Source organism: Selenomonas ruminantium subsp. ruminantium ATCC 12561 (assembly GCF_000424065.1).
In the GTDB taxonomy this organism is placed as follows: Bacteria; Bacillota; Negativicutes; order Selenomonadales; family Selenomonadaceae; genus Selenomonas_A; species Selenomonas_A ruminantium.
The window spans coordinates 62,479-108,635 of sequence record NZ_AUJE01000010.1 but is presented as its reverse complement, the minus strand read 5'-3'; the positions used below and the strand labels follow the sequence as shown (position 1 = coordinate 108,635).

The 46,157-nt window shown below is 47.9% G+C and carries 44 protein-coding genes (1 of these 44 running past the window's edge); 5 read left to right on the top strand and 39 right to left on the bottom strand.

Features of this window, described 5'->3' with window-relative positions; all coding sequences use genetic code 11:
- Positions 1–242 precede the first annotated feature (242 nt).
- The 23 genes from cobK to motA form a co-directional block, all read right to left on the bottom strand.
- Positions 243–1,019 (bottom strand): precorrin-6A reductase, encoded by a 777-nt coding sequence (gene cobK / locus G598_RS0106000; RefSeq protein ID WP_026766177.1) that lies wholly within the window; start codon positions 1,017–1,019, stop codon positions 243–245.
- Entirely contained in the window at positions 1,016–1,771 is a 756-nt protein-coding gene (gene cobJ, locus G598_RS0105995) for a precorrin-3B C(17)-methyltransferase (RefSeq protein WP_026766176.1), read from the bottom strand. The genes cobK and cobJ overlap by 4 nt, the downstream gene beginning before the upstream one ends.
- Entirely contained in the window at positions 1,759–2,856 is a 1,098-nt protein-coding gene (locus tag G598_RS0105990) for a cobalt-precorrin 5A hydrolase (RefSeq protein ID WP_211221512.1), read from the bottom strand. Before G598_RS0105990 ends, cobJ begins: the two co-directional genes overlap by 13 nt.
- A 14-nt stretch (positions 2,857–2,870) precedes the next feature.
- Positions 2,871–3,626, bottom strand: coding sequence for a precorrin-4 C(11)-methyltransferase (gene cobM, locus G598_RS0105985; RefSeq protein WP_026766174.1), 756 nt, complete (start codon positions 3,624–3,626; stop codon positions 2,871–2,873).
- Between the two features lie 32 nt (positions 3,627–3,658).
- Positions 3,659–4,237, bottom strand: a complete 579-nt coding sequence (gene cbiT / locus G598_RS0105980; protein WP_026766173.1) for a precorrin-6Y C5,15-methyltransferase (decarboxylating) subunit CbiT — start codon at positions 4,235–4,237, stop codon at positions 3,659–3,661.
- Positions 4,238–4,250: 13 nt separating this feature from the next.
- Complete coding sequence (locus G598_RS0105975) at positions 4,251–4,571, bottom strand: hypothetical protein (RefSeq protein ID WP_026766172.1); 321 nt, start codon at positions 4,569–4,571, stop codon at positions 4,251–4,253.
- 15 nt (positions 4,572–4,586) lie between these two features.
- Entirely contained in the window at positions 4,587–6,110 is a 1,524-nt protein-coding gene (locus tag G598_RS0105970; protein ID WP_026766171.1) for a hypothetical protein, read from the bottom strand.
- Positions 6,111–6,200: 90 nt separating this feature from the next.
- The gene (uvrB, locus tag G598_RS0105965; protein WP_026766170.1) at positions 6,201–8,246 is read right to left on the bottom strand and encodes an excinuclease ABC subunit UvrB; all 2,046 of its coding nucleotides are present in this window, start codon (positions 8,244–8,246) and stop codon (positions 6,201–6,203) included.
- 80 nt (positions 8,247–8,326) lie between these two features.
- On the bottom strand, positions 8,327–9,400 hold the full coding sequence (locus G598_RS0105960; protein WP_026766169.1) for an HD-GYP domain-containing protein: 1,074 nt from the start codon (positions 9,398–9,400) through the stop codon (positions 8,327–8,329).
- A gap of 435 nt (positions 9,401–9,835) precedes the next feature.
- Entirely contained in the window at positions 9,836–11,839 is a 2,004-nt protein-coding gene (tkt, locus tag G598_RS0105955) for a transketolase (RefSeq protein ID WP_026766168.1), read from the bottom strand.
- Positions 11,840–11,997: 158 nt separating this feature from the next.
- Positions 11,998–12,360: a chorismate mutase gene (gene aroH, locus G598_RS0105950; RefSeq protein ID WP_026766167.1), complete on the bottom strand. Its 363-nt coding sequence runs from the start codon at positions 12,358–12,360 to the stop codon at positions 11,998–12,000.
- 29 nt (positions 12,361–12,389) lie between these two features.
- Positions 12,390–13,988: an ABC1 kinase family protein gene (locus G598_RS0105945; RefSeq protein WP_026766166.1), complete on the bottom strand. Its 1,599-nt coding sequence runs from the start codon at positions 13,986–13,988 to the stop codon at positions 12,390–12,392.
- A gap of 21 nt (positions 13,989–14,009) precedes the next feature.
- On the bottom strand, positions 14,010–15,632 hold the full coding sequence (locus G598_RS0105940; RefSeq protein ID WP_026766165.1) for an ABC-F family ATP-binding cassette domain-containing protein: 1,623 nt from the start codon (positions 15,630–15,632) through the stop codon (positions 14,010–14,012).
- 32 nt (positions 15,633–15,664) lie between these two features.
- Positions 15,665–16,417, bottom strand: a complete 753-nt coding sequence (locus tag G598_RS0105935) for a glucosaminidase domain-containing protein (RefSeq protein ID WP_037363383.1) — start codon at positions 16,415–16,417, stop codon at positions 15,665–15,667.
- A gap of 52 nt (positions 16,418–16,469) precedes the next feature.
- Positions 16,470–17,747 (bottom strand): hypothetical protein, encoded by a 1,278-nt coding sequence (locus tag G598_RS0105930; RefSeq protein ID WP_026766163.1) that lies wholly within the window; start codon positions 17,745–17,747, stop codon positions 16,470–16,472.
- Positions 17,748–17,788: 41 nt separating this feature from the next.
- Positions 17,789–19,390 (bottom strand): NAD(P)/FAD-dependent oxidoreductase, encoded by a 1,602-nt coding sequence (locus G598_RS0105925; protein ID WP_026766162.1) that lies wholly within the window; start codon positions 19,388–19,390, stop codon positions 17,789–17,791.
- A gap of 8 nt (positions 19,391–19,398) precedes the next feature.
- Positions 19,399–20,352 (bottom strand): CdaR family protein, encoded by a 954-nt coding sequence (locus tag G598_RS0105920; protein ID WP_026766161.1) that lies wholly within the window; start codon positions 20,350–20,352, stop codon positions 19,399–19,401.
- Positions 20,349–21,188, bottom strand: a complete 840-nt coding sequence (gene cdaA, locus G598_RS0105915; RefSeq protein WP_026766160.1) for a diadenylate cyclase CdaA — start codon at positions 21,186–21,188, stop codon at positions 20,349–20,351. The genes G598_RS0105920 and cdaA overlap by 4 nt, the downstream gene beginning before the upstream one ends.
- 180 nt (positions 21,189–21,368) lie before the next feature.
- The gene (locus tag G598_RS0105910) at positions 21,369–22,418 is read right to left on the bottom strand and encodes a branched-chain amino acid aminotransferase (RefSeq protein WP_272867097.1); all 1,050 of its coding nucleotides are present in this window, start codon (positions 22,416–22,418) and stop codon (positions 21,369–21,371) included.
- Positions 22,419–22,526: 108 nt separating this feature from the next.
- Entirely contained in the window at positions 22,527–24,092 is a 1,566-nt protein-coding gene (locus G598_RS0105905; RefSeq protein ID WP_026766158.1) for a bifunctional ADP-dependent NAD(P)H-hydrate dehydratase/NAD(P)H-hydrate epimerase, read from the bottom strand.
- 3 nt (positions 24,093–24,095) lie between these two features.
- Positions 24,096–24,467 (bottom strand): holo-ACP synthase, encoded by a 372-nt coding sequence (gene acpS / locus G598_RS0105900; RefSeq protein WP_026766157.1) that lies wholly within the window; start codon positions 24,465–24,467, stop codon positions 24,096–24,098.
- 71 nt (positions 24,468–24,538) lie between these two features.
- Positions 24,539–25,426 carry a flagellar motor protein MotB gene (locus G598_RS0105895; RefSeq protein WP_026766156.1) on the bottom strand — a complete coding sequence of 296 codons (888 nt, stop codon included), beginning with the start codon at positions 25,424–25,426 and terminating at the stop codon, positions 24,539–24,541.
- A gap of 4 nt (positions 25,427–25,430) precedes the next feature.
- On the bottom strand, positions 25,431–26,204 hold the full coding sequence (motA, locus tag G598_RS0105890; RefSeq protein WP_026766155.1) for a flagellar motor stator protein MotA: 774 nt from the start codon (positions 26,202–26,204) through the stop codon (positions 25,431–25,433).
- A gap of 225 nt (positions 26,205–26,429) precedes the next feature.
- On the opposite strand from motA, the gene G598_RS0105885 reads away from it, so the two are divergent.
- Entirely contained in the window at positions 26,430–27,326 is an 897-nt protein-coding gene (locus G598_RS0105885; RefSeq protein WP_026766154.1) for a LysR family transcriptional regulator, read from the top strand.
- Between the two features lie 61 nt (positions 27,327–27,387).
- Here G598_RS0105885 and G598_RS0105880 read toward each other — a convergent pair whose 3' ends face one another.
- Positions 27,388–28,728, bottom strand: a complete 1,341-nt coding sequence (locus tag G598_RS0105880; protein WP_026766153.1) for an anaerobic C4-dicarboxylate transporter — start codon at positions 28,726–28,728, stop codon at positions 27,388–27,390.
- A gap of 432 nt (positions 28,729–29,160) precedes the next feature.
- Here G598_RS0105880 and G598_RS0105875 point away from each other — a divergent pair, with 432 nt between their 5' ends.
- On the top strand, positions 29,161–30,579 hold the full coding sequence (locus tag G598_RS0105875; protein ID WP_026766152.1) for an alanine/glycine:cation symporter family protein: 1,419 nt from the start codon (positions 29,161–29,163) through the stop codon (positions 30,577–30,579).
- Positions 30,580–30,645: 66 nt separating this feature from the next.
- Here the strand turns inward: G598_RS0105875 and G598_RS0105870 are convergent, their stop codons facing one another.
- The 8 genes from G598_RS0105870 to G598_RS0105835 all read right to left on the bottom strand — a co-directional run bounded on the left by G598_RS0105870 (position 30,646) and on the right by G598_RS0105835 (position 39,036).
- Positions 30,646–33,720 carry an efflux RND transporter permease subunit gene (locus G598_RS0105870; RefSeq protein WP_026766151.1) on the bottom strand — a complete coding sequence of 1,025 codons (3,075 nt, stop codon included), beginning with the start codon at positions 33,718–33,720 and terminating at the stop codon, positions 30,646–30,648.
- Positions 33,717–34,931, bottom strand: a complete 1,215-nt coding sequence (locus G598_RS0105865; RefSeq protein ID WP_245582770.1) for an efflux RND transporter periplasmic adaptor subunit — start codon at positions 34,929–34,931, stop codon at positions 33,717–33,719. The genes G598_RS0105870 and G598_RS0105865 overlap by 4 nt, the downstream gene beginning before the upstream one ends.
- An 80-nt stretch (positions 34,932–35,011) precedes the next feature.
- A complete protein-coding gene (locus G598_RS0105860) occupies positions 35,012–35,452 on the bottom strand; it encodes a hypothetical protein (RefSeq protein ID WP_026766149.1) in 441 nt (146 codons plus the stop codon).
- A 72-nt stretch (positions 35,453–35,524) separates the two neighbouring features.
- Positions 35,525–36,844 carry a sensor histidine kinase gene (locus G598_RS0105855; RefSeq protein ID WP_026766148.1) on the bottom strand — a complete coding sequence of 440 codons (1,320 nt, stop codon included), beginning with the start codon at positions 36,842–36,844 and terminating at the stop codon, positions 35,525–35,527.
- Positions 36,841–37,521, bottom strand: coding sequence for a response regulator transcription factor (locus G598_RS0105850; RefSeq protein WP_026766147.1), 681 nt, complete (start codon positions 37,519–37,521; stop codon positions 36,841–36,843). The genes G598_RS0105855 and G598_RS0105850 overlap by 4 nt, the downstream gene beginning before the upstream one ends.
- 275 nt (positions 37,522–37,796) lie before the next feature.
- The gene (locus G598_RS0105845) at positions 37,797–38,408 is read right to left on the bottom strand and encodes a glycoside hydrolase family 25 protein (protein ID WP_026766146.1); all 612 of its coding nucleotides are present in this window, start codon (positions 38,406–38,408) and stop codon (positions 37,797–37,799) included.
- A complete protein-coding gene (locus G598_RS19720) occupies positions 38,405–38,578 on the bottom strand; it encodes a hypothetical protein (RefSeq protein WP_157833284.1) in 174 nt (57 codons plus the stop codon). The genes G598_RS0105845 and G598_RS19720 overlap by 4 nt, the downstream gene beginning before the upstream one ends.
- Positions 38,575–39,036, bottom strand: a complete 462-nt coding sequence (locus G598_RS0105835; RefSeq protein ID WP_245582769.1) for a phage holin family protein — start codon at positions 39,034–39,036, stop codon at positions 38,575–38,577. The genes G598_RS19720 and G598_RS0105835 overlap by 4 nt, the downstream gene beginning before the upstream one ends.
- 132 nt (positions 39,037–39,168) lie before the next feature.
- On the opposite strand from G598_RS0105835, the gene G598_RS0105830 reads away from it, so the two are divergent.
- Entirely contained in the window at positions 39,169–39,519 is a 351-nt protein-coding gene (locus tag G598_RS0105830) for a type II toxin-antitoxin system RelE/ParE family toxin (protein ID WP_026766144.1), read from the top strand.
- Between the two features lies 1 nt (position 39,520).
- Positions 39,521–39,799: a helix-turn-helix domain-containing protein gene (locus tag G598_RS0105825; protein ID WP_026766143.1), complete on the top strand. Its 279-nt coding sequence runs from the start codon at positions 39,521–39,523 to the stop codon at positions 39,797–39,799.
- A gap of 99 nt (positions 39,800–39,898) precedes the next feature.
- On the opposite strand, the gene G598_RS0105820 is transcribed toward G598_RS0105825, so the two are convergent.
- On the bottom strand, positions 39,899–40,129 hold the full coding sequence (locus G598_RS0105820) for a hypothetical protein (RefSeq protein WP_157833283.1): 231 nt from the start codon (positions 40,127–40,129) through the stop codon (positions 39,899–39,901).
- Positions 40,130–40,139: 10 nt separating this feature from the next.
- Complete coding sequence (locus G598_RS0105815) at positions 40,140–40,349, bottom strand: hypothetical protein (RefSeq protein ID WP_026766141.1); 210 nt, start codon at positions 40,347–40,349, stop codon at positions 40,140–40,142.
- Positions 40,350–40,401: 52 nt separating this feature from the next.
- Between G598_RS0105815 and G598_RS0105810 the strand changes: the two genes are divergently transcribed.
- Entirely contained in the window at positions 40,402–40,917 is a 516-nt protein-coding gene (locus G598_RS0105810) for a hypothetical protein (protein ID WP_026766140.1), read from the top strand.
- Positions 40,918–41,036: 119 nt separating this feature from the next.
- On the opposite strand, the gene G598_RS18525 is transcribed toward G598_RS0105810, so the two are convergent.
- The 5 genes in view from G598_RS18525 to G598_RS0105785 are tightly spaced (at most 13 nt apart) and all read right to left on the bottom strand, a layout consistent with a single transcriptional unit that may run on beyond the window.
- The gene (locus G598_RS18525) at positions 41,037–43,652 is read right to left on the bottom strand and encodes a glycosyl hydrolase family 28-related protein (protein WP_026766139.1); all 2,616 of its coding nucleotides are present in this window, start codon (positions 43,650–43,652) and stop codon (positions 41,037–41,039) included.
- Between the two features lie 13 nt (positions 43,653–43,665).
- Positions 43,666–44,391, bottom strand: a complete 726-nt coding sequence (locus G598_RS17215; RefSeq protein WP_051180006.1) for a phage tail protein I — start codon at positions 44,389–44,391, stop codon at positions 43,666–43,668.
- Entirely contained in the window at positions 44,384–45,493 is a 1,110-nt protein-coding gene (locus tag G598_RS0105795) for a baseplate assembly protein (RefSeq protein WP_026766138.1), read from the bottom strand. Before G598_RS0105795 ends, G598_RS17215 begins: the two co-directional genes overlap by 8 nt.
- A complete protein-coding gene (locus tag G598_RS0105790; RefSeq protein ID WP_051180004.1) occupies positions 45,490–45,807 on the bottom strand; it encodes a GPW/gp25 family protein in 318 nt (105 codons plus the stop codon). Before G598_RS0105790 ends, G598_RS0105795 begins: the two co-directional genes overlap by 4 nt.
- Positions 45,804–46,157, bottom strand: the 3' portion of a protein-coding gene (locus tag G598_RS0105785) for a phage tail protein (protein WP_080656957.1). The gene runs 138 nt beyond the window's last position; the window shows 354 of its 492 coding nt (coding positions 139–492); its start codon lies off the right edge, out of view; its stop codon occupies positions 45,804–45,806. The genes G598_RS0105790 and G598_RS0105785 overlap by 4 nt, the downstream gene beginning before the upstream one ends.

The window sequence follows — 46,157 nt, the reverse complement described above, 5'->3', positions numbered from 1 at the left end:
CTTATCATCGCATTCACCTCCCCTATACGAATAATTATACCATGCCTTGATGGGCATTGTACTATTTCTGTATCGGAAAGTAAGTTTGCTTAGGTTGCTTAGATTTTTTATCGGTTTTTATCAACTTTTTATAAGTTATGCTTGACTGTTAAAAGCCTCCTTGTGTGAAAATCTTTTAAATCTTACATCTTTTCAGTATTCCATATTCGCCACAAAAAAAATAATCCCTGCCATTGCAGAGATTATTTATCATTAGCATGCGACCGCACAAAGGACAAGATATCCTCGTAATGATGCCCCATACAGGGATATGCAAGCTGCGGGCGGTCAATCAGCACGATGGGCAGGCCCAAATCCTTAGCTGCCGCTAATTTGGTATCCGTTCCGCCAATGCTGCCGCTGTTTTTCGTGATGATAACCTGCGCCGCATACCTGCGGAAGAGCTCTTTATTTAATTCCTTGGAAAAAGGCCCCTGCAGGGCTACGATATGCCCGGCATCAATGCCCAGGCTCTCACACAGGGCAATAACTTCAGCCGTGGGCAGAACTCTGGCCGTCAGTTCCGCATCTTTTAAATGCGGACTATGGACGAACTTTTCCAGATTGCGGCTGCCGGTGGTGAGAAATATCCTCTGCCCCAGCTGAGACGCCGCTTCTGCCGCTTCCTCATAGCTGTGCACCACCGTTATCTTATCGTAAGCCAGCTCGGTCAAATCGCGCTCATAGCGGATATAGGGGATGGACAAGGCACAACAGGCTGCCATCGCATTGCGGCTGACATTGACCGCATAAGGGTGGCTGGCATCTACGAGCAGACTTATCTTCTGTTCCTGCATATAAACCTGCAGCGCCTGTTCATCCAATGGCTTATCGTTAATCAAACATTTCTGCCCGCAGGCATGGGCAAGGAGTTCCCCGCCGTAACGACTGACCACGGATGCGGCTACATCATAGCCATTTTCGAGCAGCATTTTGGCTATCTCCCTGCCATCCTGGGTGCCGGCCAGCACGAAAATCATAAGCCCGGCTCCTTATTGCCATAGCCACGCGGGGTAATCATATAGCCGTCCTTCACGTAGGTCATGGAGTTGCCGATGATGACCAGGGAGAACATATTGATTTCCTGTTTGGTGAAATCCTCCAGCGTGGAAATGATTTTTCCTTCGCCTGCACGGCTGGCCGCCGTAACAATGCCTACCGGGGTATCCGCCTTACGATGCTTCAACATGATTTCCCGCACCCGCTCGATATTTTCCACCCGTTTCTTGCTTTTGGGGTTGTAAAGCGCCGTAACGAAATCCCCCTGTGCGGCCATCTCAATGCGTTTTTCAATGGTTTCCCAGGGCGTCAGCAAATCCGACAGACTGATTACGGCAAAGTCATGCATCAAAGGCGCGCCCAAAACAGAGGCTGCCGCATTGACTGCCGAGACACCGGCAATCACACCGCCAAATTCCGGACGGCTCTCCTGCGGCTGCTGCAGGACAAGTTCCAAGACCAGACCAGCCATGCCATAAACGCCGGCATCACCACTGGACACCACAACCGTGTTGTGTCCCTGTACGGCCTCGCTGACGGCCATCTTGCAGCGGTCTATCTCCTGCATCATGGCCGTGCCGATAACCTTGCGCTCGCCCAACAGGGATTCAATCAGTTTGATATACGTGTTATAACCGGCAATAACCTCCGCCTCTTCAATGGCCTGCCGTGCTCTCGGCGTCATGTCCAAAAGACTTCCGGGGCCAATACCCACAACCGTTATTTTTCCCATATCAATGCCACCGTCACTTTTTCAAAATTCGTTTTTCTAAGGGCAATCCTGCCCCCTCTGGCTGCGACAGAGCAAAACGCTGCCGCCTCACAAACATTGCCAATGCCGATACGTTTTTTGACAAAATCCGATTCGTGCAGCTGATGCGTATCAATCATCTGCTGCATTTTATCATTTTCATAGAATCTTACTGGACGAACCAGGCTGTCCCCAGCATAGACAATGCCCGGTTCATGCTTTTTGACTATGGTGCTGGCCAGCTCATCAATAAAGGAACGATCCCTGCCAATCATACGGCATGCCGCATCCAGAGCCGACATCACGAGTGCCGCAGGCGTTCCCTTGCGGCAGCCTACACCGGCAATAAGTCTGCGCGGCGTAAGGCAGAGAATGTTAGACGGCAGTTCTGCCAAAGATGGCAACCTCTGCTCACCGGTAATAACCACTTCCAGCTGCTCCTTTTCCTGAGGAAGCACAGTGAACAATTGGCTGGACACATATAAATCCGCAGTCTGTCCTTCCTGCTCCAGACGCCGTTTGTAGAAGACACTATGCGGCAGGGAACGGTCAATACGCCAATGAACCGTTTTCCCTGCCAGCAGGCCTGCGTTGATGGTCTTGATTCTGACCTTTGGCCAGGGACGCAGTCCCAGTCTCCCAGCCAACACATCAGGTGCTGCTTTTTCATTCAAATCCGTAGCGGTTGTAATTACCGCACTCGCACCTATTGACTGGCATATCTGACGAGTCAGTTCATTTGCTCCGCCCACATGCCCCGACAACAAGCTGATGCCATGTTTGCCCTGTTCGTCAAAAACCACCACAGCAGGGTCAGTGAGCTTGTTCTGCAGGAACGGCGCAATTGCACGCACCACAATTCCCGCAGCCATGACAAAAATCAAGCCCTCATAAGCCTTAAAATTGCGTTCTGCCGCCTCACGGAAATTTCCGAAGGTATGCACCCGCCACTTTTTCTGAGTGTCCTCGTCTGGGACCATTTTTTCACTGACATAGATGTCCACATATTCATCCAGGCACTGCCGGATATTCTGTGCCAGCTGCAGCCCCTGCACAGTCACAGCCATACAAGCCAATCGCATTATTTCACAGCCTTTCGGAACATATGGGAAAACTCCGGCGCATAAAGACGGGATAGTTCATAATCGGCCCCCAAACAGCGGCTCACCACAATCATCGCGGTACGGTCAATGTCCTTGCCTTCAATATCCTGAACAATGGTCTTTAAGGTGCCACGGACGATTTTCTGCTCCGGCCAGGATGCCCGCTGCACAATGGCAATGGGCGTATCTTCTGCATAGCCGCCCGCCACCAGTTCCTCGACCACCTTATCGAGCATGGTGATGGACAGGTAAATGCACATAGTGGACTGATGCTGGGCAAGACTCCGCAGTTTCTCCGGTTCCGGCACAGGCGTACGACCTTCATTACGGGTGATGATTACCGTCTGACTGATTCCCGGCAGGGTGTATTCCTGCTGCAAGGCCGCCGCTGCCGCAAAGCAGGAACTGACGCCCGGCACAATGTCAAAGGCGATGTTCTTCTTGCGGAAAGCATCCATCTGTTCCTGAATCGCTCCATAAACAGACGGGTCCCCCGTGTGCAGGCGCACCGTCATCTTACCTTCTTTTTCTGCCTGTTCAATGGTATTTACCACATCATCGAGCGTCATCGAAGCAGAATTATGAATCTGCGCATCCTCGCGGCAATAATTCAACAATTCCGGGTTAACCAGTGACCCGGCATAAATAACAACATCTGCCTCTTTTAAGTATTTAGCTCCTTTTACCGTAATCAGTTCCGGGTCTCCCGGCCCTGCTCCCACAATATGTACCATTACCGTTCCTTCTTTCTCGTCTGTCTCATCGCTTATTTTTTCCAACAGGTCACAATATAGATGGGATTATTCGCCTTTGCCATATCATACGTTCCCACCTGCTGCAAGCGGGTCACCTGTACCTGAATCGCTTCGTAAACATAGATATCCGAATGGCTTCGCATAAATTCAATGCACTGCATCAGCGTCTGCACAGTGATGCAATTAAGCACCAGCCGCCCCGTCTGTTTCAGCTTCGGCGTAACCGTCTCCAAAATCTCCGGCAAATGGCTGCCACTGCCGCCAATCAATATGGCATCAGCTGCCGGAAGGTCTGCCAGCCCGTCAGGCGCTTCTGCCTGAATCACCTTTACATTGGTCACAGCAAAATTAGCCGCATTGGCGCGAATGAGATTTATCCCCGCACTGCTGCGCTCGATGGCATATACCTCGCCTTTAGGTGCCAGTCTGGCCGCTTCAATAGATATGGAGCCTGTACCCGCACCAATATCGTAAACCACCGCATCCGGAGCAATCTGTGCCTTGACCAGGCTTAGAATCCGGATTTCCTGTTTGGTCATCGGTACATCCTGACGAATAAATTCTTCATCGGCAATTCCGAGAAAATCCATGCCTTCTACCTCCCTATCTGCCTAAGAACAGGTGCAAGACGAGCCATACCGCTACGCCTACGCCTACCAATACCAAAATCACCGGCAGGGCCACAAAGAACAAAAAGGCCAGCACAGCTGCGACACCGGCTATCATCAGGGCCCGCTGCCACCAGTTCCCACGACTGGATAAGAGGTCCTGCCAATTCAGCGTATGAATCCGCACGCCCCTATAGCCGAAATCAGTCCGGGACTGTTCATCGTCACTGTTGCTGCCCTCTTCAATGGTCACCCCATCATAATCATTGCGTTCCTGCCGGGACATCACCCGTACTTTGCCTTCTTCCTGTTCCATGGCCCCTCACCTCGCTCAATAATAGAGACTCTTGATAAATGCTTCTTCTGTCAAATAACGCGGGTCAAAAATTTCACAGTCCAGCGTTTCATGAATTTTTTTCATACAAGCCCGCACGCTCCTGCTGTCAATACCCAACAAATCATAAATCTCTGCCTGTCCGGACAAATCCACACCATTTATCTGGGCAAATTTCAACAACAGGGCCGTCAGTAAAATATCATCTGTTTTTTCAACGGCAGCTACCGTCACATAGTCCATAAAAAATTTGACCAGCAAGCCCACTTCAAACTTACTAAAGCCCACATGTCTTGCCACCCGCCGCAACATATCAATATCCGCCGCAAACAAATCCGCTGTTTCCGGATTATCCGGCAAGGCCTGTATCGCATGACGGCTTTTCACTACATTCAATTGCGCGTAACCGGCTAAGATTTGCAGGGTATGGCGCACTACCCCCCCATGACGAGCAAAAAAATCCTTTATCTCCGCCTGCGGTTTTTGCACCTTGAACAGCTCGAACTGCCGCAAAATCACATCCCGCATACGCTTTTGTAGTTTAGGACTCGCCGTAAGGGTAGTGATATAGTTAAGCAGCATAACGCCATGAGAATGAATATGTCCATACAAAATACAATGATTGTAATTTCCTAAAGCTAGTTCCGGCACAGGCAATTCAAAGTTTTCCCCTGTAAAGAAATTGCGGCAGCTCACAAAATCTTCTCCCACAGCTTCAATACAAAATACCGTAAACCGCGAGCGCAATAAATCCCGCAGGATATCCTGTTCAGAAGTGGATAATTTATCCCGCTCATGCTCATAATAGTAGCGCAAAGGCGTATCGTCCGAAACAATCAGATGGTAATCAAAGAGGAAGAAATCCCAAAAGCCAAACCAGAAGCCACGCCGTTCCTCTTCCGGCAGGGAATCCTGACCATCATAATCCGGACCGGCATACATAATCACAGCTCTATCCATATCCCGCTGAAAGACGGCCTTCTTATAATAATCATCAATCCGATGTAAAAGCTCGTCGAGCATCTTATTCAAGCGCTGCATGGTTTCCGGAGGAACCTCCTCCATATGCTCCAAAGAGCTATAGAATTCATCGCCGTTCCGTCTGTCTGGCAGAAAAAAATAGCCGCCTTCATAAAGAGAATCTTTAGCTGCCGTCAACCCCTGCCGATAATCATCCGTCTTACGAGTGCGTTGCAAATATTCGTAGAACTTATCCGTTGCCGAAAAGAACTTATTGATATCTGCTTCAGCCAGCATGAAATCCGGTTGGTCATTGGCATAACGATAAATGATTTCCTGATAATCATAGACCGTCAACGAACCCAAGGAATAAAGATTCAACTGATCCACATAAGTAACGAGCAGTCGGATAACACTCCAAATCCGCTTCAGTTCATCATCATCTGCCCCATGCCAGGCGTTGCGCCGTAAATAAGCCTCTACGGTGTCTTGCGGAACAATCTGACCAGCGGCTGTATTTTCTTCATAGAATTGTTCAACCAGTGAATATACATTACCCATACAACAGGAACCTCTGTATCTTTATAAATTAACAAAAACATTATATCATAATAGCCGCTATTGTTCAAAAAGAAGAAGCTTTGCCCTGTTTTATCCTTTTTCCTTGGTTTTGGGCAGGCTGCTGTCCAGTTCCAAAATCATATCCCGTAATTCTGCCGCCCGCTCAAATTCCATTGCCCGAGAAGCTTGCTGCATCTCACGCAATAGCGTCTTAACGAGATTTTCCTTGTCTTTCTTGGAAAGTTTTTTCTTCTTTTTACCAATCCCTGCGGTATAACTTGCAGCCGTTTCCGCGACCAAAGTAGTCTCAATCAGCGGTTTAATGGGCTTGATAATCGTCTGAGGCACAATACCATGTTCCCTGTTATAGGCCTGCTGGATTTCCCGGCGGCGTTCCGTTTCGTCCATGGCCCGTTTCATGGAATCGGTAATCCGGTCTGCGTACATGATAACCTGACCATGCGCATTGCGGGCAGCACGGCCGATAATCTGGATCAGCGATGTATCCGAACGCAGGAAACCTTCCTTATCCGCGTCCAGTATGGCAATCAAGGACACCTCCGGCATATCCAGCCCTTCACGCAAAAGGTTAATGCCGACCAGCACATCAAATTCCCCAGCCCGCAAATCGTGAATGATTTCCGCCCGCTCAATGGTCGCAATATCGGAATGCAGATAGCGAACCTTTACGCCTGCCTCCTTCAGAAAATCGGTAAGGTTCTCCGCCATCTTCTTGGTCAGGGTCGTGACAAGCACACGCTCATTGCGCTCAATGCGCAGACGGATTTCCGTCAGCAGGTCATCAATCTGCCCCTCCAAGGGCCGCACCTCGATTTCCGGGTCAATAAGCCCCGTCGGACGAATCACCTGTTGGGCCACCTGCTGGGCCTGTTCCTTTTCGTACTTGCCTGGAGTGGCCGACACATAGATAATCTGATTGATACGCGCCGCAAATTCCTCAAAGGTCAGGGGACGGTTATCAAAAGCCGAGGGCAGGCGGAAGCCGTTTTCCACCAGCGACACCTTGCGGCTCCTGTCCCCCGCATACATGGCATGTATCTGCGGCAGGGTCACATGGGATTCGTCCACGACAATCAAAAAATCTTCCGGGAAGTAATCCAGCAGCGTATAGGGCGCGTCCCCCGCCTTGCGATGGGTTAAATGGCGGGAATAATTCTCGATCCCCGAACAATAGCCCATTTCCTGCATCATTTCCAAATCGTAATTAGTACGCTGTTCGATGCGCTGCGCTTCGAGCAATTTGCCATTTTCGCGGAACATTTTGAGCTGAACATCCAGCTCATCACGGATATCCTGCATGGCAATCTTCATATCCTCGTCTTCCGTTACATAATGGGAGGCCGGAAAGACCATCAAATGGGTGCGCTCGCCATAGACTTCACCAGTCACCACATCAAATTCCACCATACGGTCAATCTCATCGCCAAACAGCTCGATGCGCACCGCCCGGTTGTTATAGCCTGCGGGAAACACTTCAATCACATCGCCCCGCACCCGGAAACGGCCGCGCTCAAAGGCAATGTCATTGCGCTCATAGCGAATCTGCACCAGCTTGTGCAAAATATCCTCCCGCGGCACCTCCTGCCCCTTATGCAGGGACAGCACCATTTCATGGTAGCTTTCCGGCGAACCCAGGCCATAGATACAGGAAACAGATGCTACGATAATCACATCCCGGCGCTCAAAGAGCGAACAGGTGGCGGAATGACGCAGTTCATCAATCTCATCATTGATGGACGAATCCTTTTCAATATAAGTATCCGTAGAGGCAATATAGGCTTCCGGCTGATAATAATCATAGTAGCTGACAAAGTAGCCCACATAATTTTCTGGAAAGAACGCCTTGAACTCACTAGCCAATTGTGCAGCCAGCGTTTTGTTATGGGCAATAACCAATGTCGGTTTTTGCACCTTCTCAATGACCTTGGCAATGGTATAGGTCTTGCCCGTCCCTGTAGCACCTAATAGCACCTGCGCCTGCTGGCCGTTTTCAACACCTGCCGCCAAATCTTCAATGGCTTTGGGCTGATCACCCATCGGTTCAAAAGGCGCAACCACCTTGAATGGTATCTCCTTATCAAACTGCATGGTATTTAATTTGGGTACCATAGCCATAATTCCTCCTCCCCTTAAAAAGGCTCAATGGAAATTATCGCAAAATCTCCATTGAGCCTGAGGCTATATCCTGCTATCAATCACACTTCACTAGCTGTCAAAATGCACTCCACCTTGACCCCGCGATTCTTGTTCAAATCATAAAACTCACCTTTATCCGTCTGTACCACGGGCAAGGAGCGAATCCGGCTTTCGTCCAAATAAACAATACGTCCTTTTTCGCCATTGGTCAAGCGTACCCAGTTGCCATTCAGTGCATGCGACAGTCGTTTGATAAAAAGCACCCCATATTCCGTATCCAGCTTGCCGTCCAGTATATCATCATAAAGAATGGCAAACACATCAAAAGGCGAACGGCGCTTGGCAAATACCCGGTCACTAGCCATGGCATCATAGATATCGAGAATGGCCAGTATTTTGCCAAAACGGGATATGCTCTCCCCTTTGAGATGCAATGGATAACCTGAACCATCACAGCGCTCATGGTGCTGCATGACCCCCATCATAATATCCTGATTGGCATTCAATGTAGTTCTTGCCAGCGTATCGTGGCCATACTGTGCATGCATTTTAACCTGCTCAAATTCTTCTGGCGTAAGTTTCCCCTGTTTTTCCAGCACAGCAGGCGGAATCAACATCTTGCCGATATCCAGGAACAGCCCTGCAATGACCAGATTGTACTGGTCAAGTACCGACATGCCCAACCAACGACCCATTAAACCGGCTAAGATACCCACATGAAGACAATGATGTATCAGATAAGACCCCTCATGCTTCATATTATGAATCTGCGATACCGCCTTCGCCCCATCACAAAGCTCGGTAAAGTTCCGCTCATCCATAATATTTTGCAAATCAGCAGCATTAAATTCGCCCCGTTGAACCAAGCCTTCAAACATAACTACCAATTGCTGATAAACCGTGTTATAGCACACGATATAAGCATCATCCAGTAAATTCTCCTTGCTGGGCATGGCCGGTGGCTCCTGCTCTTCAATATAAACCGAAAAAATCGGTCTGTCCAGCAATCCATAAATCATTTCCTTGGTTAAAATCGTTCCCGTACTGATAAGCGTATTTCCCTGCTCATCTGCGATATCACGGCCAACCTTCATCCCTGCCCGCAGGCTCTCTACTGCATATACCTTTAGCACAAGCCCTCATCCTCTCCAGCCAGCTTTCGTTTACGTTTATTAATCTCTATTGATTATAGCGCATTTCCATGAGTTTTACCATAAGAATTTAATATATTCGAAGCACAAGGCTAAGGGCAGGAGGGGAATAACTTTCGGCTGCTTAGACAAGCTTGTCAAACGCTGCCGAAAGCCATTCCCCTCCTGCCCTTCTTAGTTTTAGCACATAAACTGCGTTATAATCTATCTTGCTGCTCACCCTAATATCACAGTGTACCTCCCGCAAATTGGTTTTATTACGTTTGGTCAGCTTATCTTTGCAATACAATCATAAGTACGCAATAAGCCCGCCCTGCTGGTGATAGCTTTCCGCAGCGTTTGACAAGCCTGTCTAAGCGAAGGAAAGTTATTACCAGCAGGGCGGGCGTCTTATTTATCTCGATGTAAACCTAACGATTATTTGTTCTCGCTTACAACCTTGCGCACAACCTCAGCCACATGGTCAACGGTGAAACCGAACTTCTCGAAAAGCACAGCTGCCGGTGCAGAAGCACCGAAGCCCTTCATGGAAACCGTAGCACCATCAAGGCCTACATACTTACCCCAGCCGAAATCGCTGAGTGCTTCCACAGCAACGCGGGCGCGAACTTTCTTCGGCAGAACGCTTTCTTTGTATTCAGCACTCTGGTGCTCGAAGAGGTCCATGCAAGGCATGGAAACCACGCGGACATCTACGCCTTCACCAGCCAGTTTAGCCTGCGTATCCACAGCCAGCGAAACTTCGGAACCGGAAGCGATGATGATGCCGTCCATCTTGGCAGCATCTTTGGCTTCGGATACCACATAAGCACCCTTGAGGGCTTCCTTGGAGGAACCAGCCAGCTGCGGCAGGTTCTGACGCGTCAGTACCAGAGCCGTCGGGGTCTTTTCGCTGGTCACAGCCAGGTACCAGCCTGCAGCCGTTTCCGTAGCATCTGCCGGACGGAACACGTTGATATTGGGCTGGGAACGAAGCATAGCCAACTGTTCAATCGGCTCATGCGTCGGACCATCTTCACCAACACCGATGGAGTCATGCGTCAGGACATAGGTCACAGGCAGGCCCATAAGTGCAGCCAGACGAGCCATCGGTTTGATGTAATCGCTGAACACGAAGAATGTTGCTACATAGTTCTTCAGACCGCCATGCAGGGTGATACCGTTAGCCATAGCTGCCATAGCCAGTTCACGCACACCGAAGTGCAGGTTGCGGCCAGCGTAGTTAGCCTTGGAGAAGTCACCAGCGTCCTTCATGTCCGTCTTATTGGACGGAGCCAGGTCAGCACTGCCGCCAAAGAGGTTCGGCAGAATGTCTTTGAGACGGTTAATCATCGTACCGGAAAGAGCACGCGTTGCCTGAGCCTTATCTTCATAAGCCCAGAAGCTTTCGTCGTTCAGCAGAGCCTGAGCGTCAACCGGCGCATGGAACTTATCCCATTTTGCCTTGAGTTCCGGGAATTTAGCGCAGTAGTCAGCAAAGAGCTTATTCCAGGCAGCTTCTGCTTCAGCACCCTTCTTTGCCTTTTCTTCATAATGTGCATAAACATCCTGCGGAATGTTGAAGGTCTTTTCCGGTTCCGGCCAGCCCAGATTTTCCTTGAGGGCCTTGACATTGTCCACGCCGAGCGGTTCACCATGAGCGCTGGCCTTGCCCTGCTTAGCCGGGCAGCCATAGCCAATCTGGGTCTTAACCGTGATAAAGGACGGATGTTCCTTATCTGCCTTGGCAGCTTCGATAGCCTTGCCGATAGCATCAAGATCCGTACCATCTTCAACCGTCAGCGTCTGGAAGCCGAAAGCCTGCATGCGTTTTTCCACATTTTCCGTGAAGGCGATATCCGTGCTGCCTTCGATGGAAATGTTATTGGAATCGTAGAGAACAATCAGCTTGGAGAGACCGAGCGTACCAGCCAAAGAGAAGGCTTCGGAGGAGATACCTTCCATCATGCAGCCATCGCCGCCCAGAGCAAAGGTGTAATGGTCAACCACATCGTAACCAGGCTGATTGAATTCAGCGGCCAGATGTGCTTCCGCCATTGCCATACCTACAGCCATACCCATACCTGCACCCAGCGGGCCGGTCGTAGCTTCAACGCCTACCGTATGACCATATTCCGGATGCCCCGGAGTCAGCGAACCGTCCTGGCGGAAGTTCTTCATATCGTCCATTGTCAGGCCATAACCGAAGAAATGGAGCAGCGAATAAAGCAGCGTAGAACCATGACCGCCAGACAAAATAAAGCGGTCGCGATTAGCCCACTGAGGGTTCTTCGGATTGTGGTTCATGTGGTTAGCCCACAGCTCATAAGCCATGGGAGCACTGCCAAGTGGCAGACCAGGATGGCCGGAATTTGCTTTCTGCACAGCATCAGCGGCCAATACACGAATAGCGTTTACACAAGTGGTATCGATGTTACTCAATGTGATCTCTCCTTACTAAAAAAAGATTCGTTTTATCACAAACACTATTCTACAAAAAAAAATGGAAAATGTACAGACCCTTTGCCCATTTTCCATTAATTTCTTTTATGGTTTTTTAAAAAACGATTATCGATAATTACGTTTTCATACAATGAAACTTAGAAGTTTCGCAAGTCAGGACGCAGCTCCTGTGCTTTTCCCATATAAACATGCTGAATATCCGCCTGCTTGATTTCCGTATCGACGAGCAGTAATACGCGAATGCAGCGTTCCATGGATTCGTCTACCTCAGGTACCCGGGTGTCGAAAAGGGGCACCTTGTCAAAGCCATCCATCTGCCGTGCTCCCGTTGCCGGAAACCCTGCGGTCAAATCACTGGTACAACTGAAGATACAAGCACCGATATCCTCCGGCTTCACCTTGTTGCGCCGCAGAATCTGTGACAGCAGCATTCTTGCTGCCTGCCAGATTTCCTCCTTCTTGTTCTCCCCGACTACAATTGCGCCGCGAATTCCTCTCATAAATCATTCCTCCTCATTTGCCTGTGAAATCAAGGTTCTTTATGAATTTCCCAAATGATTCTCAGGCTAAGTATAAATGCGATTAAATATCCCAACACACCTAATAGGGGTATTTCCATTATTTTAGGCGTCATCTGCGTTGTACAAATCGTACTTGACCCCAGCAGCAACGCCGCTACCAGCACCGCTAGTATCACCTTGTTGATCATGCGGTCAAGATGCCGCAGAGGTTCTTCTGACCCCGTAACATCAAGATTCACCTTGGTCTGGCCGCTCATGGTCATTTTGAGAATATCCGAAATCTGTTCGGGCAGCTGGGCTGATTTTTTTAAGAGCATTACGCCTTCCTGTTTGGCCTTTTCGAGCTCGTCCTTCCAGTCAAAATTCTTCTTGTAGTCCACAGCAAGGCTGCGGGCAAAGATTTCCACAAAGCTGACCTTCGGACAGCAGAGCCGCATAACGCCTTCTACCGTCAACACGCCACGCGCAAACATCGAAAGCCCCTGCGGACAGGTAATGTGATGCACCCGCATCAGATTCATAATCTGACGGGTAAGTACCCCCATCTGCAATTCGCTGAAATCCAGGCTGCTGTACTGTGCCAGCATGGCATCAATATCCTGATAAAGCGCCGTATGGTTGATTTTCCCCTTAACAATCCCCAGGGAAAGCACCGCCGCCTTCATTTCAAAAGTATCGTGATGCGCTAAAGAGTATATCGCCTTGCGGATAGCTGCCCGGTCGCGGCTGGATAACCTGCCCATCATGCCCAAATCCAGCCAGACAATGCGGCCATTGCGAATCCAGATATTGCCGGGGTGCGGGTCTGCATGGAAAAAGCCATCTTCGATAATCTGCCGTACATAATTTTCCCCCAGACGGCGACCCAACGTATTGATATCATAACCTCTCTCTTTGAGTTTGGCAAAATCATCAATGCAAATACCATCCACATACTCCATCACCAGAATATGCTGCATGGAGAGATTGCGGAAAACCCGCGGACAAGTTACATAATCCACATCACGGTTGAGATGGGCAAATTCTTCAATATGGTCAGCCTCCATGAGAAAGTCCATTTCCTGCTTGGCAATGGTCCACATTTCATCGAGCACCATATTGAAATCGATAACATCCTGAGAGCGGCTTACCACTTTCAGTAGTGTAGCCGCCCGCTTCAACAGGACGATATCCTTGCTCATCACCTCGTATATACCGGGCCGCTGTACTTTCACGACAACCTTTTCCCCGGTTGTGAGCACTGCCCGATGAACCTGCGCGATACTGGCTGAACCGATGGACTCCTCGTCAATGTAGGAAAACACCTGATTCCAGCGGCGGCTGTACTCCCGTTCGATGACCTCCAAAATGGTCTTGAACGGCATGGGTTTGGCCTCAGTCTGCAGTTTCATCAATTCATCGCAGTATTCCGGCGGCAAAAAGTCCGGGCGCATACTCATGACCTGCCCCAGCTTTACAAAAGTGGGGCCAAGGTCTTCCAGTATCTGCCGCAGCTTTTCCGGCGTAACCCCTTTGACGATATCCCGCTTGCGGAGCACCGCCACCATTTCCTTCAGACGTTTGGCCGTCCCGGCATCTTCATTTTTCTTAAAGAACTGTTCCAGCATAGCACTGGCTCCTTTAAACCTTTACTTTTTGCTGTATTTCTCTGCTAACTGCTGCTTTACCGTCTCGTTGGCCAGGAAGTCATCATAAGTCGTTACGCGGTCAACTACCCCGTCCGGCGTAATATCAATGATGCGATTGGCAATAGTCTGCACGAACTCATGGTCATGGGATACAAAGAGTGCCGTGCCGCCAAAGGCGATAAGACCGTTGTTGAGTGCCGTAATGGATTCCAAGTCCAAATGGTTGGTCGGTTCGTCCATCAGGAGGACATTGGCACCGGAGAGCATCATCTTGGACAGCATGCAACGCACACGCTCACCACCGGAGAGTACCGATGCTTTTTTGAGGCTTTCCTCACCAGAGAACAGCATACGGCCTAAGAAACCGCGCACAAAGGTTTCGTCCGGATCCTTGGAATACTGACGCAGCCAGTCCACGAGAGACAGTGACACGCCATCGAAATAAGCGGAGTTATCAGCCGGCAGATAAGCCTGCGTAGTCGTTACGCCCCACTTGAACGTACCTTCATCGGCTTCTTCTTCGCCCATGAGAATCTTAAAGAGCATGGTCTTGCCAATGCTGTTCGGGCCGACAAAGGCCACTTTGTCGCCACGCTTCAGCGTGAAGCTGACATTTTTGAGCACCTGCTCACCGTCAACGGTCTTGGAAATGCCGTCCACCTGCAGGAGCTGGTCACCAGCTTCGCGGTCCGGCGTGAAGGCAATGTACGGATAACGGCGGGAAGACGGCTTGATGTCCTCCACTTTGATTTTATCGAGCAGCTTCTTACGGCTGGTTGCCTGCTTGGATTTGGCAGCGTTAGCGGCAAAGCGGGCAATAAAGTTCTGCAGTTCCTTGATTTTTTCCTCAGCCTTCTTGTTCTGCTCCTTCTGCAGCTGCAGAGCCAGCTGGCTGGACTGATACCAAAAGTCATAGTTGCCGGCATAGAGCTGAATGGCGCCGAAGTCCACATCGCAGATATAGGTGCAGACCTGATTGAGGAAGTGACGGTCATGGGATACCACGATAACGGTATTTTCAAAACCAGCCAGAAAATCTTCCAGCCAATTGATGCTTTCTACGTCCAAATGGTTGGTCGGCTCGTCCAAAAGCAGAATATCCGGATTGCCGAAAAGTGCCTGTGCCAGAAGTACACGCACCTTTTCCTTGGCCGTAAGGTCTGCCATCTTCATGGTGTGTTCTTCTTCGGGAATGCCCAGACCATTCAAAAGGCGGGCAGCTTCGGATTCTGCATCCCAGCCGTTGAGTTCGGCAAACTCTGCTTCAAGCTCCGATGCCTTCATGCCGTCTTCTTCGGAGAAATCCGGCTTAGCATACAAGGCATCTTTTTCGTCCATGATTTCGACCAGACGCTTATGCCCCATGATAACCGTACGCAAAACTTCATAATCATCGAAAGCATAATGGTCCTGCTGCAATACAGCCAAACGCTCGCCCGGCGTGATTTCGATATTGCCGCCAGTCGGTTCGATCTCACCAGACAGCAGCTTTAAGAACGTAGATTTACCGGCACCGTTAGCACCGATGATGCCATAGCAGTTTCCTGGCGTAAATTTCAGATTTACGTCTTTATAAAGTACACGTTTGCCGAATTGTAAGCTAACATTATTGGTCGTAATCATAAATTATTATTATCCTCTCATCTTGTAATTAATTAACGTGACAACATTTCGCGGAACATACTCATAATGCTCTGCCCATAGGTATAACCTGGAACTGCCCAGCGGCCATTGAGATCTGTCCAGCTGTTCAGTGTTCGTGTTCCATAGGTACCGCGCACCAGTCCATAGCGGGGGTCTACCACCTGTTCACTCGGCTGGCGGGTAGATGCATAGGCCAGCAAATGCTGAATCTGCGCCCGTACCCCCAGCTTGGCAGAACTGAAATAAGCGCCCTTCACATCACTGCTGGTTGTCCCCAGCCCACAGTAATTGTTTTGGTCAGGAGTCACTGTTCCTCCATAGCGGAAAAAGCCTGTTTCCTTTAAGGCCTGAGCAAACGCCACATCGGGACGAACGCCCTCGCGTGCGCCCTCTTCATAATAGTAAGAAACAAGCTCCTGCGGCGAGACCGAAATATCCGGACGTGGATTTACACTAAGAAGATAGTTCACACATTGTTCCTGACTGGCCAGTGGCGTCCCCATAATCGAATCATCATAAGCCGATACGGTCTGATGTACCTTAATGGTGTTTTCCACCTTCTCCACAGGCGGATGCAGAATCGCATCAATCCGGGATTCCAAGCTCCGCGTTCCGCGTTCCACCGTACGGGTGCTGCTGCTTCCCATTTTAAGCTTATGATGCGTATCCACCTTGGTTTCCATTTCCGGATTCATCGCCAAATGACGGGCCTCACTATAATCCGGCATTGCTAAAGCCAAACTGCCAGCCAGCAGGCCAGCCATAACCACTCTCGAACAACGGTCAAATATCACGAACAGTACACTCCTTAACTTATCAAAACATACTTCCATAGACATAATAAAGGGCAAATATGCCGCTTATCAACCACACACTTCCTGCCACCTGCCGAAATCTCCCGGACACGCTCATAAACAACGCATAACCGATTATTGAAGTCCCCAAAGCCGTGGCAAAATCTCCGCTCAAGAACAACAACAAAACCAAAACGCTGACCGCCAGCACCTCGGCACGCTGCTCCTCCTTCTGCTCAGACAGTGGACAATGTTTTAATGTATTTAGCAACAGATAAAATCCACTGCCCGCTAATACAGGCACTGCCATAGCAGGAAATTCTGCGGCAGAGGCAATAATGGGTTCACTAAATAAGGCCAATGCAAAAAACAGCACTACAGTTCCAAGAGTCTTTCTGCTGTTTTGGCTCATGGAAGCTGCAACCGAAACAGGTGAAACCACCAATGGCGGCACACCGCATACTGCCCCTGCAGCGCCCAGCACAAACAGGAAACGAACCCCCTCAGCAGGCTTACCTGCCCGGGATAATGATGCAAATGTGCTCCAATGAACTGCGCTGAGCAGAACCAGCAGGCTGAACACCGTCACCCCATAAAAGACACGGCCCTTGGCATCCGGAACACTAAAGGATAGCTGCCCTATCACCTTATCCAGTCCTTCAGGGAGGAAAAATGGTGCCTCAGGAATCACCCAAAAACCTTCAACAAAGGTAACCATTCCCACAGCCACCATGCCGATAAACAAGGCACTGCGCCAGCCTCCAGCCACCAAAACCAAGGTCAGTACAATGCCGGCCATACTCCAGTACATCAGTGGGTCAGCAGCGTCTCCCAGCATCATGACCTGCCAGGGAGATGCAATTACAATACGCCCCATTTTTAATCCCAAACCGATTAAAAATACAGCCAGTGCCAGCTTAATCCCCCAGGGAAATATCGCCGGCAATTCCCGGCAGGGAATATATTTACTGCCCCACCAAAAGAGCAAGCCCAGAACCGATGACAGAAAACTGATTCCCAATACAGCCTGCCAACCCAGACCATGTGAAACAGCCACGATAAAGACCAAATAGCCGGTTACCGTTAGTGATGGTACCAACACAACACCATACCGCTTGAACGCAGACCATAAGGTTCCCACCAGCGACAGCAAAACACCTGCTGTAAAACTGCCGGCAAAATCCATTCCAGCCTGCTGCAACATGGAAGCCACCGCTGCAAAAACCGCCAAAGACGCCATCGCCATAGTCACCCCGGCGAAAATATCCCGGCAAAAACGCATAAACAGTTCATCCTCCATATATCAACTTCATTTTAACACAAGAGGGGATAAAATGACAATTACTGAGCAGTTAAAAACATCTCTGCTGCCTTCATGCCATCAACCGCAGCACTCATAATGCCGCCAGCATAACCAGCACCTTCCCCCATTGGATAGAGTCCATTTATGCCCTCTGCCAGCATTGTTTCCCGGCTGCGGCAAATTCGGCAGGGAGCAGAGGAACGTGCCTCCACGCCGGTCATCACTGCACCTCTATCGGCAAATCCCTTGATTTTGCGATCAAAATGCGGCAAAGCACCTTCCAATGTCTTCGTCAGAAAATCCGGCAGACAGCGATGTAAATCCACTGCCTTTACTCCTGGCTGATAGGACGGCGGGGTCAAAAACTGCGTAGAACCAAAGGTGCCCCCGAGGAAATCCCCTACGGTCTGTACAGGCGCATGATAATTCTTGCCCCCCAGTTCAAAGGCCAGCTTTTCCAGCTTATCCTGCAGATTCATACCTGCGAGCACTTCCTGACCAAAATCTTCGGGGCCGACCTGCACTAGTAGAGCACTGTTGGCTACACCGGAATCCCGTTTGTAATTGCTCATGCCATTCGTACAAACCTGCCCATGCAAAGAAGTCGCCGCTACGACCTGCCCACCAGGGCACATGCAGAAGGAATATGCTCCCCGCCCGGTAACGGGGTCTTTATAAGTCAGCGCATAATCAGCTGTCGGCAGACGGGGATTTCCCGCGTCCTCACCATATTGCGCCCTGTCGATAAACTCCTGCGGGTGCTCAATACGCACACCAACGGCAAAGGGTTTTGCCTCCATTTTTAAGCCTTTTCCCAAAAGCAGACGGTAAGTGTCACGGGCAGAATGGCCTATGCCCATAAAGACCTGCCGGCAGGCAATGCGCTCTTCATCATTGACCATTACGGCCTGCACCTCGCCCCGCTCTATCTCCATATCCGTAACCTGCGCACCAAAGCGGACTTCGCCACCCAGGCGGATAATTTCCTTACGGATATTTTTTACCACACCCTGCAACAAATCCGTACCGATATGCGGTTTATGCAGATAGCGTATCTCTTCAGGCGCCCCAGCAGCAATAAAGGCTTCCAATACATCTTGTATATGTCCGTCACTGATACGGGTAGTCAGCTTGCCATCAGAAAAAGTCCCTGCACCGCCCTCACCGAACTGTACATTGGAACGTTCGTCCAATGTGCCTGTCTGCCAGAAAAAATCGATCGCCGCTTTACGGCTGTCCACATCTCCGCCACGCTCCAAAACCAACGGGCTCCAGCCAGCCTTAGCCAAAGTCAATGCGGCAAACATTCCTGCAGGACCAAATCCCACCACCACAGGCCGTAAATCATCGGCTGCGCGCGTGCGGAATTTTTGTGGTGCAATCCTTTTCGTTGCCACGATTTCCACATTCTTATCTTTGCGCAATTTCTGCAGTACCTTTTTTTCCGGCATATTTACCGCTACGTCCAACATATAGACGAACTGCACCGGTGCGCCATGATAGCGGCGGGCATCTACAGCCTTACGCACAATTACCACCTCAGCAACAGCCTGAGGTGGTAATTGTAATCGTTTGGCTGCAAGTGTTTCCAAGGGGCGTTCATCATCAAAAGCCACCTGTAAGTTTTTTATACGAATCACTTGAACCTTCACTCCATACCTTTACTTGTTTTCTTCGTCTTTACCACGATATGCGCCAAAACATCATGATTGGTTACGGTCACACCTGGCGGAATCTCCAGCTTAACCGTTTTATTGGTGTTCTTGTATACATCTGCTAACGAAATCTTTTCCGTGTTTATCGACTTCAAATTAGCGATTACGTTTTCTGCACCAGCAATCTCAATCTGCAGTGGTTCCGGTTTAATTGCAACCAGCTCCAGCCTGCTGTCCAAATCATCACCAGGCACAGGTGTTATCGTCACAATCTTTTTCGTCAGCCCTCTTGCCATCTGCACAGCCACATACATTGTGGCAGGCTGGATTGTTAAACCGGACACTTCCCGGCCATCTGCATTAATCGCCGTCAACGGCACCTGCAGAGAAAAATCGGACTCATTCTTGCTGGTCAATCCCACATAACCAATAAGCCTGTCCACTTCATTTACCAACGAAGACGGCCCTTCTATCGTGACCTCATCACTGGCCTGCGTTACGCTGGCTACCGTCACTCCACTGGCAGGTGAACCATTGACACTGATATCTGCCCGTACCTTGCGCTGCACAATGGGGTCCAGCGTAACTTCCATACTATCCGGATACACATCAACCAGTTCAAACCCCTGCGGCATATCTACCCGTATTTTATAGAGATTTGTGCCCGCTTCAGCCCCGCGCAGATCCACATATGCATGAAAATCCACATCGTTATTGTTGACAAAAAGCGAGCGTACGCCCCGCACGGTAATTTTGACCGTATCCTCCCCTTTTGTCACCTTATACCCTTCAGGCACATTGACCAGCTGAACCTGCGCCGTAAAACTCCCCTCTGTAGACGGATTCTGGTCATTCATGACATAACCCCAAAGAATTACCGCCACAAAAACAGAAGCTATCTTAGCGGCCCAATTACGCTGAATTAAACTGCGAAAGCTGGAAATCATTTCTTCTTCCTCCAGTTCATTACCATGTCTTTAAGATTTGTCTTAGGGACAGCAAAGACAGGCATCAATACCTCCTTCAAATATTCCGGACTCAAATGCCGCATGATATGTCCATTTTCTGCAACAGAAATCGTCCCCGTCTCTTCACTGACCACAACAATCAAGGCATCGCATTGCTCAGAAAGGCCAATTGCCGCCCGATGGCGGGTTCCTAATTCCGTGGAAAGTGTACGATTTTCCGTCAGCGGCAAAAGGCAGCCCGCAGCAATCAGACGATTGCCCCGAATAACCGTAGCGCCGTCATGCAGCGGGGTATTGACGATAAAGACATTCAACAAAAACTCTGCCGATATAAGCCCGTCAATCTGTATACCTGTGGCACTGACATCATTTAAGCCCATGTTGCGCTCAATAACCAGCAGTGCCCCTGTTTTCGTAGCAGCCAGCTGCTTAACCGCCTTGGTGATTTCATCGACCAAATGTCTGGCCTGCTCATCATCGAGCAATGCCGCTGAGCCTAAAAAACGCCCCTGTCCCAAATGCTCCAAGGCGCGCCGTAGTTCCGGCTGAAAGACAATGGGCAATGCCACAAACAGCAAGGTCACGGTTTTTTGCAGCAGCCAGGATATCACATGCAAATCCAGCCAGCTGCAAACCATAGTCACCGCCAGCAGGACCAGAATACCTTTTACCAGCGTAATCGCCCGAGTATCCTGCAGCATTTCATAAACTTTATACAAGATTGCCGCCACTATCAGAATGTCCAACACATCAAACCACCCAATGGTGGAAAGAATCCCATGAAATTGTACTGGCAGTGTAAAATCAATCGGCATAAAACAAAACTCCCTAGTATTACATTCCTATTATATCTTTACTCACTATTATAAAAAGAATTCGTGTTCTTTGTAAAGAATTCCTTGTCTATATCGTAAAAAGTTTACGCCTTTTTTCTTAAAATAACATGAAAAAAGAGAATCTGCCAATAAAAATCAGCAAATTCTCTTTCACTGCGCTTATTTAATTTCGCGAATCCAGCCTTCCGGTGCTTCAACCGTACCAAGCTGCACCCCGCGGAGAGTGTTATAGAGTTTAGTGAGTACAGGGCCCATTTCCTGCATACCGCTCGGGAATGTGATTTCCTTATCTTTGGATACCACTTTGCCTACAGGGCAAATAACAGCTGCCGTACCACAAAGACCAGCCTCGGCAAAATCTTCCAGTTCTGTAAATTTCACCGGACGATGCTCCACCTTGTAGCCAAGATTTTCAGCCAGTGTTACCAACGAACGGCGGGTGATGGACGGCAGAATAGAACCGGACTTCGGCGTTACGATAACGTTATCCTTCGTGACGAAAAGGAAGTTGGCACCGCCTGTTTCTTCCACATAAGTACGGGTAGCAGCATCCAGATACATATTTTCATCAAAGCCATTCTCATGCGCCAGAATGTAGGGATGCAGGCTCATGGCATAGTTAAGGCCGGCTTTGATATCGCCCGTACCATGTGGTGCTGCACGGTCAAAATCGCTGACACAAATCGTAATGGGTTTAATGCCGTTCTTGAAATATGAGCCTACCGGCGTCCCAAAGAGGCGGAACTGGTATTCATCCGAAGGCTTAACGCCAATAACCGGGCCTGTAGCAAACAGATACGGACGCAGATACAGTGCACCACCGGATTCATAAGGCGGAATCCAATCCTTGTTAGCTGCTACCACCTCATCTACCGCTTCCATGAACATTTCCTCCGGCACAGGCGGCATAACCAGACGCTTGGCCGAATCCATCATGCGCTTGGCATTTAGATCCGGGCGGAAGGTAACGACGCGTCCATCTTTGGTGCGATAGGCCTTCAATCCTTCAAAAACCTCCTGGCAATACTGTAAAATACCAGCACACTCATTAAGTACAATGGTCGCATCTTCCGTCAAACCACCTTTTTCCCAGTGCCCATCTTTATAATTGGCCACGTAGCGCTTGGTAATCGGTTGATAGCTAAAACCTAATTTTGACCAGTCAATATTTACATTTGCCATGCTAAAACCCCTTTTCTTTTTCCTCAAAGTAACTACATTTTATTCCTGTGATATACAAATGTCAAGATTTTCGCCATATTTTTACTAAAAACCAACCGATTTTACAAAACCGTGCGCATGCACCAAACAACTGTATTACGATATATGCATTTGTTTCTGACGCAATTCTTTTAACGCAGCTGCCAAATTTTCCCGAATATCACCTGCCATTAACGCTTCACCTTTTTCGCTATAAGCAATATCACCAGCCCGGCCATGAAGATACACCCCCACGAGCGGCGCCAGTTCACTTTCCGTCTGCTTCATTAACCCGGCTATCGTACCAGCCAGCACATCACCACTGCCAGCAGTGGCCATACCGGGATTGCCAACCATAGACAAGAAAATCGCACCGTCTGGATAAGCCACCAACGTACATTCACTTTTTACCACCAATACACATTGATACTCCGCAGCCGCTTCCCGTACAATAGGCAGCAACGATTCACGCAGTTCCGACACCGAAACGCCCAAAAGACCGGCCATTTCTCCCAAATGCGGTGTGAGTACAGGCACCTGTGGCAGTTTGCTTAAATCGTCCGGCTGACTATTAAAGGCAAAGATTGCATCAGCATCCATAATGAGCGGCTTATTCACCTTTGCTGTAAACATGCGGATTAACTCCTGTGTTTCCATAGAACGCCCCAGTCCCGGACCGATAAGCACGACATCATGGCTTTGGGATAGTTCAAGCAAGCGGGTCAGCGCCTTTTCACCACCCAAAATCCCTGCGGTACTTTCTTCAATCGGCTGTACCATCACTTCCTGAAGCTGTCCTGCCAAAACAGGCTGTACGGAAGCCGGTACGGCCAGCGTGACTACACCCGCGCCAGCCCGCAGAACTGCGGTTGCAGCTAAAGCAGCAGCACCAGTCATGCCCAGTGAACCTGCCACAACCAGAATCTTGCCACAATCCCCTTTATGCACAGATTTCCCCCGCAACGGCAAAAGTGTTTTGGCCAGTTTTTCATCCAGCAATGACTGCTGAATCCCATCACTTTGCAGAAGTGCCTGAGGAATCCCTATATCGTCCACAATCAGCCGACCGGTCATATCGGCACCAGGGCTTAGCAAATGGCCTACCTTGGGAAGCCCCATTGTTAAGGTCATATCGGCAATTACCGCTACAGTAGAAATCCGCCCTGTATCTGCCTCTACACCACTGGGAATATCTATCGATAACACTTTCTTCCCCGCATTATTGATTTCTTCAATCAAGCGCAGAACCTTCTTTTTCAGTTCACCATTAAAACCAGTCCCCAAAATACCGTCTAAAATACCATCTGTAAATTTCAGAGCCAAATGCAACCGATTCCAATCCCGATCCTCATCCAAGCCATGTACTTCAATTCCCATTTTGTCACTGATTTTTTTCATGCTGGAAGCTGATGGTTTTAGATGATCTGATTCACAGGTAAGAAAAATCTTGATTTTTGCTCCCATATTATGGAGATATCTTGCTGCAGCAAAAGCGTCACCACCATTATTTCCACTGCCAGCCAGCACACAAATAGTCTTGCCTTCCACCGTCTCCAATAAATGTTCCATCGCCTGTGCTGCCCTGTGTCCAGCATTTTCCATCAGCAAAAGTTCCGGCAAGCCGTAATCCTCTGATGCCAATCGATCGATATTCCGCATTTCTTCGCTTGTCGCTATTTTCATTTTTTATGCCTCCACTACACACTGCGCCGCTGCATATTCTTTTGTATGCGTCAGCGACAACCAAATATTCTTGATTCCTTTTTTTTGGGCAAAATCTGCAAAATATCCCTTAAGACTAACCTTCGGACAGCCTAATGCATCAGGCAGAATCTCCAGTTCTGTAAGGCATCCTCCTCGCAGCCCCGTACCAAATGCTTTTAATATAGCTTCCTTGCCTGCAAAACGGGCAGCAAAACTTTGGCCAGACTGCTGTCCCCGGCTTCGGCAATAATCAATTTCCCTAGGAGTAAAGACTCTATTTACAAATCTTTCCTGCGCAACAGCCTTATCTATCCGTGCCACTTCCACAATATCGATGCCTATACCTGCAATCAAAAAAAGTCCCCTCCGCTCATATCCATTTGGACAATAATAAGCCGGCCTTTCAGCCGGCTGAATTTCATGAATTAAAACGACGTAGTTGCCATATTGCTGCTTGCTGTACCATTAGTAGACGGCGTTGCCGGTGTATTGCCGGTTCCGGAGGCAGGCATACCATCTGCTCCTGTATCTGGCGTGCTAACTTTTTTCCCGCCCGCAGGTTCTTCCGGATTAAACCGATAGTTACGGGCAATGAAGATTTCCACCCGCCGATTTTGCTGTCTGCCAGCATCCGTATTATTATCTGCAATAGGACGATATTCACTGTAACCAATAGCACTAAACCGCGCCGGATTAAGTGACTTCTCTGCAGCCAAAACAGCCTTCATAAGGGTCATCGCACGGGAAGCACTAAGCTCCCAATTGGACGGATACTGAGCCGTGCTTATGGGCACGTTATCCGTATGACCAGAAATAACAACCTTTTCCGGCATAGAAGCCAACATACCCGCTACTACCGGGACAATCGATCTAGCCTGTCCTACCAATTGGGCAGACCCCGAGGGAAACAAAGCCCGCTCCTTAATGCGAATCATCAGCCCCTCTTCTGCCAACTGTGTGCTCAGCTGATCCTCCAAATGATTTTCTTCAATGTATGCCTCTAACTTCTTCTGCAATTCTTCCAGCTGCATATTTTCCGCAAGATAGGCATGATTTCCCTGATCCTCATCTGACATAAGTTCTGAGCGCCGTCCAACATTAGGTCCAGCTTTGTCAAAGAACGATGGTCCCCCCATATTAAAGGCCGAGGAAAACGCTTGTGCCAAATCCGCCATCTTCTTCTGGTCAGTCTGTGAAATAGCAAATAGTGCGATAAACAGTGCCAAAAGCAGGGTCATCAGGTCAGAATATGGCAGGAGCCAAGGCTCACCTTCATGTTCTTCATGAGGCGGCTGATGTTTTTTTCTAGCCATCAAATCACTCCTTCTTCAACCCTTCACGTTCAGACGACGGAATGAATACCATCAGTTTTGCCTCAATTGCCGTAGGCGAGTCACCAGCCTGCAGGGAAAGAATCCCTTCAATGATCATACGCTTTTCGCTGACCTCTGCCTTAGACAAAAGTTTCAGCTTATTCGCCATAGGCAGATACACAACGTATGCGGTAAAAATACCCAGGATTGTAGCAACGAATGCTGCGGCGATAGCATGACCTAACTTATTAACGTCATTCAAGTTACCCAAGGCAGCGATAAGACCGATAACGGCGCCCAACACACCAAGGGTCGGAGCATAAAGGCCTGCCTGCTCAAGCATCGCACGCCCTTCGGCGTGACGCTCCTGCATGACAGCCAACTCTGCATCGAGTACATCACCAACGAACTCCGGGTCCATACCATCAATAACCATACCCAAACCTGTACGGAAGAACGGATCATCAATATCCTGCACCTTGCTTTCCAAAGCCAGAATACCTTCACGGCGGGCAATTTGGGAAAGTTCAATGAACATACTAAGCAAATCTGCTTTTTCATGAAGTGCTGGTTTGAAAAAAACCATCTTAATCAATTTGGGCAAATTTTTCAACTGGTTCATGTTGAAAGCTGTGAACAAGCAGGAAAACGTACCACAGATAATAATCAGGAATGCTGCCGGGTTGTTCAGTGAGCTAATCGGCGCGCCCTTGATAATCATACCTACGAATACGGAGATAAGACCACCTACCGCACCAATGACTGTTGAAATTTCCAAGATAAAAGCCCCCCTAACCTTCCTTTGCTAACGAAGGAACATCATCTATTTTTTGCATATACTTGTACATACTTATATAATTCCATGCCAAAAAGAAAAATCCTACTATCATCGCGGATTTTTTTTACTTTTTATAATAAATTTTTATTATTATATCATACATTCATCAAAAGTATGGTATAATAGGTGGGAATAAAACTAGTTTATAGAGAAAGAAGCGATACGATGGAACTAAGACAACTTGAATATTTCCAGATGGCCAGCCGTCTGCGGAATATCACCAGGGCTGCAGAACGCCTCCGTGTCTCCCAGCCCAACATCACCGTAGCGATTAAAAAGCTGGAGGCAGAACTGGGCATTCAGCTCTTTGACCGCAGCCAGAAACAGCTTTCCCTGACTCCGGAGGGAGCCGTCTTTCTCAATCGCGTAGAGCTGGCTCTGCGCAACATTCAGGATGCTGTGCTGGAAGTCAACGATTACAAGCAGCTCCAAAAGGGTACCATCAAAATCGGCATTCCTCCTATGATGGGCGCCTACCTCTTCCCCAAAATCTTCTCCAGTTTCCAGCGCCGTTATTCCCACTTGGAAATCTTCATGCATGAAGAAGGTTCCATGTCCATTCGCGAACAGCTGGAACGCGATGAACTGGACTTCGGCATCATCATCATTTCCGGTGCCAGCAACCACTTGCAGCTTCTGCCCATGACCAAGGATCAGATTGTCTGCTGTGTTCCCGAGGACAGCCCACTGGCAGCCAAGAAAAGCATTTCCCTCCACGACATTGCCGAAGAAAACATCATCATGCTGAAAGAAGGTTCTTTCCTGCGTCAGGCTATCCTGTCCCGGATGAAGGATGAAAACATCACGCCCAACATCGTACTGGAATCCAATCAGGTTGTTACCTTGAAAGGATTGGTTGCCAGTGGTGTCGGTATTGCCTTTCTGCTTAACATGGTAGTCGAAGATACGCCTGGTGTCAAGGCCATTCCTCTGTCCGACCCGCTCATTGTCGATGTCGGCCTTGCCTGGAAAAAAGACCGTTACATCTCAAAAGCAGCCCAATCCTTCATCGACTTCTGTAAGGATTTACTCAAGGAACGAAATGCCAAAGCAGCCAAATAAGTACAAGGCAAAAAATCGACGGTTCACATGAACCGCCGATTTTTTTTATGTTATTTTATCCTTACATCACGATATGTGCCATAACAAAGCCCATGCAGCAACCAGTTGCTACACCGATAAGGCCTGGAATCATAAAGCTGTGATTCAGAATGTACTTGCCGATGCGGGTAGTACCGGAACGGTCGAAGCCAATGCAGGCCAGGTCGGAAGGATAAGTCGGCAGGAAGAAGTAACCATAGCAGGCAGAGATAAAGGACATGATCATCACCGGGTCCATGCCTACAGACAGAGCCAGCGGCACAACGATGGCGATAGCTGCAGCCTGCGAGTTAACCAGCTTGGACGTCAGGAAGGCGATAATGGCATATGCCCAAGGATAAGCCGTTACGGCAGCACCCAGACTTTCCTTGAGGAAAGTCATATGTGCACCGAAGTAAGTGCTTGCCATCCAGGCAACGCCGTAAACGGATACGAGTGCAACGATACCAGAACGGAATACCTGACTGTTGCCCACATCCTTAGCCTTGATGTTACAGGTCAAAAGAATCATTGCTGCTACAAAAAGCATAACCATCTGGATGACCACCGTCATGGAGATAGGTTTCATAACGCCCTTGGCATTCGGGAAATGCGGCAGAAGATCCGGGAAATTGCCCAGGCAGGCAATAACGAGAATACCAGCAAAGAAAATGTACATTGCACGGTAGTAAGTGGCCGGCAGTTCCTTGTCCATCAGAGATTCCGTATCGCCATATACATAGTTGCGGTTTTCCGGGTCTTTGATGAATTCCTGGAAGCGTTCATCATCGGCCAGTTCCTTGCCACGGCGATAAGACCAAAGTGCACCGCAGAGCACACCAAAGCCTGTTGCTGGAATGGATACTGCCAAAATCTGAAGCACCGTATAATTGAAGTTATGTGCAGCAAAGAAGCCAACGATGGATACAACAGCTACCGATACAGGGGAAGCACAGATAGCCATCTGAGAAGCCACCGAAGCTACAGCCATCGGACGTTCCGGACGAATGTTCTGCTTGATGGCAATATCATAGATAATCGGGAACATGGTGTAAACCACGTGACCGGTACCGCAGAGCACCGTCAGGAACCAAGTCGTGAGCGGAGCAAAAATCGTAACCTGTTTCGGATTGCTGCGCAGGAATTTTTCTGCGTACTTCAGCATAACCGTAAGGCCGCCGGAAGTCTGCAGGAAACCGGCGCAGGTAACTACCGCCAAAATCGTAAGCATTACGTCAATGGGTGGTGAACCTGGTTTGTACTGAAATACAAACGTAAAAATGATGAGACCAATGCCACTGATAACTGCCAGGCCGATACCGCCGTGACGGACACCGAAAATCAAGCAGGCCAGGAGCACTACGAGACCTAATAACATTTCCATAATTATTAATCTCCCTTTCCTTAAAAAATCTCGTTAACAGATCATTTCCCCTTGTGGATTCTATTCGTCAAAGCTACGAAATCTCCTGCAACCGGCAAAAAAATTTCATAACTTTTCTAAATAATTCAATAACCCTAAAACCTGCTAACATCTGCTAATTATACTACAATGCAGATGTATTAGTAAATACTATTTATCATAAAATATTTTAATGATTATCTTTGTTTATGTTATTTTAATCTATATTAATAAATTATTGCAACTTGACATTTCTTAAACACTTTCGTTATAATAGCTATGTAATAAAAAGCATATTAACAGGCAATGGCGCCTTTTGCTTCTGCACATTCAAAGAACAGTGGGATATCTGTCTTTTTGACCATACAGAAGCAAAAGGTGTTTTATTTTACACGTAAAGAAAGAAGGTTATTTATGGAATTATTAAACTCTATTGTCGATGGCATCAATACCCTGCTATGGTCGTATGTCCTTATTGTTGTTCTCGTAGGCTCTGGGATTTATTTCACCCTGTCCACAAAATTCGTTCAGCTGCGTATGCTGCCGGAAATGGTCCGTCTGCTCACTGAAGGTGTCGGCGCAAAAACAAAGGGAAGTTCCGTTAACTCCTTCCAGGCTTTCTGTGTCAGCACCGCCTCCCGTGTAGGCGTGGGCAATATCGCCGGCGTAGCAATTGCTATCGTCACCGGCGGCCCCGGTGCAGTATTCTGGATGTGGGTTATCGCCTTCATCGGCGCTGCTACAGGCTTTGTCGAAAGTACGTTAGCACAGGTTTACAAGATTCAGCGTCCTGACGGCTCCTTCCATGGCGGCCCTGCTTACTACATCAAAAATGCCCTGCATCAGCCCGGCATTGCCAAGCTCTTTGCCGTGCTCTTATCCGTAACCTTCGGCCTTATCTACAATTCGGTACAGGCAAACACGATTGCCCTGTCCGCCTCCACGGCCTTTAATGTCCCCCAGTCGGTAACGGCAGGTGTCCTGGCATTCTTCACTGGTTTAGTAATCTGCGGTGGCGTGCAGCGCATTGCACAGGTAACCGAATTCCTCGTGCCCATCATGGCTGGCCTTTACATCCTCGTAGCCATTATTATCACCATCATGAATATTGACCAGGTTCCCGCTATGTTTGCCCTAATTCTCCATGACGCTTTCTCACCGCAGGCAGCTGTCGGCGGCGGTCTTGGCTCGGTTATTCTCACCGGCGTAAAGCGCGGCCTGTTCTCTAATGAAGCCGGTGAGGGTTCTGTACCGAATGCCGCCGCAACCGCCGATGTCAGTCACCCGGTAAAACAGGGCCTTATCCAATCCTTCGGTGTTTATGTCGATACCTGGCTGGTATGTTCTGCCACAGCGTTCATCGTCCTGCTGACCGGTCAGTACACTGTAGGAGGCGAGCTTACCGGTATTGCACTGGCACAGGCTTCTCTTGCCAGCATCTTCGGTGCTTCAGCTCCAGCCGCTGTCGCCTTCATGATTTTGTTGTTCGCCTTCAGTTCCATTGTCGGCAACTACTACTACAGCGAAATCAATATCGCCTTCTTTGAGGGAAATAGTAAAATGGGTTTGTACTTGTTCCGCGCTTTGGTTATCGGCATGGTCGTCTTCGGCAGCATGGCTGAACTTTCTTTGGTTTGGAACCTCGCTGACCTCTTCATGGGACTTCTCTGCCTGACCAACCTCTATGCCATCGCCCGCCTCTACAAATATGTACAGGTAACCTTCAACAGTTATCTGGAACAGAAAAAACAGGGCAATGCTGAACCCGTATTCGATCCAGCTATTCTCCCCAACGAACATGGTATTCATGCTTGGGGTGTAGATAAAGACTAACATCATAATCGTTCATAAAAAATCCCTGACAGCCATCGGTCTGTCAGGGATTTTTTCATCATTCTTTTAACTGCTGCAGCCCGATTCCTTTTTCTGATAAAAATACAGAAAGATAATAGGAATGACCAGCAAGGTAAATACCGTGGAGGTCAGCAGCCCGCCAATGATCACCCAGGCCATGGATACGCGGTTTTCGGCACCATCGGTCATCGCCAGCGCCATAGGCAGCATGCCCACCATCATGGTAATGGTTGTCATACAAATTGGCTTTAAGCGTACACAGCCAGCCTCCACAATGGCCTCCAGCGCCGTCCTCCCCCGATCCATCAGCGTCAGCGTATAGTCAATGAGCAAAGTGCCATTCTTCGCCACAATACCATCCATAACCAATATGCCAATCATCGAATAAATATTCAACGTGTTATGGGTCAGGAACAACAAGAGCACCGAGCCAATAAGCCCCAAAGGCAGGGAAAACATACGGATAAAAGGCGTCAGCACCGATTCATAGAGCACGGCCAGCAACATATAGATAAGCACCAATGCTAAAAATAAGGCACTGAGCAACTCACCGAACGTTTCATTCATACGGCTTGCCTGCCCCTTGAACCGATAGGTTACCCCTTCACCTAAGTCTGCTTCCTTCAAGGCTTTTTTTACCTCCTGCACCACATCTCCTACGGGACGCCCCCGTAAGTTTGCACCAATCTGGATGGAACGCTGCTTATCCACACGGCGAATACTGACCGGCCCCCGGCCATCTTTAATCTCCGCCACATCACCTAAGTAGGCCAGTTTGCCATTAGCCCAGACCGGAACTCGGGCCACATCGGAAGCATGATAGCCATCAGCCCCTTTAAAGCGCACTTTGATTTTGGTATCCTGTCCTCCATTCAACGGATCATTTTTCAATTCTCCAGCAGATAATCCTGAAATGGCCGAAGAAAACGCCGTGTCAACATCAGCCAGACTGGCCTCAAAAACCTTGAGTTTGTCCCGGTTGATTGTAAGCTGTAATTCCGGCATACCTTCCGTATAGGAACTGTTAACATCGCTTACGCCTTTGATATCGTGCCGCAGGATTTGTTCCACCTTATCCGAGGCCGCCATCAGTTCCTGCATGGAATTTCCCCGCAGTTCAACCTGCAAAGCACCGCCGCCTCCTCGACCACCGCTGGTACCAGCCATATTGGTCTGATTTTCCGTCACGCGTATTTCTGCGCCGGAAATCTTCTCAGCGTATTCCCGGACTTCCCGTGTGATTTCCCATACCGAACGGCTGCGCTCCCGCCGTCCTATAAGTTCCACCTTGATGCGGCCTTCATGCGCATTACTGCTCCCCCCGGCCTGCGTCATATAATACCTGACTTCAGGAATCTCAGCGAGCTTTTTTTCCAGTTGCAAAGCCACTTTATTTGGTTCTTCTGAAGAAGCCCGCACGGGGCATTGAATGTTGATGGTAAAACCGGATTCATCTGTCTGCGGCATGTATTCCATACCTACTGCCCCTAGCGGAATCAATGCCATAACAGCAGTAAATATGCCCAAAATCGTAAGCAAAAGTTTTTTTCGATGGCCCAAGCTCCAAAAGAGTACCTGCCGATAAAATCCGACCGCCCGTTCTTCCAATTTGTCCATAAACTGCCACAGAAAGCACTTATCCACATGATAACCGTTTTTGAAGAAACGAGAAGCCAACATCGGCGTCAACGTAAAGGACACAAACAGCGAAAAAGCTCCGGCAAAGACAATGGTCAGCCCAAACTGCCGAAAGAACTGCCCCGTCATTCCTTCCATAAAGGCAATAGGCATAAAAACCGCCGCATCACAAAGGGTAATGGCGATAGCAGCCATACCGATTTCCATACGCCCTTTTTCTGCTGCTTCCGCAGGTTCAGTACCGTTTTTGAGATAGCGGATAATATTTTCAAGCACCACGATGCTGTCATCGACTAAAATGCCCACACATAAGGTCATCCCCATCAACGACATCATATTGAAGGTAAAACCCGCCAGATACATGACGAAGAACGTGGCGATAAGCGAAGTAGGAATGGCAATCATAACCGCTGCCGTAGAGCGCCAGCCACGCAAAAAGAGAAATAGTACCAGTCCCGTGGTAATCAAACCTTCTACCAATGTTCCCAAGGTGTTATGCAGTGCAGTTTCTACATAGTTTGCATCATTAGAAACCACAATAAACTGGTAATCCGGATAGTCACGACGAAGTTTTTCTACCGCTTTCAGGATATTGTCTGCTGTCTTCACCACATTGGCATCGCTGTTCTTATAAATCAAAACATTGATTGCCGGTTCGCCATTCAACCGCCCATAACGCTGCTGACGGGCGTCCTGCTCCCTTATATCTGCCACTGCAGTCAGGGGAATCAGTTCTCCGCTGCTATTCTGCACCCGTACTTTTTCAATATCCGCAGCCTTACGGTATTCGGCCACCACGCGCACATCGGATTTTGTCGTTTCCGTGTATATTGGTCCGGACGGCAGCAGCTGGTTTTCATTGCGGATAGCACTGGCAATCTTAGGCAAAGTTAGCTTATAAGCAGTTAATTTTTCCCGGTCTGCCTCCACAGCCACCTCTTTATCACGGCCGCCATGCAGCTCGATTTCCGACACACCACCTGCCTGCTGTAAAACATCTTGAAAGACATTTTCCGTCATGGAATAGGTATCTCCCAGTCCATGCTGACTCATAACCGCCAGTTCCATGATGGGTTTGGCATTGATATCCCGTTTAATCACGACGGGAGCATCGGCCTCATCGGGTAATTTGTTTTTAATGGCCTCCACCTTTTTGGTTGCTTCGATAGCCGCCATATCTGCGTCCGCATCAAAATTCAGTTCCATCATCACACGGCCACGCTCATAACTGGCCACAGATGTAATGGTCTTGACGTTGGACACAGAAGAAACTGCATTCTCCACCGGTTTGATGATTTCCTGCTCCACAGATTCCGCACTGGCTCCAGGATATTTTACCGTAACCGTTACATAGGGCGTATTCAAAGCTGGCAAAAGTTCCACACCGATGCGGTAATAACTGTATAAGCCCAGTACTACGAAAAACGCCACAATCATGGATATGCCCACGGGGCGCTGAATGGATAAACGGGTGATGTTCATGTTTCCGTCACCTTGACTTTCATGCCGTCCTGCAATTTATCCTGATTCGTTAGAATTATTTTTTCACCTTCAGCAATTCCCTCCAAAATTTCCTCGGACGTATCATTGAGCAGACCGATTTTCACCACACGTTTCTTCACCGTGCCATCTTCCAGCAGCACAAACACATACTGCTCGCCATTGCGTGTCATTACTGCTGACTGTGGTACAAAAATCGTTTGCGCGCGCTGCAGAATATCCACAGCCGTATGGGCAAACAGTCCAGCCTTGACCTGACTGTCCGGATTATCCAACGAAATCCTTACCTTGTAACTCTTGCTATCTGCATCCATAGACGGACTTACAAAGATAATTTTACCAGCGTAATCACGCCCCAATGCGTCTATAGTGATGATGACCCCCATTCCGGCCTGCAAAATTGCGGCATCATTTTCGCCGATGCTGCAATCTACATTGATATGACTTGTATCCACTAGCGTGAACGCTTTTGCCCCAGCGGCAGCCAGTGCTCCGACCTCAGCCTCCCGATAAGCAATCACACCACTGCGCGGTGCCCGTAAAATCATATCTGTCCGCTGTTTTTCCAATGCCTCAGTCGCACGTTCCTGCTTGACCGCAGTCAACTCCTTAGATTCTATGGCAGCAGCCATACCTCCTGCCTGCTGATTGGCCAGCACTTCATAAGCAGCTTTTGCCGCACTGTATTCAGCTGCTACACTGTCCAGCGTATCCTGGGATATTGCGCCAATGGAAAAAAGATATTTTTGGCGCTCATATTTTGCCTGTGCCAGTTCAAACGTATTTTTTTTACTGATGATATTGGCATTATAAGCGGCAGCCGCCTCACGTGCATCTGCCCTGGCCGCACCGGCAGCCGCAGAATTCTGCGCTATAGAGATATCCAAATCTGCCAAGTCCTGAACCATGAGTATCTGTCCTTCTTCCACCCAGTCCCCCAGGTCTGCATAAACAGCCGTGATACGACCATTGTACTTAGGCGCAAGATTGATGCTGGCATCTGCTGTGGTTTGGCCGGACAGGACAATGTGCCGTCCCATATCCGCACGTATAACTTCCTGCACCTGAACTACAGGCATATTCCGGCTCACGTTCTGTCCGTTTTCCTTCCCCAATCCCATATAAAAATAAAGTGCTATGGCCAACAGGAAAAAGCATATCCCTACAGCTGCCATTTTTTGCCGTTTCGTCATAACTGTAAATTTATGGCGCATGTTCATCCTCATTTCTATGGCAAAAATCGCTGACGAACGCTATGTCCATCAGCGATTACTTATTTTATCACCTTAAAATTTTTCAGCAGTTTCTTCTTTTCTTCTTCGGAAAGTGAGGAAGATTTATTTTCGCCTTTCACCATCTGCAACTGTACTTTTTTCACTTCCGGCTGCCGCTTGGCAGAAGGCACCACTGTTTTTATCCGGGTTTCCTTTTGCAAGAGTTCTGCCATATTAAGCTCGTCCAGCGCTTCCTTTAGATAGCCGCGATTGCGGGCTTTACGCAGACGGTAGGCCATCACAACTGCCGCATCATCCTGCAGTTCCAGGAGACTGCCTTTGGTGAGTTTTTCTTCATCTATGTATTTCGCCAAACCGACCCGTTCCAAATATTTGGCCAGGTTACCGCGAAAATACGCCAGCCGCATGCGTTCTTCCAACCGCATAGCCGCCCGCACCAGTATGGAATCCAAGCGCTCATCCAGCCCTGAATGTTTCATGCACATCCCCCCGGAAATTTCCTTCATTACAGATTATAATTCGTTACTTGCAGAAAATTTCCTGCTTTTAAATTAAAACATATGCAAATTTTTGCCACGATTTTTGCTTTTTAACGTAACCAGAAAGGTTGTTCCCTTTCCCAGTTCACTCTCAATGGCAATCCTGCCATGATGTAATTCAACGATTTCCTGCGCGATCGCGAGTCCCAAGCCATTGCCGCCCATTTCCCGGGAACGCGCCTTATCCACCCGGTAGAAGCGGTCAAAGATTTTTTCCTGGTCTTCCTTGGCAATGCCAATGCCATTATCCTGCACGGCCAAAGTTACCTTGCCTTTCTCGGCAGACCGGAAATCCACTGTAACCTTGCCCCCGTCCTGCGTGTACTTCACCGCGTTATCGACCAGAATCAACACGAGCTGGCGGATTTTCTGCTCGTCAGCCTGAATAATGGTTTTCGGCAGATTATCGGCGGCAATGGCAATATGCTTCTGCTCCGCCAAAGGCTGCATCATGCGAGCCGTCTGCGCCACTACCGCCCCCAAATCAAATTTGGAAGTCTTTAGCTTCAACGCCTTGTTATCACTGCGGGCCACTACCAGCAAGTCATTGACGAGTTTGGTCATTTTCTTGACTTCATCGCGGACGTCTTCCACGACCTGTTTCAAGAAGGGCGATTTTATCTCCGGGTCATTCTGCAGGATTTCCGCCGAAGCCATCACGACCGCCAGCGGCGTACGCAATTCGTGGGAGGCATCGGCAGCAAACTGCCGCTGTTTTTCATAGGCCGCTTTCAGCGGCACCATGGCCTTTCCGGAAAGGATATGCCCGACTATCGTCGCGATAACCAGTGCCAACAGCCCCAGCCCCGCCATAATACTCGTGGCCTTTTCCATGCCACTATACAGCGCGGTAACATCCTTGCCCACATAGACCATCTGCACCTTGCCATTTGCCTCGATGATTTTTTGCGTGGTCATCATAATTTCCGACTTATGCCCGTTTTCCTTGGGCTTCGTCACGACTACAACATCCCCTTCGGGAGCTGTCCACTGCGACATCACATCGAGAATAAACGGCTCAATGCGGAAAGAAGCGCGGGAAAAGTTCAATAGTCTGCCATCTTCATCAAAGACATAGAAGAATAGCCGGTCATTAGTGTTCTTATAGGCCAGCGTATCATCAATCACGAGTTCCGGATGCTGATTGAGATACTTCTGCGCTTCCGCTACATTATCTGCCGTATCCCAAAGCTCCCTTGCCTGCTCGGAACGAATCGACCAGTCCATCGACTGATGCATCGCAAAAATCAAAATGGCGAGGAAAATAATCATCACCAAGGAATAGAGCATCGTGAGCCGCTTGCGGCTTTTGCCAAAGAGATTTTCGGTCACTGCCCGCCAACCTCCAGCTTATAGCCAATGCCCCGGACGGTCTTAATGGCGGTTTCTCCGTCTCCTAAATCCAGTTTTTTCCGCAAAATCTTGATATAGGAATCGATATTATTGGAACTGACATCTGCTTCCATACCCCAGATGCGGTCAAGCAGAATGTCACGCGGCACCACAATGCCCAAATTCTGTACCAACAAGTCAAAAATCTGAAACTCTCGCGGTGAAAGCTGAATGACTTCATCCTTTTTCTTCAGCACCTTCGTCGTGCGGTTCAGCGTAAATTCGCCCACTTCCACCTTGTCCTGCTGAATCTGCTGCGTGCTGCGTCGCCCTAAAGCCCGCAAACGCGCCATGAGTTCAGCAAATTCAAAGGGCTTCACCAAATAATCATCTGCCCCAGCATCTAGTCCCGATACCCGGTCTTCCACCGAATCGCGAGCCGTCAGCATTAAAATTGCCTTGGCATACCCCTCACTGCGCAGCCGCTTACAGATATCAATGCCGTTTTCCCCCGGCATCATCCAGTCGAGAATCAGGATATCATAATCGGTGTACATGGCGTACTCATAGACTTCACTGCCATTAGTCACCCAGTCAGCCTTTATCTTATTCTGCTCCAGCATATATTGCACTAACTTGCCTAAGCGTCGGTCATCTTCTGCCAATAAAACACGCATAACCGCACCTCCAAATTCATATTTCCTTATCTATTATAAGCATGTTTTCTTGAAAATCCAATGAAAGGGACAAGAATTTTTTGCAGGCAAGAAATGTTTTTAAGCCTTTATCACTCTAAGCCTAACAAATTTTCACTTTTTAGCGTATTTTAAAGTAATTAGGTGTTTTTGATGACAAATGCAGACAAGCCGCAGACAAAAATAGGCCCATACCAGCATATCACAGCTGGTATGGGCCTTTACTTGCTTTAACTCAATAACGAATTGTTATCGAGTTAATCCTCATAGTAGATATTGGCATCATACCCGAAGCCATCCAGATTGTCCGTGAACTGGTGCATCCGGATGATGTTATCCGGATATTCCTCTTTGAGATAATCCCGGCAGGCCGTCTCGAAGGTGTTTCCGCTGCCATAGTTGGCCACCCAGTACGGCACGTAATCGGGCAAATCCGCAATCCGGATGTAATGGCTCCCTTCAGCGCTCAGCCAGTTCCAGCTGGCGTAGATTCCATTATACTGATGTCCATAATCGGTCAACCGATTGATGAACGCCCGGCAGCACTCCGTTACATCGCCGTTGAGCATCCGCTTGCTTTCCGCATCGTACCAGATTCCCAGGGGCGGAGTCTCCCCGCGCAGATATTCTTCCAGCCATGCGGCCACCTGGTCAGCCTCGTCCACAGCTTCATCGTAGGTGCACGCATGGGCAAAGTAGTACACACCATACTGCAGGCCGTATTCCACGGCTTTATTGATATGGTCGATAAACATATCATCAAGATGGGCATGTTCTCCAATTTTTAGGATAACGCCTTCAATGCTAGCGTCCTTGACGGCCTGCCAGTCTACATTTTCCTGCCATGCACTGATATCAATTACCTTCATTTGTGCTTTACTCCCTTCTTATCCGGCCTGTAATTTCTCGGAAACGGGCACATCTCAAATAGGCTGTACTCCATCTCCTGCACCTGCCCCACATAAAAGCCTTGCCGCCTTGCTACATAAGCAAAGGCGGCAAATTTGTTGTATAGTTCTGTCCATGCTAAGCCATTCATTTCTCCCCCTTGTTCTCCCGCGCTTTCTTTTCACGAGACAGTTGTTCCAAAGAATTCAGGATAAACGATGGAATCGGCACTCCGACTTTGGCCGCATTTTCCGTAATCGACAAACCTTCATTGGCTATATAAAAGAAGGTTGTCATGGTGCAAATCTCATGTATGCTTAGTGCCCTATCCATTTCATTCGCCATCACCACCAAAAGAAATATGAAAACCTTTCGGGCAATGCCGATAAAGCCCTTCTTGCTGTTGGCGGCTAATTCTGGATTGATAAAAGCCGCCAGTACGCCACTGGCATAGTCAATGACCATCATCACAACGAGAACTTCGGTCATATTATTCCACGCGCCCCAAATATGACTGGCCAATATCCCAAAAGCCCCCACCACAGCTCCCCACATGGCTTCCAAGCGTACGGGAACCATCGATTTGAAAATCTCTGTAAATATATTCAAATTGAATTCCTCCTATCAAAAAAGCGGCTATTTTCGCCGCCTCTCTTTGCATTTAATACATTCCCCTTGACAATATAGGATTTATCCTATATTCTATTGATATAGGATAAAACACATATTTAAGGAGTCCGTATGTCTGATTTTCAAGTTGAGTTTTATACCCTCCCTAACGGCGATAAACCTGCTAAAGATTTTGTCCTCGGGCTGGACAAGAAAATGCGTGCAAAAATGCTTCGCACCATTGAAACACTGGAAGATAAAGGTAATCTCCTTCGTGAGCCCTACTCCAAGCATTTGGACGACGGTATCTTTGAACTACGTGCCAAAGTCGGCAGTGACATTTCCCGCGTTATGTATTTCTTTGTGTTAAATCATGAAATCATTTTAACGCATGGCTTCGTCAAAAAATCTCAGAAAACGCCGAAAGGCGAAATTGACCGCGCCAAGAAGTATCGTAAGGATTATCTGGAAAGGAAGAAGTAAAATGAGCGAGTTTCGTGAATTTCTCAATGAGCAACTAAAAGACCCTGAACTCAAGGCTGAATATGATGCCTTGGAGCCGGAATTTGCCATCATCCGCGCCATGATTGATGCACGAGAACGACAAGGCATCACGCAAAAAGAGTTAGCTGCTCGTACTGGCATTGCCCAGGCTGATATCAGCAAATTAGAAAACGGCAATGCCAATCCATCCATCAGGACACTTAAACGCCTTGCCTCCGGTCTTGGCTGCCGCTTGAAAATTGAATTTGCCACACTTTAAATCAAAAGCCTGCTAAGACATATCGGCAGGCTTTTAATTTACAAATTAATGTAAACTACAGACTGCGCTACCGTATTTATGATTTCCATTTTGACCACCTCAATCGTATTCATCATCATCGACTGCATCTTCATCAAAAACCAACACTTTATCGCCCTTTACCCATCCCAATTTTCTTTCCCACCCATCTTCATACCAATCTTCTTTCTTTTCCAGAACTATCATATTCTCCTCTATCGAGCCAACGCAGCAACCAACGTCATGAATGAGGACAACCTCTAAATCATCATCATATTTTAGCAACACTTCTCTTAACTCTTTGACCGTCATTTTGACCACCCTAATCTTCATTATCAGCATCTGTATCAATGAATAAAATGCGCTCACCTAATCGTTTACTTTCGTGGGTATACACCATCTTTTTCGTTATGTTTGATATACATACGCACTCGTAACCAATTATGACCTTCAATGAATCATCATACTGTGAAAGCAGTTCCCTTAGTTCTTTTACAGTTAGGGTTACTTTTTCACATTTTTTATTAGTCATTTCTATTTCCTCCTTATTTTGATATACTTACCTCGAAAGGAGGTGATTCCAAATGGATGAGTTACTTCGTCAGATAGCTGTAACCCTAAATCAACAACTATACTTCGTTGCACTACAGTCCACACTCACCTTGCCAGCCATATGCGCACAGCTAGAAGGAGGTTATGGAGATTACGACAGAGAAAGGTATAAGGAGTGGTATAACAAGCACGTTTCACCGCAACATCTTACAGCAGAAGAATGCTATGATTTTAGATGCTCGATGATACATGAAGGCAACGCATTCGCAAAAGCTAGGGAATCTGAAACGTATAAACGTAGAATCCTGTTCGTTTACCCTAACCCAATGATAAAGATAGACAACACTAGGTTCTACGGCATGAATCCTGCTGATAATGCTGTCTGTATTGATGTTCTTGATTTTTGCCATGACATGATGAACTCGGTAAAAATCTGGAACGACAAGGTTAAAAACAGCCCTAACTATCAGAAGAACTACGACAAATTCTTCAAGCTTCACATGAACGGTATACCACATCTCATTGAAGGGTTACTCGTAATCGGCTAACAGTCAGCCCACCATACCGCAAATATGGTGGGCTTTTCTATTACCATTCCTTGCCACCGCCAATGGCGATGACATTGAACAAGACTCTCTGCCAAGGTTTCCAACGATTGAACGGCTCGTTATGTCGCCGAGAATGGGAATAACACAACATGTATATTAGGATTGCCCGATGGTAATGCAGTGCTAAATCTCAATGTCACAGTTAAATATGTTCCACTAGTGTCAATATCTAAATAGTATCCATTTTTTATTGCTGTCATGCCCGCTAAATTGCGAGGAACAACCATACCTGTCCAAATAACGCCCGATTCAACAGGAATGCTTGTTGTCACAGTTGTTGATGCTGTGGCTCCTTCTGGTAATTTGTTATAAAACCCGATAAAAAACTGGTTAATCTCCATTTTATATCCTGATTTTGACACTTTTTCGTAGACACCGGAGTTTATCATTTTTGTGATAAATCCATTACTGTCTATACTTTCCAGCATATTAATTGACGTATCTTCTGCAATGTAGCCATTTTGTGACTTCGGCTGATAAGTTTTATATGTTCCGTTTGATAGAGTTCCTTCTGCTCTAAAAGCCCCATACGGCAATGTTATTCGTGTCTTGCCACTATTTAGCCACGCCGTAAATGCTGACATCATCATGCCTTTTAGTAATAATGATGTATTAGAATCAGCTCCTTGTGTATCTACCACATAATCTGAGTAACTTTCGGGGATGTCTAATCTACAATTATCAATAACTATATGCCCGGATAATATTTTGAAAATATCCTGATAATACCCCCCTGAATGAATATTGCAAATCTGTAATGCTATAGATTTGAAATGCCCGTTACTATATGTGTTAATATCTTTGACTAGCAGTACAGGAGTATTAGACGTTTGACTAATCCATTCAAACCACAAGCCATCTATCTTATTACAGTCGCAATAGGTTGTCGCTAAAATAGCCGCGTTATCCGAGTAAGTATTGCCGTGAATAACCACGCTATTCGCAACGATAGCACCACTTTGTAAATAGTCTTTTTGTCTATCAACGTTAAGCCCTATGAAATTACAGCATTGACTTGCAATAATTATATTAATAAGTGATGAGTTATTTATACTTAAATTAATAATAGTATTGTCGTTGCACCCGTTGTTTGAGTCATTTCCACCACAATATGCTCCTACAGGACACCCCTTTATTGTAATGTTACTAAATAACGATAGCCACGTTGATGAAATATCTATCCCCAACTCTGACGCTCTTAATATACATATATCATGTATATTTGCCGACTCTATCCAAACGTTATTTCTGTTGCTTAAACCGATTTTTGCATTACCATCGCAATTAAGGGTTATGTTAGCTATTTCTAAATTTTTAGATACAAGGTTCTGTCCTTCTGTGTGCCCTCCATAAATTAATAAATCATCCATTGCGGACGATGATTTTAGCATTGTTGAATTTCTACCAGCTCCAATTAGTGATGTATCTGCTGATAACACAATAGGTGCCGACAGTAAATATACGCCCTTCGGGATAAAAATTGTAGCTTTATTAATCGCTATTTTTTCATTCCCAACTGCATTTGTAAAATTTCCTGCTACGGAATCAATCGCCGCCTGAATCGCCGCAGTATCATCAGTTACCCCGTCACCTTTTGCACCGAAATCCTTAACATTGACCACACCAGTATTGTAGAAACGTGGGAGTACTTCACCATCCCTAACAATATCCGCTTCTGTAACACTTGCTTGATTAGCCGCAACCTTAACATCTGCAAGTTTAATCGCATCTGTACTTAGTGTGGGCACAACAGGCGTGGCTGCAGGTGTCCCCTGTGCATACGCTACGTTGCCCGTACCGTCCACATAGATACTGTCAATTCTCGGATTGGTTGCATCTGCCGCAGCGATAGTGAGTGCCGCAATCGCCGCGATTACTATTCTTGTGCCGTTTTTCATATGTACTGTACCTCCTTCGATTGATACAGTCATATTCGGCGTGTCCTGTGCTTTTACCTGCAAGCCGCTTACTATGCCGTAGCCTGTAGCCTCCACGAGGTACTGATGAATGGAATGCCAGTTGCGGACAATCCATACTACAGTGCCGTCGTTGATGTGTTCTCCTTCGACTACGTTTGACAGGTCAAGTTCAATGGTACCGCTTATTCCTTCCTGGATGCATTCAAGATATGCCCATGCGGGGAGTCCATAGCCTGTGAAGGCATAATCGCCAACGTTGTAAGACTTATTGTATTGCGTTTCATGAATAAGCTCGGCCAGCATATCGGCTGTGACAAGTCCTGCCGGGTCAATTCTTGCTGTGATACTGGATGCATTACTGACGGCAACATTCATTGCATAGCTTACGGCAAGTTTGCCGATGTCGCTGCCGGATGGAACCCAATCCGGCTGGGTATCGATGCTTATCATGTATAGAATTTCACCAATGTCCGGATCCTGGGCAAACAATCCCCATTCACGGGCACGGAATCCTGTGGCTATACTCGATGAGGAAAGTACGCCTGTGATTTTGCAGACATCATTGGCTACAGACTTGCTGCTTATTCCCATGACGAACTTCGGACTCATCAGGTCTGTAAGGTCATCGACTGCTTCCAACGATTCTATGCCATCGCCAAGCTTAATCTTGGTAAACGTCAGTGTTGCACCGGCTTCTACTTTCAGCTGGAGTTCACGACCTACATTGGTCAGGACTCCACCACTCCAATTTGACATAATAATTTCCTCCCTATACTTCCACGCGTTTGTACGCTGAAACGTTGCTGCTGTAATAGACTTCTACAGGGCTTTCTGTATCCTGTACAGTATTCTCATAAATCTCAATCCGCTGATAGCTGACCAATGCACCGCCATAGTAAAGTACAGGATTTAGCGTTGCATCATGAATCGTTACGGGATAAACTTCATAAGCTTTAGTTACGCATGGGATTCCTCCCACATGGATGGTTCCATGTAAGTCTCGCCGAACCCCCAAGGTATCCAGCCAGCTCCTGGTGTTCTTACAGGAATCGATAAGTCGCAATACCAGTCGTATGCTATCCATATCGATGGTATCCGGAACAATGTCTACTACACGGAAATGATATGGTTCTCCATTGTACTCAAACCATTCTTCTACTTCGCCGCTTCCATATACCGCGTGAACTCCGCTTTTGACTGCAGCCTTTGTTCCTTTATGCCGATGCCATGCGATGGATTCGCGGACCAGATTGCGTTTTGCTTTCAAATCAAGACCTGGCTCGTAAAAGTCAACATGCCACTGCCAGGCAAGTGAATCAATCACAGTCTCAGGCAGTTCATCAATGCGTGCTATGATAGCAACTAATCCGATATTATCAGCCGTCAGTTGAAGCTGATGGTCAATAGAATTAGCGGCATTCTGCACAGTCGGATCACGAATGATATTCCGCGGTGTGATATCAGACAGGCTGATATCGGTTAATTTCTTAGCCATCTTCCAGACCTCCGTAGTTCACGGTTACAGAATCTGCAATCGCTACAGATTCTGCGTTTACCGTAAGGAATTCCGGTGCAGTAATCACCGCACGCTTTGCCCCTGCAGCGCGCAGACGATAATAAAGCTCAGTCGGATTGATATCACGGCCAAGCTTTGATTTCTGCCATAAGATATACGCCTCTACAGCCTTCTGTACTTCTGACTGAATACTTCTTGCCCGTGTCGCATCAGCGGTATCGATGTAATAAGATAACTCGATATCATACGATACAGCAGATGGTGCCAATACTGTTACCTTGTCCGTTAGAGGACGTACAGAATCGTCATTGAGCATCTCCTCGACGTCATGGATAATCTCTTCTCCTGGAAGACTTCCTCCTTCCAGCAAAGGATATACATAAACCTCGCCGGGGAATGGGCTGGTCACTGCTACGTCTGTAATCAGTGCCGAAGCCATTTTAGCAAAATACTCATAGGCTCCTGTTGGCCCGGCAACAGAGAATCGCTCAGGTGCTTCCTGAATGCGTGTCCGATAAGACTCATCATCCTCAATATCCGCACCACCTTCCGTTGTCGTGAGATTCACGATGCTTTCTACATACGGTACAGGGTCAACAATCGTCTTGATTTCTCCATGAATGTAGCCATTGCCGACAGCGCCGGTTTGCGTACAGGTTCCCGATGTTTCCGCTGAAAGCTCTCCTGCAAGAATAATCGTGTCCACATCTAATGAAAAGAATACATTATCTGCTGCTGCGACTCGTGTTCCTGCAGGAATCGTCACGGGAACATCCCGCACAGCAGACAGCGTAATCTGAAAGGTAGAAGTTGCGGCAGCGGCAGGGATTCGCGCTGTTCCTACCAATGCACCGATATGGTCAAGGAAATTTCCCTGAGAGTATGCCAGCAGGTTCATCTTGCCTGTGTAATTGATTAGCACGCGTTGCTGGGCAATGATGCTTGCAATACTTTCAAGAAACAATCGAACTGGGTCTGCTGTTGCCAGCGTTCGTGCTGTCAGCTCTTCATATTCCCCGATTACTGCGGATTTTATGGTATCCGTATCTGTATCAAGAAAATCAATATCTGAAATCGTCATGTATTAATCGCCACCTTTACGATTGGAATGATTTCTCCATCAGCACCATTCCCGGAAAAGCTGACCGACATAACCGTCACTCTCGGCTCATACCGCTCAACAGCCTCCACGATATCCGTGGTCAGGATAGCACCGACACGATTGGCGGGCTGGTCTACCATTCCGGTATCCATGCCGAATTCTCGATCAAGCGGTACGTCTCCACGGCTTGTAGTAAGGATAGTCCGTACATTCTGGATAATCTCTTTCAACGTTGTCGATGGAGCAAAATCTATACCATCCAATTCATTAGCTGAAATATCAAGAATCGTCATGCCCAATCTCCCTCCCGTTCTATGGTCTGTGACAGTTTCGGTTCAACGTATTCCTGCAGGGAAATGTCTACTTCCGAGGAAAGGATTGCTCCCCGGTTGTCGTAGTACTTCACAGCTTCACCGACTGAAGTAATCATCCATTTGTTTTTTCCAAATTTCTTCCCGCCAAGCGTGAAGGTGAGGACCGTTCCCTCTTCACAATATCCGACCAGCTTTTCCACTTCCAATACGGGATTCACGCCCCACTGTGCATTCAACTTTATTTTGAACGAAATGGTCTGAAGGTCGGGACCAAGATATTCCGTGAACGGCTTCTTACCGATGATGGCATGTGTTGCGGTACGGTTCTT

What these genes read in the sequence shown, in the direction of transcription:
- G598_RS0105905 (WP_026766158.1), bottom strand. Translation starts at nt 24,092, where the DNA reads ATGAAAATAGCGACAAGCGAAGAAATGCGGAATATCGATCGATTGGCA.
- G598_RS0105875 (WP_026766152.1), top strand. Translation starts at nt 29,161, where the DNA reads ATGGAATTATTAAACTCTATTGTCGATGGCATCAATACCCTGCTATGG.
- cobK (WP_026766177.1), bottom strand. Translation starts at nt 1,019, where the DNA reads ATGATTTTCGTGCTGGCCGGCACCCAGGATGGCAGGGAGATAGCCAAA.
- G598_RS0105850 (WP_026766147.1), bottom strand. Translation starts at nt 37,521, where the DNA reads ATGCGTGTTTTATTGGCAGAAGATGACCGACGCTTAGGCAAGTTAGTG.
- G598_RS0105885 (WP_026766154.1), top strand. Translation starts at nt 26,430, where the DNA reads ATGGAACTAAGACAACTTGAATATTTCCAGATGGCCAGCCGTCTGCGG.
- G598_RS0105990 (WP_211221512.1), bottom strand. Translation starts at nt 2,856, where the DNA reads ATGGCTGTGACTGTGCAGGGGCTGCAGCTGGCACAGAATATCCGGCAG.
- G598_RS0105830 (WP_026766144.1), top strand. Translation starts at nt 39,169, where the DNA reads ATGTCTGATTTTCAAGTTGAGTTTTATACCCTCCCTAACGGCGATAAA.
- G598_RS0105865 (WP_245582770.1), bottom strand. Translation starts at nt 34,931, where the DNA reads ATGACGAAACGGCAAAAAATGGCAGCTGTAGGGATATGCTTTTTCCTG.
- G598_RS0105940 (WP_026766165.1), bottom strand. Translation starts at nt 15,632, where the DNA reads ATGATTACGACCAATAATGTTAGCTTACAATTCGGCAAACGTGTACTT.
- G598_RS0105815 (WP_026766141.1), bottom strand. Translation starts at nt 40,349, where the DNA reads ATGACTAATAAAAAATGTGAAAAAGTAACCCTAACTGTAAAAGAACTA.
- G598_RS0105880 (WP_026766153.1), bottom strand. Translation starts at nt 28,728, where the DNA reads ATGGAAATGTTATTAGGTCTCGTAGTGCTCCTGGCCTGCTTGATTTTC.
- uvrB (WP_026766170.1), bottom strand. Translation starts at nt 8,246, where the DNA reads ATGGCTATGGTACCCAAATTAAATACCATGCAGTTTGATAAGGAGATA.
- G598_RS0105825 (WP_026766143.1), top strand. Translation starts at nt 39,521, where the DNA reads ATGAGCGAGTTTCGTGAATTTCTCAATGAGCAACTAAAAGACCCTGAA.
- G598_RS18525 (WP_026766139.1), bottom strand. Translation starts at nt 43,652, where the DNA reads ATGTCAAATTGGAGTGGTGGAGTCCTGACCAATGTAGGTCGTGAACTC.
- G598_RS0105790 (WP_051180004.1), bottom strand. Translation starts at nt 45,807, where the DNA reads ATGACGATTCTTGATATTTCAGCTAATGAATTGGATGGTATAGATTTT.
- G598_RS0105935 (WP_037363383.1), bottom strand. Translation starts at nt 16,417, where the DNA reads ATGGCTGGCCTGCTGGCTGGCAGTTTGGCTTTAGCAATGCCGGATTAT.
- G598_RS0105945 (WP_026766166.1), bottom strand. Translation starts at nt 13,988, where the DNA reads ATGCTGGAACAGTTCTTTAAGAAAAATGAAGATGCCGGGACGGCCAAA.
- G598_RS0105920 (WP_026766161.1), bottom strand. Translation starts at nt 20,352, where the DNA reads ATGATTTCCAGCTTTCGCAGTTTAATTCAGCGTAATTGGGCCGCTAAG.
- G598_RS19720 (WP_157833284.1), bottom strand. Translation starts at nt 38,578, where the DNA reads ATGAATGGCTTAGCATGGACAGAACTATACAACAAATTTGCCGCCTTT.
- G598_RS0105810 (WP_026766140.1), top strand. Translation starts at nt 40,402, where the DNA reads ATGGATGAGTTACTTCGTCAGATAGCTGTAACCCTAAATCAACAACTA.
- G598_RS0105930 (WP_026766163.1), bottom strand. Translation starts at nt 17,747, where the DNA reads ATGGAGGATGAACTGTTTATGCGTTTTTGCCGGGATATTTTCGCCGGG.
- G598_RS0105860 (WP_026766149.1), bottom strand. Translation starts at nt 35,452, where the DNA reads ATGAAACATTCAGGGCTGGATGAGCGCTTGGATTCCATACTGGTGCGG.
- G598_RS0105870 (WP_026766151.1), bottom strand. Translation starts at nt 33,720, where the DNA reads ATGAACATCACCCGTTTATCCATTCAGCGCCCCGTGGGCATATCCATG.
- G598_RS0105895 (WP_026766156.1), bottom strand. Translation starts at nt 25,426, where the DNA reads ATGGCTAGAAAAAAACATCAGCCGCCTCATGAAGAACATGAAGGTGAG.
- G598_RS0105820 (WP_157833283.1), bottom strand. Translation starts at nt 40,129, where the DNA reads ATGACGGTCAAAGAGTTAAGAGAAGTGTTGCTAAAATATGATGATGAT.
- cobM (WP_026766174.1), bottom strand. Translation starts at nt 3,626, where the DNA reads ATGGTACATATTGTGGGAGCAGGGCCGGGAGACCCGGAACTGATTACG.
- cdaA (WP_026766160.1), bottom strand. Translation starts at nt 21,188, where the DNA reads ATGCCGATTGATTTTACACTGCCAGTACAATTTCATGGGATTCTTTCC.
- G598_RS0105975 (WP_026766172.1), bottom strand. Translation starts at nt 4,571, where the DNA reads ATGGAACAGGAAGAAGGCAAAGTACGGGTGATGTCCCGGCAGGAACGC.
- cobJ (WP_026766176.1), bottom strand. Translation starts at nt 1,771, where the DNA reads ATGGGAAAAATAACGGTTGTGGGTATTGGCCCCGGAAGTCTTTTGGAC.
- G598_RS17215 (WP_051180006.1), bottom strand. Translation starts at nt 44,391, where the DNA reads ATGGCTAAGAAATTAACCGATATCAGCCTGTCTGATATCACACCGCGG.
- aroH (WP_026766167.1), bottom strand. Translation starts at nt 12,360, where the DNA reads ATGAGAGGAATTCGCGGCGCAATTGTAGTCGGGGAGAACAAGAAGGAG.
- cbiT (WP_026766173.1), bottom strand. Translation starts at nt 4,237, where the DNA reads ATGGATTTTCTCGGAATTGCCGATGAAGAATTTATTCGTCAGGATGTA.
- G598_RS0105795 (WP_026766138.1), bottom strand. Translation starts at nt 45,493, where the DNA reads ATGACGATTTCAGATATTGATTTTCTTGATACAGATACGGATACCATA.
- G598_RS0105970 (WP_026766171.1), bottom strand. Translation starts at nt 6,110, where the DNA reads ATGGGTAATGTATATTCACTGGTTGAACAATTCTATGAAGAAAATACA.
- G598_RS0105845 (WP_026766146.1), bottom strand. Translation starts at nt 38,408, where the DNA reads ATGAAGGTAATTGATATCAGTGCATGGCAGGAAAATGTAGACTGGCAG.